Origin of the sequence: Micromonospora sp. HNM0581 (assembly GCF_012726175.1) — a bacterium.
Taxonomy (GTDB): Bacteria; Actinomycetota; Actinomycetes; order Mycobacteriales; family Micromonosporaceae; genus Micromonospora.
Genome location: NZ_JAASAD010000002.1, coordinates 115,344 through 173,014 on the forward strand (window position 1 = coordinate 115,344; position 57,671 = coordinate 173,014).

Here is a 57,671-nt window from a genome sequence, read left to right on the forward strand (position 1 = left end):
TCGAGGTAGGGCCCGAGCTGCTCCACCCGGCAGGCCAGCGAACGGCCGCCCCCTGCGCTCGGCTCGACCAGCAGCAGCGGACCACCCGCGTCGGCGGCCGAGTCGAGCAGCGGCAGCAGGGACTCGCGTACCTGCCGCATGGCCGTGTCGGCATACCCGGCGTCCACCGCACTGCCGGCGTGGAAGACCACCCCCCGTGCGCCGATCGCGGCACCTCGGCGCAGCGCGTGCGACAGGATCTGTACCGATCGTTGCACCGTCGCTGCCGTCGGGGAGCCGAGGTTGACGAGCAGCGATGCGTGGATGTAGGCGGCGACGCCGCGTTCGGCGCAGCCGGCACGGAACGACTCATCCTGCACCGGGTCGCCGGCCGGCATCGCCCAGCCCCGAGAATTGCCGACGTAGACCTGCGCCACCTCGGAACCGGCGGCGTCGACGTACGGCAGCGCCGCTTTCGCCAGCCCACCGGAGGTCGGCGTGTGTGAGCCGACCGGCCGATGCCCCGGACCTGGGGCCGGCATCAGAAACACCCGATGGTGATTTGAGTCCCCGGGGCCACCTGAGCGTTTTCGTTCGGGTTCTGGAACCGGGTCACGGCGTTCGGGTTGAACTGCACAGTCACCGGGAAGCCCTGACTCTCCAGCACCTGTTTGGCCTGCTGGCAGGGCAGGTCGACGACGCGTGGCACGGAAACCAGCGGCGGCCCCTCGCTGACCTCCAGCCGGATCTGGGCACCTTTCTCCACACCGCCGCCAGCGGCCGGGCTCTGCCCGATCACTTCGTCACGCGGCTTGTCGGATTCCTTGCGCGTCGGCTCCACCAACACCAGGCCGAGCCGCGCGATCTGGTTCCGGGCGTCGTTGAGGTTCGTGCCGACCAGGTTCGGTACGGTGATCGGGGCCCGGCCCTTGCTGAGGAAGACGGTGATCTCGTCGCCTGGTCTGACCTCATCGCCCGCCTTCGGGTCGGTGGCGACCACGATGCCCTCCGGCAGGTTGTCGTCGTACCTGGCGGTGCCCTTGACGACTTCGAGTTGGGCGCTGACCAGGTCGGCCTCGGCCAGCGCGAACTCTCTGCCGACGACGTCCGGTACCTCGAAGCGCTCCGGCCCGAGCGACAGGGTGAGGGTGATGGTGCCGCCCTTGACGATCCGAGCCGACGAGGCGGGATCCTGGCCCACCACGCCGTCGCGGGGGATCTGGTCGTCGTACCGTGGGTCGGCGTAGGTCACCGCGAAGCCGGACTGGGAAGCCTCGGCCTCGGCCTCGGCTTTGGTCATGCTCACCAACTGCGGCGCGGTGGTGTACCGGCCGACCCCGAACCACCAGCCGCCGAGCGCGGCGACCAGTCCGAGCACGACGACGACGGCCGCGACGGTGAGCCGGTTGCCGCCCTGGCCGGTGAGCTGGGCGCCCAGCCCGGCCAGCCGGGCCCGCAGTTCGTCGCCGCCACTCGGCGTCGCCCGGCGCCTACCGCGAGCGGGCTGGTCGCTCCCCGGAAGGCGGGCCCAGCTCGGTCGCTCCGGCGGACGGACGGGGGAGACCAACATCGTCGGCTGTGACACAGCCGGACCGTCGGTCACCGCGGCGATCAGCGCGGTCTGGCTGTTCGCACTGCCCAACCCGTCCCGGGCCACCTGCACTTCGGTCAGCAGGGTGCCCGCGTCACCGGGACGGGTCGTCGGGTCACGACGGGTGGCGCGAACGACCAGGTCGTCGAGCACCCTCGGCAGGCCGGGCACCAGCGTCGACGGTGCGGGCACGTCGCGGTCGACGTGCTGCCAGGCGATGTCGATCGGCCGGTCCCCGTCGTACGGCACCCGGCCGGTGAGCATCTCGAACAACACGATGCCGGTCGAGTAGACGTCGGTGCGGGCGTCGGCCCGACCGTCGGTCACCAGCTCCGGAGCGACGTACGCCACGGTGGCCATCAACTGGTTCGCGTTGTCGTGGTCGGTGCTCGCCTCGACGGCTCGGGCCAGCCCGAAGTCGGTCACCTTGACCACCCCGTCGACGAGGTTCGCCGGTCCACCGCTGGGCGCCTCGGCGACCAGCACGTTCTCCGGTTTCACGTCGCGGTGCACCAGACCGGCCCGGTGGGCGGCACCGATGGCAGCGAGCATCTGTTCGGTGATGGCCAGTGCCTCGTCCGGGTTGAGCCGGCGCCGCTCGGCCAGCACTTCGCGTAGGGTGCGGCCCCGCACGTACTCCATGACGAGATACGGCCGCCCGGCGTGGGTGCCCTGGTCGTAGACCGCCACCACGTTGGGGTGGGTGAGTCGGGCGATCGTCTTGGCCTCGTCGGTGAAGCGGTCGACGAAACTGGGCCGGCCCGACTGGCCGGGCGTTCCCTGGGCGGCATGAATGATCTTGACGGCGACGGTGCGTTCGAGTCGCTCGTCGGTGGCGGTGTACACGGTCGCCATGCCGCCACGGGCCACGCGACCGCGAATACGATAGCGCCCGTCGATAAGTGAGCCCAGCAACGTGTCGGCGACCTGTGTGTCCATCGGCAGCTAGTCTATGTGTCGGGGGACGAAGGTTGAACAGGATGCTACCGGCAGCCGCTCATCCGCGGGTCCGACGCGCGCACAGGGTGACGGTCGTCCCGGTCCCGCGTGGTCGCGGGAGGTCGTTGACCGGGCTGCGGGGCGGCGTGGCAGGGTGGTGTCCGTGACCGATTCCGTACCCGCCGAGGGTGGCGCACCCCTGGCCGGCCCCGCCGACGCGGTGGCCTGGCTGACCCTGCCGGACGTCGCCGAGCGCCTCGACCTGCCGATCAGCAGGGTCCACCAGATGATCCGGGACCGCGAACTGGTCGCGGTGCGACGCGACGGTGTCCGCCGGATCCCGGCTGACCTGGTTGCCAACGGTACCGTGCTCAAACACCTGCCGGGCGTGCTCACCCTGCTCGCTGATGCCGGTTACGACGACGAGGCTGCGCTGCGCTGGCTCTACGAGCCCGACGACACCTTGGCCGCTGGTACCCCCGCGGCTGCCCTCGGCGGCGACCAGGCCCGTGAGGTCAAGCGCCGCGCCCAGGCCCTGGGCTTCTGAGTCAGTCTGCGCGGCGGGTGGCGGCGATGGCCAGGTCCACCAGAGCCTGCCGAGCCTCGGTGTCCAGATCGACGGCGGCGAGCGCGGCGAGGGCCGCGTCGGTGAGCGTGGCGATGCGCTGCTCGGTACGGGCCAAAGCGCCGGTGTCGACGATCAGCTGCCGCAACCGGGCCACCCCGGTGGAGTCCAGGTCCGCATCGCCGAGGCCGCCGAGCAGCAGCGTGCGGCTGGCGTCGTCGGCCACCTCCAGGGCCGCCGCGACCAGGTAGGTCCGTTTCCCCTCGCGCAGGTCGTCGCCGGCCGGCTTACCGGTCTGGGCCGGATCGCCGAAGACGCCCAACACATCGTCGCGTAGCTGGAATGCCTCACCCAGCGGCAGGCCGTACGCCGAGTAGGCGATACGGACGTCTGCGGGGGCGTCGGCCAGTGCCGCGCCGATCAGCAGTGGCCTCTCCACTGTGTACTTGGCGGACTTGTACCGGGCGACCTTGCCGGCCCGCTCCAGTGAGGTGTCGCCGGTGGCCTGGGTGAGCACGTCGAGGTACTGCCCTACGGTGACCTCGGTGCGCATCTCGTCGAAGTCCGGCCGGGCCCGGGCCACCGTCCGGGCGTCGAGCCCGGCGGAGTGCAGCAGTTCGTCGGACCAGACCAGGCACAGGTCGCCGAGCAGGATCGCCGCTGCGTCGCCGAAGCCGTCTGGGTCGCCACCCCAGCCGGCGTGACGGTGCCCGGTGGCGAACCGCCGGTGCACCGCCGGCTCTCCCCGTCGGGTGTCCGAGCGGTCCATTAGGTCGTCGTGGATCAGGGCGCTCGCCTGCACGAACTCGAGCGCCGCGAGGGCTGTCACCACCGGGTCGGTGTCCACCCCGCCGGCGCCCCGGTAACCCCAGTAGGCGAAGGCGGGGCGCAGCCGCTTGCCGCCACCCAGCACGAACGCCTCGATCGCCTCGGCGACCGGTACCAGAGCGTCGTCGACGCCGGTCATCCAGGTGCGTCGGCCGGCGAGGAAATCCGACAGCGCCTTGTCGACCCGCTGGCGCAGGCTGGCACGGTCGACGGGGGAGACAGGAGCAGCATGGGTCACGTCCCGACGCTAGTGGGTCGGGGTGCGCGGCGCCGACCCACCCACCCTTCGGCGCGTCGCGTTCGTCGCTGGCCGCGGCCGATTCGATCCGGTCGGCGCGGAGACGCGTCGTGCCGGGTGTGCCGGACCGACCGGCAACGCGAGGATCCGGACCAGCCAGCCGCGCCAGAAGCGTCCCGGTGCACGTACCCCCCGCTCCCATCGGGAGATCTCGTGTCGGCTCAGCGTGCACACGCCGGCGGCGGCGCACAGCTCGGCGGCGAGCCGGGACTGGCTCCACCCGCGGGCGAGCCGTGACCGGGCCACCAGCGGGCCGAGGGAGGCCGGTGTGGGCCGGGTGGAGGTGAACGGGGTCGGGGACATCGATCCTCCGGAGAGTCGGCGAGGGGACGGCCCGACCCCACCCGACCAGGGCGGTGCCGGTGCACCGTCTGCTGCTGACCCCCGCGCGGCCCCCCGGGGTGGGCTCCCCACCGCGCCCGCGCAGTTGAGCAGGCTAGTCCGGTGGTGCGACAGATTCTCGTGCCGTTCGCTGCGGCTGACCCCGGGGTGGTCGCGGCTGGGTGCGGTACGTCGGCACGCCCGATGTCACCCTGACATGTTCCGCCGGCCGCAGTCTCCACCGGTGGGAAGCAGGTGGGGGTGTCCGGCCCGGCCCGCTAGAGTCGGTGCGTGGCGCTCGGTCTTCCCTCGGTCCTCCCGAATCCGCAACCGGCGATCGGAGAGCTGGTCCGCGACTGCCAGCCGACCTTCTCCTTCGAGTTCATGCCACCGAAAACGGAGCAGGGCGAGCGGCAGTTGTGGCAGGCCATCCGCGAGCTGGAGCCCCTACGTCCGTCATTCGTCTCGATCACCTACGGCGCCGGCGGTTCGACCCGGGACACCACGGTCGCGGTCACCGAGCGGATCGCCACCGAGACCACTCTGCTGCCGATGGCGCACCTGACCGCAGTCAACCACTCCGTCGCCGAGCTGCGGCACGTGATCGGCCGGCTTGCCGGTGCCGGCGTGCGCAACGTGCTCGTGGTACGCGGTGATCCGCCAGGTGACCCCACCGGCGAGTGGATTCCGCACCCCGAGGGTGTCCACTACGCCGAGGATCTGGTCCGGCTGGTCCGGCACTCCGGCGACTTCAGCGTCGGCGTCGCGGCCTTTCCCTACCGGCATCCACGCTCGCCGGACGTCGACGCCGACACCGAGTACTTCATTCGTAAGTGCCGGGCCGGTGCCGACTTCGCGATCACCCAGATGTTCTTCGACGCGGACGAATACCTTCGCCTTCGTGACCGGGTGTCCGCCGCCGGCTGCGGCACCCCGATCCTGGCCGGAGTGATGCCGGTGACCCGGATCGGCACCATCGAGCGGTCGGTGCAGCTGTCCGGAGCGCCCTTCCCACCGGCGCTGGCCGCGCGGTTCGAGCGGGTCGCCGACGACCCGGAGGCGGTCCGCCGGCTCGGCATCGAGCAGACCAGTGAGATGTGCCGCCGGCTGCTCGACGAGGGGGTCCCGGGAATACACTTCATCACCTTCAACCGATCCACCGCGACCCGGGAGATATGGCAGAACCTGCGGGTGGGCGCCGCGACGTGACGCCCGGTGCGCGACACCTCGGCGCTGTCGCGACGGTTGAACCGTGGTGGGCAGACAGCTGAACTGGAACGAGTACGCCACGGCCTGGGCCCGGCTGCACGGCGGGTTCGATCCCCGGGCCGCCACTCCGGTGGTGCGTGGCTGGCTGCGCTTCTCCTACCACGTCGGGTTCCTGCTGGGGCGGCTACGGATCGGCCCGACCGCGGTGACGGTGACCGGGGTACTGCTCTGTCTCTGCGTACCGCTGCTCGCGGTCCGTCCGGGCGACGGGCCGTTCCTGGGTGCGCTGTTCGTGCTGCTCGCCTCGGTGGCCGACAGCGTCGACGGTGCCGTCGCCGTGGCCACCGGCCGTACCACCCGGCTCGGCTACGTCTACGACTCGCTCGCCGACCGGCTCGGCGAGGCCGCCTGGCTGGTGGCGTTCTGGCTGGTCGGCGCGCCGGGAGCATTGGTGGCCGCCGGCGGAGCCCTCTCCTGGCTGCACGAGTACGTCCGGGCCCGTGCGGTCGCCGCCGGGATGCGGGAAATCGGCGCGGTGACCGTGGGGGAGCGGCCCACCCGGGTCTGCGTGGCCATGGCGGGACTGCTGCTGGCCGGCCTGAGTGGACTGATCGAGGTGGACCTGGCCGCCGGTACCATCACCATGGCCACCGCAGTCTGGGTGCTGCTCGCCGCATACGGGCTGGGACAGCTGCTCTCCGCCGTGCGTCGGGCCTTGATCGACGCCGGCTGAGACGGCGCCCGGGTGAACGGCCCGGCCAGCTACCAGGCGGGGCCGATCGTGTCGGCGACGATCTGCGCGGACAGGGTCACCATCGGCAGGCCACCGCCGGGATGGCTGGAGCCGCCGACCAGCCACAGACCCCGGGCCGGCCCCCGGTTGGCCGGCCGGAGCAGGCCACCGGCCGTGCCGTAGATGGTGCCGCCCGGTGCGCCCGTGGCGGTGGCCAGCTCGGCCGGGGTGCGCACGTCACGGAACACCAGCCGGTCGCGTACGTCCACACCACGGTCGGCCAGCACGTCGAGAATCCGGTCGGCGTACCGCTGCGCCAGACCGGGCCGGTGCCAGTCGATCGCGCCCGGCGCGGTGCCGTGCCGGGCGGCGTTGACAAGCACGAACCACGCCTCGTGTCCGGCCGGGCGGACGCCCGGGTCGTTCGCCACGGTGACGAAAACCGTCGGGTCGGCGGCCGGACGGGCCCGCACTCCCCGCCCCGGATCACCGAAGACGGCGTCGAACTCGGCGTCGTAGTGCCGCGGGAAGAACACGTTGTGATGGGCCAGCCCGGAGACACCCCGTACACCGAGCAACAGCACGAAACCGGCCAGGCTGCGGTCGGTGAGCCCGGCCAGCCGACGCGGATCGGGCAGCAGGTCCCGGTAGACGGTGAGCGCGTCGACGTTGGCCACCACCACGTCGGCCGGGACCGGAATGGTCGAATCAGCGACGCGTACCCCGTGTACCCGGCCGCCCACCGCGTCGATCCGGGTGACCGTGGTGCCGGTACGCACCACCACGCCCAGGTCCAGGCAACGTGACAGCAGCGCATCGGCGAGGGTGCCCAGCCCGCCGCGCAGGTACCAGCCGCCGAAAGCGAGTTCGGCGTAGGGGACCGCGACCAGTGCGGCGGGCGCCCGGCGCGGGTCGGCCCCGGTGTAGGTGGCGTACCGGTCCAGCAGCATCCGTAGCCGCGGATCAGAGAGCAGGCTGCGGCCCAGCCCCCGCAAACTCTGGCCGGGGCGGATGGCGGCCAGGTCACCCAGCCGCCAGGCCAGCCGGGCCAGGTCCCGGGGAGAGTCGACGCGGCGGCGCAGGATGTCCCGTTCCGAGGCCTGCCACACCCGGGCGGCGCGGTGCCACAACCGTTGCCAGTCGGCGGCAGCCCGGTCACCGAGGGCCGTGTCGATCCGGGCGGTGAACTCGGCCGGGTCGGCGCAGGAGTCGAGCGTCGGTCCGCCACCGGGGAAGACGTGCCGCACGATCGGATCCAGCGGTACCAGGTCGAGGAACTCGTCGAGTTTCGCCCCGGTCGCCTCGAACAGTTCGTGGAATACCCCGGGCAGGGTCAGCAGGCTCGGGCCGGTGTCGAAGTGGAACGTCCCCTCGGAGGTGTCCCGGCGGTGCCGTCCGAGTTTGCCGCCGACCTCCTCGGCGCGTTCCAGGATGGTCACCTGGTGCCCGGTGACGGCCAGCCGGGCCGCGGTGGCCAGGCCACCTACCCCGGCACCGATCACCACGATCCGCGCCATACCGTGCCCTCCCAGGCTCTAACCCACCGGTCGACCACGCCAGGACAGGCGCCGCCGCTTGCGCAGATGGTACGACCGCAGGGTCAGCCAACCGAGGATCGCAACCGACACGGGGTGGCCCAGCGCGTCGGGCCAGGCCCGACCACCGGTACCCCGGGCGGCGACCACCCTCCCGGCCACCCCCACCAGGTACGCGCCGACGGCGACCCCCGCCACCGTCGGCGCACCGGCGAGCAGTGCCGCACCGGCCACCAACGGCGGTGCGGTGTAGAGCGCCAGCAGCAGGGCCAGCGTCACAGCCGCGGCGATCGGGTGCCCGAACGAGGCCCACAGTGACTTGGTGTAGCCGTCACGGAGCTGCGGCCAGTCCTCGTACATCCGGCACCTGGCCAGCCGGGAACCGTCGACGAGTGCGATCCGGCCGCCGGCCCGCTTCACCGCCCGGGCCAGTTCGATGTCCTCCAGCACCCGGTCGGCGACCGCCGCGTGCCCGCCGGCCCGCAGGTAGCCGGCCCGGTCGACGACCAGGAACTGCCCACCGGCCGCTGCCAGCGACGGCCGTGCCGAACGTTCCATCGCCCGCAGCGGCAGAAAAGTCAGCCACAACCACTGCAACAGCGGCTGCACCAGCCGGTCGGTCACCGTCCGTACCACGATCCGTGGGTACGGCGACAGCAGCGTCGACCCGGTGCCGCGCAGCTCGGTGACGGCCGCCGCCACGGCGTACGGTTCGAGTACCACGTCGGCGTCCACGAAGACGAGCGTGGTGGCCTCGTCTGCGGCACGGGTGGCCAACTGCCAGCAGGCGTGCGGTTTGCCGAGCCAGCCCGGTGGCAGGGCCACGCCGGTGAGCAGGGTGACCCGGGGGTCGTCGGCGACGACCGCGCGGACCACCTCGGCGGTGTCGTCCACCGAACCGTCGTCGAGCACCACGACGCGCAGCCCGGGCACTCCCCGCTGGGCGAGCAGGGCGCGCAGGCACGGGCTCACCCGGTCGGCCTCGTCACGCAACGGCAGCAGCACCGCCACCGTCTCGGTGATCTGCGTCGGCCCACCGGTCGGCCGGCGCAGCCAACGGCCGGCATTGACCATGGTGTGCACGGTCAGCGTGGTGACGCCGAGCAGCAGAACCAGGACGGTGGTCATGCCGCCACGTCGACCGGTGGGCGTGACGCGCCGGTGTCCCGGTCACGGGCGCGCCGCTCCCGCAGCAGCGTCACGGCCAGTGGTCCGGCGACCACCGCCATGCCGGCCGCGCCCCACACCGCCGAAGCGGGCAGGTCGAGGAAGACGGCGTGGGCGAGCACGCTGGAGCCGTACGTCCACAGGTAGAGCGCGTACATCGGACGGTCGTCGGTGCCGGTGGTGGCCACGGCGGGCCCGGCGAGCGGGCGCAGTGCGGTCATCATCAGTACCGCGAACAGCAGCCAGCCGAGGTAGTTGCTGACCGGAATTCCGGGCAGCCCGGGCAGGGCCGGTGTCGCGTTCCGCCACACCCAGTGGCCCTCGGCCACCATCTGCGGGTCGAGGAAGAGGTCCCAGGTGGCCAACCCGGCGGTGGCCAACGCGATCCGGCCCGGCCACCGCCACCGGCCGGATGACCCGCCGGTGAGCCGGGTGGCCGCCAACCAGGCCGGCCAGGCCATCCAGGTCCAGGCCAGCGGAATGATCAGCGGTACGCCGGCCAGCTTCGGGCCGAGTTGACCGGAGTAGTCGTAGCTGCCGAACGGGAAGCCGGTGGCCACCCCGAGCGCTTCGATGGCGTACCCGCCGCCGGTTGCCACCGCGACCAGCGCCGCCGCTGCGCGTGGCCCCCGGGTGGTCAGGGCGTGACCGACCGAGAGCAGGTAGCCGAGCACGACGGTGGCCACGGTCAGCCGGGCCCGGGTGACCCCGTCGGTCAGCGGGTAGCAGATCTGCGCCAGCACCAGCAGGGCCAGCAACGTCCAGAGGTAGCCGCGGGCCGGTGACCGCGCGGTCATGACCGGGCCGGCGGTGGGGTCGGCACCGCCGCCGGTGGCGTTGGTGGTGGTGCCGACCCCGGTACGGGCAGTGGCAGATCCCGGCCGAGCACCCCGAACGGGCGTTCGTCGCCGGGGAAACGGAAGTTGCGCAGCACGTCGAGGAAGCCGAACCGGCGGTACAACCGCCAGGCGCGTGAGGTCTGCTCGTCGGCTTCCGGGGTGGACAGCAGGGTGGTGGTGCCCTCGGCCATCGTGAGCAGGGCGCGCAGCTGCCCGGCGCCCAGCCCGTGCCCCTGGGCCGGTGGCCGCACGTGCAGCTCCACCACCTCGAAGCAGTCCGCCAGCCAGCGTCGCCGGGTGGCCTGGTCCAGTGCCCGCCAGACCTGGTCGTGCCACCACTGACCGGCGGCACCGACGTAGCCGTACCCGAAACCGGCCAGGTGACCCGAGTTGGTGAGGCTGGCCACGGCGCGGAAGCCGGGCCGTCGTACGTGGGTGGCGATGTAGCCGCGGCGGGCCTCCAACAGGTCGGCCCGGTAGCCCATAGCCTCACCGTAGACGGCCACCACGTCGTCAAGCCGCCGGAGGAGATCGTCCGGCGTCCACCGCACCAACCTCATGCCCGTTCACCCTTCGCCGGGTCACCGTCGTCGGTGACCCACCCCAGTACCGCCCGGTCGCCGACCACGTCCCGCACCTCGAACCGGGCGAAGAGTTCCTCCGCGTACCACCGTTGGGTCTCCGTACGGGTGATCGCGGCCCGGTGCTGCGGGTGACGGTACGCGAACGCCACGAGATCCGCCGGATCGCGCCACACGCTCACCGTGCCCTGCCAGCCCAGGGGTGCCTCGCCGACACCGAAACGGGCCAGCAGCCCCGGTGCGGCGTGCAGCGCAGTGGCCACCGGCGGGACCGCCCGCCAGAAGGTGAGTGCCCGGGTCGGGCGCAGCCGGGCCCGGGTCAGCGCCAGCACCGGGCCGGTGGCCCGGCCACCGGCGGGCGCACCGAACGGCTGCCGCCCGGACCATTGCCCCCGGCTGGTCAACGGTCGCAGGTCGAGGCGGACATCCGCGCGGGCGAGACCGGACCAGGCCCGGGCCACCGGCGAGTCGGCGAACCGGGCGGCGGCGGCGGGGGAGTCCCAGACCGTCAGCGCCGCCCACCGGGTCAGATCCGCGTCGGTCGGCCCGAAACCGGTGCCGGTCCCGGTGCCGAGCAGCTTGCCGAACCGTACGCCGGGTAGGGCCCGCAGCCGGCGTGGGTCGACCGCCATCCGGGTCAGCGCGCTGCCCAGAGCAGTCGGTGCGATCCGCCACACGTGCAGGGTGACCAGCTCGGGGACGCTCTGCGGCTCGTTCACGCCACGTCGGTCGGGGTGCCGCCGGTGACCCGAAGCAGCTCGGCGCAGGTGGTGGGAAACACCGCCTGCGGTATGCCACCGGCGGCCCAGATCTCGGCGTACGCGGCCAGGGCGGTGTCGACGAGTGTGCGTAGCGGCTGTGGGTGACCCACCGGAGCGACCCCGCCGATCACCTGCCCGGTGTGCTCCTTGACGAACTGCGGGTCGGCCCGGCGTAGCCGGGTGACGGCGAGCCGGCTGGCCAGGCCGGTGGTGTCCACCCGGTGCGCGCCGGAGGTGAGCACCAGCAGCGGGGTCCCGTCGGCGTCGAAGACGAGGGAGTTGGCGATGGCGCCGACGTCGACGCCGAGCGTCTCGGCGGCAGCCGCGGCAGTGTGCACGGCGTCGGGCAGCAGGCGGACCGTGGCGGGCGCGCCGGAGCCGTTCCGGGCGTTCGCGGCGTCGAGAGCGTCCTGCACCGCCTGGACGTTCGGGTGTGACTGCATACCGCCATTCTTCCCGGTCCGTGGCTGCCCGGTGCAGCCGGCAGGTCGCCCGCGATCGCCGCGTACCGCCGGCGTGCCGATCGTGCAGTTGGTGTACCTGGCAAGGGGACTTTCAGGAACTTTCCGACGCCGCAACTGCATGATCGCCGAAGGTGGGTGGGAAAGCCGCAGTTGGCGTTGCGTTTTTGGCGGCGGGAGGGTGTACTGTCGGCAGTGGTTAGAACGGGTGTTCGATTGCCTCGAACGTTCGTTCCAACTCCCTCCCGGAGGTGGGTGTTTCGCGGCACCGGCCTCCGACAGGTGCGGTGCCGCGGACCGCACCTGGGCTCCGGACAGTCGCGAGTCCGGGCCCATCAGGCAGGACCGTCGTCCGCCGCCCACCGACCCCCGGGCGGCGGACGACGGACCCGCCGGTACGCCGGCCGGGTGTGGTGTGGGGAAGCTCCGCACCCGGCCGGCCACCACCTGGTGCGTCTTCCTCCGCACCGACCCGCTGCGGGCTGTGGCGTCGACGGATCCGCCCCGTCGCGCACCACCCGTCCCGGCTCACCTGGAGGAGAGCATGCCGACCAGCCCGGCTCAGGTACCGACGGTGCCCACGAACGTGCTGCCGCACCGTACTCCCGTCCAGTTGCTCGCGGTGGCCCGGCAGGGACTCGCCGAAGCCGCCCGGACCGGCCCCGACGGCCTCCGGTACGCCGCAGCCCATCTCGCGGCCCTGCGCGCCGCCGCGGCGGTGCTCGCCGCCCGCGCCCGTCCCGCACCCACCCGACGTCACCGGATCACGAGCGTCTGGGTCCTGCTCGCCAGCGTCGCCCCCGAGCTCGACGAGTGGGCCGGCTACTTCGCCCTCGGCGCCGGCAAGCGGGCCGCCGCCGAGGCCGGCATACCCCGGGTGGTGACCGCCCGGGAGGCCGACGACCTGCTCCGCGCCGCCGAGGAGTTCGTGACGGTCGTGGAGACGGCACTCGGCCCCGCTCACCAGCCGACGATCGACGGTCTCGTCGCCTGAGCTGCGGCGTCCGGCCACCGTCGGTGGGACCCGGGGTGGTCGGACGCCGCTTCGTCACACGTGCGTTTCTTCTGATCCACGACAGCACCATCCACGGGCCGGATGCCCGTGGCGACGACGGGGGAGGTCCGATGGCGGGCCGCATGGTGGTCGGTTCCGCCGCGCTGGCCGGACTGGTCCGTCCGGCCAGCGCGCCCGACCCGGCAGGTGGGCACCGGGTGCTGCCCGTGCGGCCCGAACTGACCGGGTTGCTGCCCAGCCGGGGGCTGCGGCGTGGCAGCACCATCGCGGTCGGCGGTGGGCAGGTCCGATCCAGCGGCACCACCTCGTTGCTGCTCGCGTTGCTCGCCGAGGCGTCCCGCACCGGATCCTGGTGCGCCGTGGTCGGGATGCCGACCTTCGGGGCCGGGGCAGCGGCCGAGGCCGGCATCGTCCTGGACCGGCTCGCCCTCGTGCCGCAGCCCGGTCCGCAATGGCCCACCGTCGTCGCCGCGCTCATCGACGGAGTCGACGTGGTGGTCACCGCGGTCCCGTCCACCGTCTCCGCCTCCGTCACCGACCGGTTGGCCGCCCGGGCCCGGCAACGCGGCAGCGTGCTGGTGCCGTACGGCCGATGGGACGGCGCGGACGTGACGCTCCAGGTGGTCCGTGGGATCTGGCAGGGGCTCGGGTCGGGGCGGGGACGGCTGCGCCGCCGGGAGGTGACCGTCACCGCCAGTGGGCGCGGTGCCGCCGCCCGACCCCGTGAGGTCAAGGTCTGGCTGCCCGGTGACGAGTTGACCCGGGTCATCCCCGGCCCGGTCACCGCGGCCCGGTCGAGCACCACTCGCCTACGGGTGGTGGCGGGTCGTGCGTGAACCGGTCCGGACCCTGCTGCTGTGGTGCCCCGACTGGCCGGTACTCGCCGCCGAGATCGTCGACGGGGTGCCCGCCACCGAGCCGGTCGCCGTGCTGCACGCCAACCGGGTGATCGCCTGCTCCGAGCGGGCCCGCGCCGAGGGGGTACGCCGAGGTTTGCGTCGGCGGGAGGCGCAGGGACGCTGTGCCGGGCTCACCATCGTCGACCACGATCCGGGGCGGGACGCGCGTGCCTTCGAGCCGGTGGTGGCCGCTGTCGAGGAGGTGGCGGTCGGGGTCGAGGTGATCCGCCCCGGTGCCTGCGCGCTTGCCGCGCGGGGGCCGAGCCGCTATCTGGGTGGTGAGGAGAAGGCCGCCGAGCGGATCGTCGAACACGTCGCCCTCAGCTGCGCGGTGGAGAGTCAGATCGGTGTCGCCGCCGGGGTTTTCGCCGCCGGTCTGGCCGCCCGCGAGGGGCGGATCGTACCGCCCGGCGGGACATCGGAGTTCCTGGCCTGCCAGCCCGTCGAGGCACTCGGCCGTCCCGCCCTGGCCGACCTGTTGCGCCGGCTGGGGGTGGGTACGCTCGGCGACTTCGCCGCGCTGCCCACCGGCGACGTGCTGGCCCGGTTCGGGTTCGACGGGGCGCTTGCCCATCGACTGGCCGCCGGACAGGACGACCGGCCGCTCGCGGTGCGACGCCCGCCGGTCGACCTGACGGTCACCGCCGACCTGGACGAGCCGATCGACCGGATCGACGTGGCGGCGTTCGCGGCCCGGACCCTGGCCGGGCAGTTGCACGAACGGCTCGCCTCGTACGGACTGGCCTGCACCCGTCTGGGTATCGAAGCGGTCACCGCGCACGGTGAGGAACTGCACCGGGTCTGGCGGCACGACGGGCTGCTCACCGTGGCGGCGATCGCCGACCGGGTCCGTTGGCAACTGGACGGCTGGCTCTCCGGCGCGCGTCGCGGCGGTGACCGGCCGGCGCGTCCCACCACCGGAATCGTCCGGCTGCGGCTGCTACCGGACGGGGTGCTGGCCCAGGCCGGCCTGCAACCCGGGCTGTGGGGGGAGACCGGCGCGGAACGTGAGCGGGCGCACCGCGTGCTGAGCCGGGTGCAGGGACTGCTCGGACCCGAGGCGGTGGTCACCGCGGTCCTCGATGGTGGCCGGTCCCCGGCCGATCAGATCAGGCTGGTGCCCTGGGGCGACGAGCGGCGGCCCGCCCGTCCCGGTGGGCGGCGGTCGGGTTCCGCCCCGGCTGTACCGTCCTGGCCGGGGAGACTGCCGCCGCCCTCGCCGGCCGTGGTGCTACCCGTCCCGCTCGCCGTGAGCGTGCTCGACGTCACCGGCACGCCGGTCGTGGTGAGCGCCCGGCTGGCGGTAAGCGCGCCACCGGCCCGGCTGAGCATCGGCCCGGTGCCGCCGCAGGCCACCGGCCCCGCTCCCGCCCCGGGCCTCACCACCGCTTCGCTCACCGCCCTTCGCGGCGGGCCGGTCGAGATCGTCGGCTGGGCCGGTCCTTGGCCGGTCGACGAGCGGTGGTGGGCCCCGGCCGAGGCCCGCCGCCGGGCCCGGTTCCAGGTCCGCCTCGCCGACGGCAGTGCCCTACTGCTCGCCGTCGAGTCCGGCCGGTGGCTGCTGGAGGCGATCTATGACTGACCGGTGTCCAGGTACGGGACGATCCTCCGGAAGGGGTTTCACCAGTCGCGGTGCGCCGGGGCATCCGGGCCGGCCGAGGGCAGCAGAAACGGCGTTCTGCGCGACGGCGGGGTGGGGACGGTGAGTTTCCACAACCCGCGGTTGCCGTGGTCGGAGTTGGAGCGGGTGCTCTCCGGGCGGGGCGACCGTACGGACGCCGGCCGGCGGCGGCACCTGCATGTGGTGGATCCGCTGGCGGTCGACGCCGACGGTGGTGACTCGCCGGCCTGGAGCCGGCGGCGGGAGCACTACCGGCCGCCGGAAGTGACCCGGCCCGACGGCATGCCGCCGTACGCCGAACTGCACGCACACACCAACTTCAGCTTCCTCGACGGTGCCAGTCACCCCGAGGAACTGGCCGAGGAGGCCGTCCGGTTGGGGCTCACCGGGCTCGCCGTCACCGACCACGACGGTTTCTACGGCGTGGTGCGGTTCGCCGAGGCGGCCCGCACGTTGGGCCTGCCGACGATCTTCGGAGCGGAGCTGTCCCTCGGACTGCCCGGCCCGCAGAACGGCGTACCCGACCCGCACGGCAACCACCTGCTGCTGCTGGCCCACGGTCATGAGGGGTACGCCCGGCTGGCCGCGACCATCGCCCGCGCCCAGCTGCGTGGCGGCGAGAAGGGTCGCCCGGTCTACGGCGAGCTGGAGGAGATCGCCGCCGATCTGCGCGACCACGTGCTGGTGCTCACTGGCTGCCGCAAGGGCCACGTGCCGGCTGCCCTGTTGACCGAGGGGGTCGACGCGGCAGCCCGCGAGCTGGACCGGCTCACCGCACTGTTCGGCGCGGAGACGGTGGCGGTGGAGCTGACCGACCACGGGCACCCGGTCGACGGTGACCGAAACGACGCCCTGGCCGAGCTGGCGACCGTCGCGGGGCTGCCCACGGTGGCCACGAACAACGTGCACTACGCGACCCCGGGGCGGCGTCGACTGGCCACCACCCTCGCGGCCGTGCGAGCCCGGCGCAGCCTCGACGAGATCGACGGCTGGCTGCCCGCGGCGGGCACCGCCCATCTGCGCGACGGCGCCGAGATGGCAACCCGGTTCGCCGCCTACCCGGGGGCGGTGGCCCGGGCCGCCGAGTTCGGCGCCGAGCTGGCCTTCGACCTCCAACTCGTCGCGCCGCAGCTGCCGGCGTACCCGGTGCCGCCGGGGCACAACGAGATGAGCTGGCTGCGCCACCTGACGGCACAGGGCGCGCGGGAACGCTACGGCCCACCGGAAGCCCACCCGCAGGCGTACGCGCAACTCGACCACGAACTGAACATGATCGAGGAGTTGGGCTTCCCCGGCTACTTCCTGGTCGTGTACGACATCGTCGACTTCTGCCGCCGGGCGGACATCTACTGCCAGGGCCGGGGTTCGGCGGCGAACTCGGCGGTCTGCTACGCGTTGCGGATCACCAACGTGGATGCGGTCCGGCACCGGCTGCTGTTCGAACGGTTCCTGGCTCCCGAGCGGGACGGGCCACCCGACATCGACGTGGACATCGAGTCCGACCGTCGGGAGGAGGTCATCCAGCACGTCTACACCCGGTACGGCCGGGAGCACACCGCCCAGGTCGCCAACGTGATCTCGTACCGGCCCCGCTCCGCGGTGCGGGACGTGGCCAAGGCGTTCGGTTTCCCGCCCGGCCAGCAGGACGCCTGGAGCAAACAGATCGACAGGTGGGGCGAGGTCGCCACGGTGGACGTGCCGGAGATTCCCGAGCAGGTGATCGCGTACGCCAACGAACTCCAGACCTTTCCCCGGCATCTGGGTATCCACTCCGGCGGCATGGTGATCTGCGACCGGCCGGTGATCGAGGTCTGCCCGGTGGAGTGGGGTCGGATGCCCGGCCGCAGCGTGCTCCAGTGGGACAAGGACGACTGCGCCGCCGTCGGCCTGGTCAAGTTCGACCTGCTCGGCCTCGGCATGCTGTCGGCCCTGCACTACGGCTACGACATGATCGGGACAAGCCTGGACCTGGGTGACATGTCGCTCGACGACCCCGAGGTCTACGACATGCTCTGCCGGGCGGACTCGGTCGGGGTGTTCCAGGTGGAGAGCCGCGCCCAGATGGCCACCCTGCCCCGGCTCAAACCCCGAGAGTTCTACGACCTGGTGGTCGAGGTGGCACTGATCCGACCGGGGCCGATCCAGGGTGGCTCGGTGCACCCGTACATCAGGCGTAAGAACGGCCAGGAGCCGGTGACCTTCGCGCATCCGCTGATGCGCAACGCGCTGGAGAAGACCCTCGGCGTGCCGCTGTTCCAGGAGCAGCTGATGCAACTCGCCATCGACCTGGCCGGCTTCGACGCGGCCGAGGCCGACCAGCTGCGTCGGGCGATGGGCGCCAAACGGTCGGTGCGGCGGATGGAGCAGATCGCCGGCCGGCTCTACCGGGGCATGGCCGAGCGGGGCATCACCGGCGAGCTGGCCGACGACGTGTACCGCAAGCTCACCGCGTTCGCCAGCTACGGTTTCCCGGAGAGCCACGCGATGAGCTTCGCCTACCTGGTATACGCCAGCTCCTGGTTGAAGCGTTACCACCCCGGTCCGTTCCTGGCTGCGCTGCTGTGTGCCCAGCCGATGGGTTTCTACTCGCCGCAGACCCTGGTCGACGACGCCCGCCGGCACGGGGTGGAGGTACGCCGACCGGACGTCAACGCCAGCGGCGCAAGGCCGGTCCTGGAGTCGACCCCGGACACCCGGTGGGGTAGCCGGGCGGGTGAACCGCCGCACGCCTGGGGGCTGGGCGGTCCGGCGGTCCGGCTCGGGCTGTCGGGGGTGCGTACCCTCGGCGACGGCGTGGCCGAGCGGATCGAGGCCGAGCGGACGGCGTACGGCCCGTACCGCGACATGCCGGATCTGGCCCGGCGGGTGGGTCTGACCGCCGCGCAACTGGAGGCGCTGGCCACCGCGGACGCCTTCGCCTGTTTCGGGCTGACCCGGCGGCAGGCGCTCTGGGCGGCCGGCGCGGCAGCCCAGGAACGGCCCGGTCGACTGCCCGGCACGGTCACCGGTACGACGGCACCCGTGCTGCCCGGGATGGAGGCGGTGGACCGGCTGGTCGCCGACGTCTGGGCCACCGGGTTGTCGCCGGAGAACCATCCGGCCCGGTTCATCCGGCCGCAGCTGGACGCTGTGGGCGCGGTGCCGATCGACCGGCTGGGCCGGGTCGAGCCGGGCCAGCGGATCCGGGTCGGCGGGATCGTCACCCACCGGCAGCGCCCCGCCACCGCTGGTGGGGTCACCTTCCTCAACCTGGAAGACGAGACCGGCATGCTCAACGTCACCTGCTCACCGGGGCTGTGGCAGCGGCAACGACGGGTGGCACGCAGCAGCACGGCGCTCGTGGTGCGGGGTCGGCTGCAACGACACGAGGGGGTGGTCAACCTGGTCGCCGATCGGCTGGACCCGATCGACGTACCGGTCCGTCCCACCTCCCGTGACTTTCGTTGACGGCAGGACGACGGCGGGCAGGTGCCCCTGGCGATCCGTTCCCGGCTGACTAGGCTCGACCGGGTGGAACAGACCCCAGGCCCGGCCGGGCCGCCGCTCACCCCCCGTACCGCCGTGGTCTGGTCGGTGCTGCGCGCCGAGTTGGACCGCCGGCCGGCCGTCGAGCTGACCGTGCTGGATGTGGGGGGTGGCACCGGCGGCTTCGCGGTGCCACTGGCCCGAGCCGGACACCGGGTGACCGTGGTCGACGCCAGCCCCGACGCGCTCGCCGCGCTCAGCCGTCGGGCCGCTGAAGCCGGCGTGGCCGGGCGGGTACACGCGGTGCAGGGCGACGGTGACGCGTTGGTCGGGCTGATCGAGCCGGCCAGTGTCGACCTGGTGCTCTGCCACGCCGTGCTGGAGGTCGTCGACGACCCGGTGGCGGTGGTGTCCGCGCTGGCTGGCGTGCTGCGACCGGGCGGTGCGGCGAGCGTACTGGTTGCCGGGCGGGCCGCCGCGGTGCTTGCCCGGGCGATGAACGGCCATCTCGACGTGGCCACGGCGCTGGCCGCCGATCCGGCCGGCACCGCCGGTATCCGGGACACTCTGCGTCGCCGCTTCGACGCCGACGGTGCCGCAGCCCTGCTGGTCGCCGCCGGGCTCACCGTCGAAGAGATCCACGGCGTACGCGTCCTGGCCGACCTGCTACCCGCGGCGGTGGCGGACGGTCAGGCCGCTGCCCTGGTCGAGTTGGAGCGGACGCTGGCCGCGCAGCCACCCTGGCGGGACGTCGCGGCCCAGCTGCACCTGTTCGCCCGCCGTCCGGCATGACCGGCCCGGCCGACCCCCTGCCCCCCCGGGGCTGAGCTGGTGTCCGGTGGGGTGCCTTTCCTTGCTCCTGTAGCGCCGGGGTATGGCGGCGGGAGCCTCGCCGACGTACTGCCCAGCGCCCTGGCGGTGCTCGGTGTGCCCGGCGTCTCGGACCCACTCGGCCTCAGCGCCGAACTGCCGGGAGTGCGCCGGATCGCGGTGCTGCTCGTCGACGGCCTCGGCTGGTACCAGATCCCGACCGCCGCGCCGTACGCGCCGACCCTGGCCGGGCTGACCGCTGCCTCCGGCCGACCGCTCACCTCCGGATTTCCCTCCACGACCCCGACCAGCCTGGTCACCCTGGGCGCAGGCGTGCCACCGGGTGCGCACGGGGTGCTCGGCTTCACCGTGCGCGTGCCGGGCACCGAGCGGGTGCTCAACCACATCGAGTGGCGCGCCGGTGATCCCGATCCGCTGCGCTGGCAGCCGGTGCCCACCCGGTTCGAGCAGGCACGGGCGGCGGGCGTGGCGGTGACCGTGGTGAGCCGGCCGGAGTTCGGTGGCACCGGCCTGACCCTGGCCGCGAACCGGGGCGGTGACTTCCGGGGCGCGGCCGGGGTCGACGCGCTGGCCGCCGCCACGCTGGCCGCGCTGACCGCCGGACCCGGTCCGGCCCTGGTTTCCGCCTACCATCCGGACGTCGACCGGCACGGGCACCTCAGCGGCGTCGACTCGCTGCCGTGGCGGGCGGCGGTCACCGAGTTGGACGGTTTGCTGGCGCGGTTGGTGGACGGGTTGCCGCCGGATGCCGCGCTGCTGGTCACCGCCGATCACGGGCAGCTCGACATTCCCGCCTCGGACCGGTTCGACCTGGACACCGATCCCCGGCTGACCGACGGGGTACGGGTGGTGTCGGGTGAGCCCCGGGTGCGCTACCTGCACGTCGCACCGGGGGCCACCGCCGACGTGGTGGCCGCCTGGTCGGCCGTGCTCGGCACCGCCGCCCGGGTGCTGACCCGTGCGGAGGCGGTGGCCAGCGGTCGCTTCGGCCCGGTGGCTCCCGGCCACCTGGACCGGATCGGCGACGTCGTGGTGGTCTGCAACGACACGTACGCGGTGCTGGCCAGCCGATCGGAGCCGCCGATGGTGTCCCGGCTGGTGGCCTTCCACGGTGCGGACACCGCGGCCGAGATGACCATTCCGCTGCTGGTGGTGCGGGGATGAGCGGTCGCGATGTCACCCCTGCGGGCTAGTCTGCGCGGGTGGGTCGCAGTCAGTCGCTACCTCGGGGCGGTGATCCCCGGTTCGGGCCCGACGCCGACGACACCGGGTGTCCGGTCCTGCACGTCGACATGGACGCCTTCTACGCCTCGGTGGAGGTCCGGCACCGTCCCGAGCTGCGTGGTCGGGCTGTCGTGGTGGGCGGGGTCGGTCCGCGCGGCGTGGTCAGTTCGGCCAGCTACGAGGCCCGACGATTCGGCGTACGCAGCGCCATGCCCACCATGCGGGCTCGCGCCCTCTGCCCGCACGCGGTCTTCCTCGCCCCCGACTTCGCCCGCTACTCGGTGGCCTCGCGAGCGGTCATGCAGATCTTCCGGGACGTGACACCACTTGTCGAGCCGCTCTCTCTGGACGAGGCGTTCCTGGACGTGGCCGGTGCCCGGCGCCTGTTCGGGCGGCCTGCGGCGATTGCCCGCCGCATCCGGCAGCGGGTCGCTGAGGAGCAGGGCCTGACCTGCTCGGTGGGGGTCGCACCGAGCAAGTTCGTGGCCAAGCTCGGTTCGACCCGGGCGAAGCCGGACGGTCTGCTGGTGGTGCCGGCTGGGCGGGTGCTCGAGTTTCTCCACCCGCTTCCGGTCGCCGCGCTGTGGGGGGTGGGGGAGCGTTCCGAGCAGGCACTGCTGCGGCTCGGTCTGCGTACTGTCGGTGACCTTGCGCAGGCTCCGGCGGGGCTGCTGCGGACCGCGCTCGGCGAGGCGGCCGCCGCGCACCTGCACGAGCTGTCCTGGGGCCGTGACCCGCGCCGGGTCAGCCCGGAGCAGACGGAGAAGTCGATCGGCGCGGAGGTCACCTTCGACGTGGACGTCGATGATCCGGCCGAGATCCGCCGTACGCTGCTGGCCTTGGCGGAGAAGGTGGGTGCCCGGTTGCGGGCCGCCGGGCAGGTGGGTCGGACGATCTCGTTGAAGGTTCGTACCGCTGATTTCCGCACGGTGAGCCGGGCCCGCACCCTGGATGTGTCCACCGACGTGGCCCGCGAGATGTTCGACACCTCTTGGGCACTGTTCACCGTGCTGGATCCTGGTGAGCGGATCCGTCTGCTCGGTGTCCGGGCGGAGGGATTGACGGCAGCGGCCGAGACGCCGCGGCAACTCGCCCTCGGGCAACCGGAGCGGGGCTGGCGAGAGGCGGAGGTCACGGCCGACGCCGCAGCTGCCCGTTTCGGGCGGTCCGTCATAGGACCGGCCAGTCTTCTCACCGGACGAGACCCGCGACGAAACGAAAATCCGACCCGGCCGTAGGTCGTCCCGCTTTCCGACGCGCGAGGGCCCTCGTAGACTTGCGAGTAAGCAGCCGGTTGGCTGCCACGGTCTGTCGGTCCGACCGGACCGACCAACGTGACCGGGGAGGAGTGCCGTGCCGCTCTCGGAGCACGAGCAGCGGCTGTTCGAGCAGATCGAGCGGTCGCTTGCCGAGGACCCCAAGTTCGCCTCGGCCGTGCGCGCCAGCGATCCGCGTTTCCACGCGCGGCGTCGCCTGCTCGTCGCTGCCGGCGTGATCATCGCTGGCCTGGCGTTGCTGGTCTATGGCGCGGTGATCAAGACTCCGCCGCTGGCAGTGGCGGGATTCGTAGTCATGTTGGCATCGGCCGCATTCGCGGTGCAGTCGCACCGTCGGGCGCAGTCACCCGACCTGCACGTCGTCGGGGGCACGGCGAGTCGTCGTCGGTCCCGAGGCCGTGCCGGCCGGAGGTCAGGTTTTCTCGACCGGATGGAGGACCGGTGGCGGCAGCGCCCGGAGGGGCACCGCTGACACCGTTCCGCCGCTGACGAGGAAGCACTACCCTGGGCCGACACAGCCCGGGTGAGAGACGTGCGAGCGGCCTGGGTGCCGCGCGGAGCTTCGTGTTGCCCGTCTTCGGGCCCGCCGCCAAGCCCGGAGTCGGGCTTCGTCAGGTCCAGAGCATCTCAACGTGATGTCAGGGAGACATGAATACGTCGCCCTGACATCAGCAGCCACAGTGGGGCCGAGGCAGCGCGCCCCGTTGCCGGCGACCCGGATCGGTCGCCGGCAACGGCAGGTTCAGCGCCCCGCGCGGCTGGCGATCAGCCGGCGCGGGCTGAACCGCAGCAGCCTCCGGCGCAACTGCCCACCGGAATCGACCAGTCGTGACGAGTTGTCCGCGAGAGCGGTACGCCACCGGGACAACACCGACGGCGGCAGGACGGTCGCCATCAACCGGGTCCGCCGGTCCGCCTGCCCGGCGAGCGCACCGCGCACCGTCCGCAGGGCCGCCGGCAGCGGTTCACCGGTCAACGGGTCCCGGGCGTAGCGGGCCCGCTCCTCGGCCCGCCCCAGCAGACTCAACGCCGACCCGGCGTCAGTCTGTGCGGCCAGCCGCTCCCGGCTCACCCGCTCCGCCGTGGCGCGCGGGGTCTCCGTCCGGTCCACCCCCACCCGGTAGTCGACAAGCGTGTCGATCAGTTCGTCCCAGGCCGCATGTGCGTCGGCACGTGCCCGTTCCGGGTCGGTGGCGACCACCACGACCGGCTGCCCGGTCGCGGACGGAACCGCGTCCGGCGCGTCGACCGTCCGCACCTCCGGCGCCGGTCGGCCCCGACGACGGCGCAGGGCGAGCCGGCGCAGTGCGGGCAGGGCCAGCAACACCAGCAGCGTCAGGACGCCGGCGGCGACCAGCCACGGCCAGACGGGCATCTGTTCGGTGGGGGCGGCAGAGCCGCCCACCGCACCCGGGTCCTCGCCCTCCTCGAACTGGTTGGGCCGCTGCTCCGCGCCGGTCGACGGATCCGTCTCGTCAGGGGTGTCCGAGGTGCTGCCCTGCGGCGTGCTCTCCTCCGGAGCGTCCACGTCCGGTGCCCACGCCGAGCGGGTCGAGCCAGGCACGCCGTAGGCCGGGGTGGCGTCGAAAGGCACCCAGCCGATCTGGTCGAAGTAGACCTCGGTCCAGGCATGCAGGTTGCGGTTGGTCAGGACGCGGGTGTCGTCGCTGCGCCGGCTGCCGTTGGTGAACCCGAAGGCGACCCGGGCCGGGATCCCCGCGTCGCGGACCATCCAGGCCAGCGCAGCGGCATACTGCTGGCAGTAGCCGACCTTGTTCTCCAGGAAGTCGAGAATCGCCTGGCCGCTGGTGCCCTGCTCGGTGCTGAGCTGGTAGCTGAAGCCGTTGTCCTCGGAGAAGTAGTTGTAGAGGGCCCGCACCTTGTCGTACTCGGTACGTGCCCCCCGAATCAGCTCCTCCACCAGCGCGCGGACCTCCGGAACGTCCGGCGTCACAGTCTGCTGCCGACGCAGTGGCACATCCGCCGGTAGCGGCTGGGACCGTCGCAGCGCCTGCGGGCTGTACGACGAGCGTACGTAGTCGAAGGAGTACTCCAGGCCCCGGGAGTCTTCCCGGTTGGAGAAGACGACCTGCAGGTTCGGATCGTAGAACCAGCTGTTGCCCAGCTCGGCGAAGGCGACCGGTTCGGCGTAGACCGGCAGCAGTGGCATGTTCAGCTCCCGGTTCACCTGCACGGTGGCCCGGTGCCGGGTGCGTTCGACGCCCGGCACCGAGCTGCCCGACGGGTCGGGCAGCTCACCGGTGACCCGCCTACCGTTGGGACCGCGTACCCGGAAGCCGTCGTTACGCAGCTCGTCGGCTGCCCCGAAGCGCAGGTAGAACGGCTCATCCTCCGTGGTGGTGACGGTGATCAGGTCGGTGACCTGGGACTGGTTGAGCTGTCCACTGAGCGCCGCGAACAGGTCGACGCGCCCGGGTGAACCTCCCAACCCGGCACCGATGCCGGAGCCGGCACCGGAGTTGAACGTGGTCATCAGTCCTGCGGTCATACCCGGCACAGCCAACGGCACGAGTACGGCAAGTGCGAGCCCCACCACCGCCAGGCGACGGCCGGCGGCAGCCAGCGGCGACGACTCCCAGACGTCAACGTCGCGACCATCACCGGTGAACCGTCGGCCGAACCGGCGGACCCGGTCCACGTTGTCGGTGACCAGCAACCAGAGGAAACCGGCAGCGCCGATCGCGAACGGTACCGGCGGGACGCTGTCCACGTAGACCGCCACCGGCACCGAGTAGATGGCCAGCATCGGCAGACCGGCCAGGGCGGGGCGGCGCAGCCCGACGCAGAGTACGTCCACCAGCACCGCCACCCCGCCGATGCCGAGTACGGTGACGAACAGCAGCGGGTCGGTGTCCGGGACCTTCACGCCGTGCGAGCGCATGTCGTCGACCGAGTTGCCGAGCAGGTCGGCGAAGTTGCCGAAGGTGGCCGGGGTGGGCAGCACCGCCAGCAGCTCGCTGCCGCTGGGGAACAGCCAGGTCAGGGCGAGTGTGAGACCGCCGACCATGGCCAGCATCTGCACCCACAGCGGTGTCCGGCCGAGCCGGGCCAGCGACGCCGCCGCAGCCACCGCAGCCACCACGATCACCGCTTGGACCAGCCACGTCCAACGTTCGAAGATGGCCGACAGGGGCGCCGCCGCGAGCAACGTCGCACCGGCGGCGACCAGTCCCAGGTTCCGATGGGCGATCATGAGGGGGACCTTCCGTTCATCGCACGCCACCGGCCACGGTCTCGGCCATCGCCGCGCGCAGCGCGAACCCCTGCGAGCCCCGTCCCGCCTGCGGCCAGAGCGCCGGCAGCCGGCCGCCGTGGTCGACGCCGATCACCCGCCAGCCGGACTGCAGCAGCGCCAGTGCCGCGGTGTCGTGTGCCTGGTCGGCCTCCGCCCGCGCGGGCGTCGGCAGGTTCAGCCAGGCGGAGCTGTCCAAGAGGAAACAGATGCAGGTGGCGCCGTTGGCCCGCAGCCCGGCCAACAGTTGCGCCTCGGCGGTGCTCAGCGACCCGAACAGACCGATGATGAGCCCACCGTCGGCGCGTTGCCGTACGTGCTGCACCAGGGTGGTGATCTCGACGCGCTGGTCCAGCCGGACCTCCGCGAGTTGGTCGAGCAGCAGGCCGTCGCCGGTACCCTCGGCGGCGTCGACGTCCGCCCCCGCGCCGGTGACCAGGCGCAGCTTGTACCCGGCCTGCCGCAGGTGCACCGTGATGCTGGCGGCGGCCGAGACCGCCCACTCGAAGCTGGCCGCCGGGCCGTCACCCTGATGGCCGTACGCGCGGGTGTCCAGCAACACCGTCGCCCGGCTCTCCCAGGGCTGCTCCTCCCGGCGCACCATCAGCTCGCCGGTGCGTGCGGTCGACTTCCAGTGCACCCGGCGCAGGTCGTCGCCGCGCCGGTACTCCCGGGTGGCTGCGTCGTCCTCGCCGTGCACCGCCACCGAGCGGGCCCGGCTCTCGCCGCTGCCGGCGTACTCACCGGGTAGCCGCACCGCCGGCAACGCAACGACCTGCGGGACGACCGTGAGCCCGTCGGTACCGGGGAAGGCGCGGCTGAGTTCGCAGAGACCGAAGGGGTCGGTCATCCGGACCACGAGTGGGCCCACCTCGTACCGGCCGCGCACGTCGGCGCGCACCGTGTAGGCCACGGAACTGGCCTGGTGCGCGCCGAGACGTTCCAGTACCACCCGGGGCCGGCTGCCGAGGGCGTACGGGAGTCGATCCTCCAGCAGCAGGGTGCCGGTGGGTAGCCGGGACATGTTCTGTAGGCGCAACACCACCCGGGCGGTCGAGCCGACCGGCACCCGGTGCGGCTCCAGTGACCGGTGACAGGCGAGCTTGTAGCGGCTGCGGCCGACGTAGAGCGCGGCGAGTAACGGCAGGACGGCCAGCAGCACGGCCACCCGCAGCAGGTCCTTCTCGCCGAGGATGCCGGCGGAGATGGCCGCCGCCATCGCCGCGGCCAGGAAGGAGCGGCCGCGGGTGGTCAGTCCGCGCAGCCCGACACGCACGTCACGGCCTCCGCGGCTCGAAGGGAGCCCGGCCGTTGCCGCTCGCGGGCCGGCTGTCGTAGGGCGAGCGGTGGCGGTCGTGCGGCAGGGGCAGCCGGTGCACCAGGTCGGCGACGATCGCGTCGGTGGTACGCCGGGCGAGCTGGGCGTCGGCCGTGGGGATGATCCGGTGTGCCAGCACCGGCACGGCGAGCACCTGGAGGTCGTCGGGTAGGACGTAGTCGCGTCCGTCGAGGGCGGCCACGGCGCGTGCGGTGCGCAGCAGTTGCAGTGTGCATCGGGGGGAGGCACCCAGGCGCAGGTCCGGTGACTCGCGGGTGGCGGTGACGAGGTCGACGGCGTACTGCTTGACCGCGTCGGCGACGTGCACCTGCCGGACGTGACCGATCAGCCGGCGTACCGTGTCGGCGTCGGAGACCGACCGCAGCCCGGACAGCGGGTCGACCGCACCGTGCCCGTCGAGCATGGCCAACTCGGCGTTCGGGTCCGGATAGCCCATGGCGATGCGGGCGGTGAACCGGTCGCGTTGCGCCTCCGGCAGGGGGTAGGTGCCCTCCATCTCGATCGGGTTCTGGGTGGCGATCACCATGAACGGCGTCTGTAGTTGGTACGTCACCCCGTCGACGGTGACCTGTCGCTCTTCCATGCATTCGAGCAGCGCGGACTGGGTCTTCGGTGAGGCTCGGTTGATCTCGTCGCCGACGACCAGGTTGGCGAAGACGGCACCCGGACGGAACTCGAAGTCGTGGGTCTCCTGGTTGTAGACGCTGACCCCGGTGACGTCGCTGGGCAGCAGGTCCGGCGTGAACTGGATGCGCCGCACCGAACAGTCGATCGACCGGGCCAGGGCCTTGGCCAGTTTCGTCTTGCCGACGCCGGGTACGTCCTCGATGAGCAGGTGACCCTCGGCGAGCAGGACGGCCAGTGCCAGTCGCACCGTCGCCGTCTTGCCCTCGATGACCTGTTCGATGTTGGCCACGATCGCGTCACTCGCGGTGCGGAACTCGTCGTACGGCAGCGGACCGCCAACGTCGTCCCAGGTCTGTTGTGTCACGGGCCTCCTCCTCGTCGCCGTCACGGCAGCTCTCTACGAGAGCACCTGGCCCCGCCGTTTCGTTCGCGACGTGCGAGCCTCATGTGCCGCGGCAATCTCACTGGCCTCTCAGGCTAACCATGTTTGTCGTCAACGCCGACCGCCGCAGGTGTTTGAAGGCTTACGCAGTGATTTGTCGTTACGCAGCGCATGTCACCGGTTCTGCCGGGTAAGCGGCCCCGAATCCGCCTGCCCGGGACGGGAGGACATGTCGAGGTGACCCTCGCCGCCGCGCTCGCCTGGCAGGTCGGCCTGGCGGCCTGCGTACCGCTGCTGGTGCGGCGTTTCGGCCGCGACGCTGGCTATCCGCTGGCCGTCGGCTACCTCGCCGCGGCGGCGCTGCTGCTGACCAGGTTGCCGGTGATCCTCGACGACCGGCAGGTCACCGTGGCGTGGCGGTGGCTGCCCAGCCTGGAGGTCGACGCCGCGCTGCGGATGGACGCGCTGGGACTGGTCTTCGCGCTGCTGGCGCTGGGTGTGGGCGCGCTCATCATGGCCTACTGTCCGCGGTACCTCGACGGCAGCGAGGACGAGCAGCAGCGGGTGTACGTCACGATGACCCTCTTCGCCGCCGCGATGCTGGGTCTGGTGCTCGCCGACGATCTGCTGGTGCTCTTCGTCTTCTGGGAACTCACCTCGATTCTCTCCTTCGTGCTGATCGGGCAGGGCGGCCGGCCGGCGGCGACCGGGCCCGCCGTACGGGCGCTGTTGGTCACGGTTTCCGGTGGCCTCGCGCTGCTGGCCGCGGTCGTGCTGCTGGCGGTGCACCTCGGCACCACGAGTATCGACACGATCGTGGCTGAGCCGCAGCGGTTGCACGGTGGTCCGGCCTGGGCTGCGGGGGCGCTTGTCATGGTGGCGGCGTTCACCAAGTCCGCGCAGCTGCCGTTTCACTTCTGGCTGCCGGGCGCGATGGTGGCCATCACTCCGGTGAGCGCGTACCTGCACGCGGCGACGATGGTGAAGGCCGGCGTCTACCTGCTGATGCGCTTCTCGGCGGTGTTCGCCGGATCCTTGCTGTGGGACGGCACGCTGATCGCTGTCGGACTGCTCACCGCGATCCTCGGTGCGCTGCTCGCGCTGCGTCAGTACGACCTCAAGGCGCTGCTGGCGTACTCCACGGTCAGTCAGCTCGGTCTGCTGGTCGGGGTGATCGGCGTCGGCACCCCGGCCGCCGACGCCGCGGCGATCCTCTACACCGTCGCCCATGCGCTGTTCAAGGCGACCCTGTTCATGTTGGTGGGCATCATCGACCATCAGGCCGGCAGCCGCGACGTGCGGCAACTGGCCGGACTGCACCGGGTGATGCCGGTGACCGTGTGGCTCACCGTGTTGGCGGCCATGTCGCTGGCTGGTCTCCCACCGACCATCGGTTTCGTCGGCAAGGAGGCGATGTTCGCGGCCCTCGGCGAGGCCCACGGGCAGTGGTGGCTGGGCTGGTGCGCTGCCGGTCTCGGGGTGCTCGCCTCGGTGCTCACCTTCGCGTACGCGGCCCGTCTGGTGCACGGGATGGTGGAGGGACCGACGCGGCAGCGCCAGCTGCGCGAGCCGTCCTGGGCTTTTCTCGCCCCGGCTGCGGTGGCTGCCGTGGCGGCGACCACGCTCGGTCCCACGGTCGCCGTGCTGAGCCCGCTGGTGGAACGGGCCGCGAACGATGCCCGGCCGCAGGGTACGCCACCCGATCTCGCCTTATGGCACGGCTTCACCCCGGCGTTGTGGCTGAGCGTGCTCACCGTGCTGCTGGGTGTACTGATGTTCCTCGGTCGGATCCGGGTGGAGCGGTGGATTCGGGACGTACCCACCACGGCCCCGTTCGCCGAGTTGTTCGAGCGCGGCCGGCAGGCGCTGCTGAAGACGGGCTCGGTCGTCGCGCGGACCGCGCACCTGCCGGAACCCGCGACCTACCTGGCCCGGCCGTTGCTGACGGTGGTGGCTCTGGCCGGGGTCGCGGCGGTGGCCCTGCCCGAGGCCCCGGCCGGTCCCGGTGGTGGTCCGGCCAGGCCGGGAGACTGGCTGCTGCTGGGGTTGCTCGTCCCGGCCCTAGCCGGGTTGCTGGTGGTGCGTTCCGCGTTGGCGGCCATCAGTCTCACCGGAGTGGTCGGGTTGCTGCTGTCGGCGTGGTTCCTGACTGTCGGGGCGCCCGACGTGGCGTTGACGTTGATGCTCGTGGAAGTGCTGACCGCCGTGGTCATCATGCTGGCCGTACGGCAGCAGCCGCGCCGGCTCGCGCCCGTCGGAGGACGTCTGTCGGTCGTTGGCGCGGCGGTGCTGGCGGCTGCCACGGGTGTCGCGGCTGCTGCCGGTACGGCCGTGCTGACCGGACGCGGCGAGCTGTCCGTTCCCGGCTGGTGGTACCTCGACCGGGCGGAGGAACTGACCGGCGGCGCCAACGTCGTCAACACCATCCTGGTGGACTTCCGGGCCCTGGACACCCTCGGCGAGGCGGTGGTGCTCGCGGTGGTGGCACTGGGGCTGGTTCGGCTCGCCCCCGGCCGTCCGGGTGGGCCGGACCACACCGTGCCAGCCGGCGACGATCTCGTCTTGAGTCTGGCCTATCGGGTGCTCGCACCGGTGCTGCTGCTCGCCTCGGCGGTGCTGTTCCTGCGCGGACACGAGGAGACCGGTGGCGGTTTCATCGGGGCGCTGCTGGCGGGCGCGGCCGTCGGGCTCGGCGAGTTGGCGCATCCGGGCGGGGCGCCGCTGCTGAGCCGGCTCAGGTCGGCACCGCTGGCGGCGGCCGGGCTGCTGACCGCGACGAGCGCCGCGCTGGTGCCGCTCGCGGCCGGACGGTCGCTGCTCACGCCCCTGGCGCTCGCGACACCGGAGCCGTTGCCGTCGCTGTCCACGTCGTTGCTGTTCGACTTCGGGGTCTATCTGATGGTGCTGGCACTCGTGGTCGCCGCCGTGCGGCGGCTCGGTGCGGCACCGGCCCGACCGAGCGTCCAGCCGGATTCCGGACGTGCCCGATGAGCACCGCGTTCGTGGTGGGCGTCCTGGTGGCTGCGGGGGTCTTCCTGCTGCTGCGGCCGGGCCTGCTGCGTGTGGTGCTCGGCTTCGTTCTGCTTGGCCACGCCGTGAACGTGGTGCTGCTCGCCGCCGGGGGGCTCGATCGGCGAACCCCGGCGGTGGAGGAAGTGGGCCCCGACACGGCAGATCCACTGCCGCAGGCGTTCGTGCTGACCGCCATCGTGATCACCTTCGGGATCACCGTCCACCTGCTCGGCCTGCTGCGACGCGGTCCTGGCGGGCAGGCCCACGGTGCGGATCCCACCGGCGGCGACGGCATCGGCGGGGCCGGCAGGGCCGGCGGGCGCCCGACGACGGGGCGGCGGCGGTGAACGTCCTGCTCCTGATCCCGGTGGTCGGCCCGCTGCTGGTCGCCGGGATGCTGCTCGTCCTGCCGAACCGTGCCGGGCTGCATCGGGTCGGCGGGTTCGCCACGATGACCGTGGTGCTGGCGGCCGGCGCGGTGTTGCTGGTGAGGACCAGCGGAGGTGCGCTGCCCGTGCTGCGGGTCGGCGGCTGGCCCGGGCCGATCGCCATCAGCCTGGCGGCGGACGCGTTGAGTGCCCTGCTGGTCACCGTGACGGCACTCGTGGTGCTCTGCTGCCTCGTCGCCGCCGTCGGTTCCGGGGACGACCGCCGCCCGTACTTCCTGCCGCTGGTCCTGGTGCTCACCGCCGGAGCCGACGGCGCGTTCCTCACCACCGACCTGTTCAACCTCTTCGTCCTCGTCGAGGTGATGTTGGTGCCCTCGTACGTGCTGGTTGGCCTGGCCGGTGGGGCCGGGCGGGGTGGGGCGGGGCGGGTGTACGTGGCCACCAACCTGCTCGGTTCCACGCTGCTGCTGGCCGGGGTGGCACTGGTTTACGGCACCACCGGGGTGGTCGGGCTGGGTGACCTGGCCGGGGTGGCCCGCGCTCAACCGGCCACCGCGGTCGCCTGCGGTGTGGTGCTGCTCGCCTTCGGCCTCAAGAGTGCGCTGGTACCGCTGCACGACTGGTTACCCCGTACCTATCCGGTGGTTTCACCGGTGGTGGTGGCGCTCTTCTCCGGGTTGTTGACCAAGGTCGGCATCTACGCGGTGATCCGGATCTACGCGGTGGTGTACGACGGCGATCCCGGATTCCGCTGGCTGCTCGGCGTGGTGGCGATGCTGTCGATGGTGGTCGGGGTGCTCGGGGCGGTGGGCGAGAATTCGATGCGGCGGATCCTGACCTTCCACATGGTCAGCCAGCTCGGCTACGTACTGCTCGGACTGGCCTTGTTCACCACTGCCGCGCTCGCCGCAGCGGTCTACTACCTGGCCCAGTACATCCTGGTGAAGGCGGCGTTGTTGCTCTGCGCGGCAGCGGTACGCGCCGGCCGGGGTACCGACCGGCTCGACGGTTGCGGCGGTCTGGCCGGGCAACGTCCCATGCTCGCCCTGGCCTTCGCCGGGGCGGCGTTGGCGCTGGCCGGCCTTCCGCCGTTCTCCGGGTTCGTCGCGAAGTTCCTGCTGCTTCGGGCCACCGCGGAGTCCGGTGCCTGGCTGGCGATGACCGTCGCGGTGCTGGTCAGCCTGGTCACCCTGCTGTCCATGCTGAAGATTTGGAGTGCCCTGTTCACCGGTGACCCTTCCGCCTCACCGACCGTGGCGCAGCGGATCGGGCCCACGCTTGTCGGTCCGCCGTTGGTGCTGGTCGGCCTCTCCCTGATGGCGGGGCTGGCAGCGGCACCGTTGCTGGCGGTCGCCGACACGGCGGCAGCTGGGCTGCGTGATCCGGCAGGTTACGTACGGGCGGTGACCGGTCGATGAGCGGCGACGCGATGACGGTCCCCCGCCGTGTGGCGGTACGGGCCGGCCGGGTCCTGCGCTTCGCCGGCTACTTCGCGCTCCGGTTGGTCCAGGCGAACCTCGCCGTGGCGTGGGAGATTCTGACGCCGGGTTGCGGGCTGGCGCCCGCGGTGGTGCGGGTGCCGCTGCGGGCGACCACCGACACCGAGGTGGCGGCGGTGGCGCTGGCGGTGAGCCTGACCCCCGGCACGCTGACGTTGAGTGTTCGGCGGGAGCCGACCGCCGCACTGTGGGTGCACGGAATGTACGCGGCGGAACCGGTGGCGTTCCGGCGGACGGTGGCCGAACTTGAGTGGCGGTTGCTGGCGGCGCTGCGCCCGGCAGCCAGTCCGGACGGCCCGGACGCTGGCCGTTCGGAGGTGGCGTTGCAGTGATGATCCTGCTCGACGCGGTGCTCGTGGTCCTCGCCGGTTCGATGGCGGTGGTGATCGGCCGGCTGGTCGTCGGTCCGACCGACGCCGACCGGGCGGCGGCGTTGGATCTCGGGTTCTTCGTGTTCCTGGCGGCCCTGGCGGTGCTCGCCGCCCGGCTGCACGCCCCGGACCTGCTCGATCTGGTCCTCACCGGAACTCTCGTGAGTTTCCTGGCGACGGTGGCGATGGCCCGGCTGGTGCACCGGAGGCAGCGGTGATCCGGACCGGGGCGGCGTCGACGCTGCTGCTGATCGGTACCGTGCTCATCGCGATCAGCGCGGTCGGCCTGATCCGCCTGCCGGACGTCTACCACCGGATGAACTCGGTGGCCAAGGCGGCCAGCCTGGGGGTGAGCTGCGTCCTGCTCGGCGTGCTGCTGCTGATCCCCAGTTGGCGGACCGCCGTGGTGGTGCTCGCTGCCGTCGGGCTGCAACTGTTCACGGCACCCGTCGGCGGCTACACCCTGGCGCGGGCCGCCTACCGGTCCGGAGCGCCGCTGGCGCCGGTGACCCGCTACGACGAACTCGGCGGCCGGGTCGGCGAGGACGGCGATGGGCGGTCCCGTGACCCGTTGTGAGGGGTACTGGACGGCGGTCGGCCATGCCGGCGCGGTACACTGCCGGCATGGCCGGAGTTTTCCTGCTTCTTACCGGGCCGTGCTGATGCGTTGACGCGTGACAGCACGGCGGCCCCTCCTGTGTGAGGGGCTTTTTCGTGCCCGCCGCCGGCCCGTGAGGAGCCGTCGAGGCGGACCCGAGACCAGCCAGCACTCCGACGGACTCCGCCGAGCGACGCGAGGAGAAGGCCATGACCGAGGTAGACGTCCCACCGTTCCGGTACACCGCTGCACTGGCCGACCAGATCGAACGCCGCTGGCAGGACCGGTGGGAGCGGGAGGGCGCCTTCCACGCGCCGAACCCGTCCGGTCCGCTGGCCGATCCGGCTCATCCGCGCTCCGGTGCGGAGAAACTGTTCGTGCTGGACATGTTCCCGTACCCGTCCGGGGCGGGGCTGCACGTCGGGCATCCACTGGGCTACATCGGCACCGACTGCTTCGCCCGGTACCAGCGGATGGCCGGCCGTAACGTGCTGCACGCGATGGGGTTCGACGCGTTCGGCCTGCCCGCCGAGCAGTACGCGGTGCAGACCGGCACCCACCCCCGGACCACCACCGTGGCCAACATCGACCGGTACCGGGCGCAGTTGCGCCGGCTGGGGCTGGCGCACGACCAGCGGCGTTCGGTGGCCACCATCGACACCGACTTCTACCGCTGGACCCAGTGGATCTTCCTGCAGATCTTCGATTCCTGGTACGACCGGGAGGCCGGCCGGGCCCGGCCGGTCAGTGAGCTGATCGCGGAGTTCGCCGAAGGCTCGCGACCGACCCCGGACGGTCGGCCATGGAGCGGGCTGTCCGCCGCGGAGCGACGTGCCGTCGTCGACGACCACCGCCTGGCGTACGTGTCGCAGGCGCCGGTGAACTGGTGCCCGGGGCTGGGCACGGTGCTGGCCAACGAGGAGGTCACCGCCGACGGTCGCTCCGAGCGGGGCAACTTCCCGGTCTTCAAGCGCAACCTGAAGCAGTGGATGATGCGGATCACCGCGTACGGCGACCGGCTACTGGACGACCTGGACAAGCTGGACTGGCCGGAACCGATCAAGCTGATGCAGCGCAACTGGATCGGCCGGTCGCACGGCGCCCACGTCGACTTCCCGACCCCGGTCGCCGCGATCCGGGTGTTCACCACCCGTCCCGACACCGTCTTCGGCGCCACCTACATGGTGCTGGCCCCGGAGCACGAACTGGTCGACACCTTGGTGCCGTCGGCCTGGCCGGCGGGCACCCGGCAGGCGTGGACCGGCGGGCACGCGGGGCCCCGGGAGGCAGTCGAGGCGTACCGCAAGGCGGCGGCGGCCAAGACCGACGTGGAGCGGCAGGCCGAGACGAAGGAGAAGACCGGCGTCTTCACCGGCGCATATGCCACCAACCCGGTCACCGGCGGGCAGATTCCGATCTTCATCGCCGACTACGTGCTGGCCGGCTACGGCACCGGCGCGATCATGGCAGTGCCTGCCCAGGACGAGCGGGACTGGGAGTTCGCCGAGGTCTTCGAGCTGCCGATCGTGCGTACCGTGCAGCCACCGGAGGGCTTCGACGGCAGGGCGTACACCGGGGACGGCCCGGCGGTGAACAGCGCCGCGCCCGAGCGTGGCCTGGACCTGGACGGTCTTTCGGTGGCCGAGGCCAAGGCCCGGATCATCGCCTGGCTGGAGGAGACCGGCAACGGTCAGGGCGCGGTGACCTACCGGCTGCGGGACTGGCTGTTCAGCCGGCAGCGCTACTGGGGTGAGCCGTTCCCGATCGTCTACGACGCCGACGGTGCCGCCATCGCCCTGCCGGAGGAGATGTTGCCGGTCGAGTTGCCCGAGGTGGACGACTTCTCCCCGCGTACCTTCGACCCGCAGGACGCCGACAGCGACCCCGAGACGCCGTTGTCGCGTCGCCGCGACTGGGTCGAGGTCGAGCTGGACTTGGGTGACGGGCCGAAGCGCTACACCCGGGAGACGAACGTGATGCCGCAGTGGGCCGGCTCCTGCTGGTACGAGATGCGCTACCTGGATCCGACCAACGGGGCCCGGTTCGTCGACGCCGACAACGAGCGGTACTGGATGGGTCCGCGTGGCGAGGGCGACTGCGGCGGGGTCGACCTGTACGTGGGCGGCGCCGAACACGCCGTGCTGCACCTGCTGTACGCCCGGTTCTGGCACAAGGTGTTGTACGACCTGGGTCACGTGTCGTCGTTCGAACCGTTCCGCAGGCTGTTCAACCAGGGCTACATCCAGGCGTACGCGTACACCGACGCCCGGGGCGCGTACGTGCCGGCGGAAGAGGTCGCCGAGCGCGACGGTGGTTGGTTCCTGGGCGACGTCCAGGTCAACCGCGAGTACGGCAAGATGGGCAAGTCCCTGAAGAACGTGGTCACCCCGGACGAGATGTGTGCCGCCTACGGCGCCGACACGTTCCGGGTGTACGAGATGTCGATGGGCCCGTTGGAGGTTTCCCGTCCGTGGGAGACCCGGGCGGTGGTCGGCTCGTACCGGTTCCTGCAACGGGTCTGGCGGGCCGTCGTCGACGAGCGGACCGGCGAGTCCCGGGTCACCGACGATCCGGCCGACGAGCAGACCCGACGGCTGCTGCACAAGGTCATCGACGGGGTCCGGGGCGACATGGAGCAGATCCGGTTCAACACCGCGATCGCCAAGCTGATCGAGCTGACCAACGGGGTGACCCGGTTGTCGGCCACCCCCCGCGAGGTGGCCGAGCCGCTGGTGCTGATGGTCGCGCCGTTCGCCCCGCACATCGCCGAGGAACTGTGGCAGCGGCTGGGGCACCCGACCTCGTTGACGTACGCGGACTTCCCGGTCGCCGACCCGGCCCTGCTGGTCGCCGAGACGGTCACGTATCCGGTGCAGGTCAACGGCAAGGTCCGAGGTCGTATCGAGGTGCCCGCCGACGCAGCCGAGGAGGCCGTGCGGTCCGCCGCGTTGAACGCCGTGGTCGGTGTGCTGGCCGGCAGGGAACCGCGCAAGGTCATCGTCGTACCCGCCCGCATGGTCTCCGTCGTCCTGTAACCCCGATCCACGCCCGTCGCGTCGATCATGAGGTTGGTGGCAGTTGTGGGATCGACCGTTGCCGTCGTCATCGACGCGACCGGTGTGGACGGGTGACGTGGTGTGTGTCGCTGATCGGGGGGACGGCGGGGGTCAGCGGTGGGAGCGGCGTTCGGCGCGCCACCAGCGGGCGAGCAGTACGGCGCCGGCGATGAAGCCCAGCGACGCCGGGGCGGCGGCGAACCAGTTGAACTCGTCAGGGCCGGTCACGGCCGCGCCGACGGCCGCGTAGCCGAACGCGGTCGGCGCGGAGGCGATCACGCTACCGACGAGGAACGGCAGCACCCGCGCACCGGTGGTGCCGTATCCGTAGCTGACCAGGCCGAAACCGGAGATCGGCAGCAACCGTACGGTGACCACGCCGAGGACGCTCTGCCGGGTGAACCAGCGGTCGAGGCGGGCCAGCCGACCTCGGACACGTTCGGCGACGAACTCCCGGCCCAGTACCCGACCCACGGCGAATCCGATCGCCGCTGCCAGCAGCGCGGCGCCGAGCGCGTACGCGGCCCCTTCCAGGGCTCCGAAGATTGCTCCGGCGGCGAGTGTGATGAAGGTACGGGGGACCAGCGCCACCAGTAGCAGCGCGCCGCCGACGACACCTGCCACCGGGGCGAGCCGACCCATCCGGTCGGCCAGGTCCGGCAGCGCTGTCGGTTCGGGGTGCGGCACCATCAGCAGCGTCAGCCCGAACGCGGCGAGCATGAGCAGCAGCAGTACGAACCGGGTGACCGATGGCGTCGCGGCGAGCAACAGCCGGCGCCGTGCGGTGGCCGGGGTGGTGTCGGGCTGCGGCGGGCCGGCTGCGGGGTCACCTGGCCGGCGCACCCTCAGGAGGCTGCGCAGCGCCCGGATCATACCCGGACGGTGGCCACCGCGGTCCGACGTTCGGCCCGCAGCCGGTCGGCCCAGGTGTCGTCCAACGGGGGCAACTGCTGGGCGCCGGTCGCCCAGCGCAGCAGCAGGTCGGCCAGGGCCGGGTTGCGGGCCAGGGCCGGGCCGTGCGAGTACGTGCCGAGCAGGTTGCCCCGCCAGGCGCCCTCGGTGGTCCCGTCGTTGCCGACCCCGGTGGTCACCCGGGCCAGCGGGGAGACGTCGGGGCCGAGGCGGGTGCGCCCGCCGTGGTTCTCGAATCCGGTGAGCGGTGGTAGGCCGAGGCGGGCGTCGATCTCACCGGCCAGCTCTCCCACTGCCCGGCTGGGGCCCCGGTCCGAGGAGAGATCGAGCAGTTCGAGGCCCTGGTACTGGGTGCCTTTGGCGAAGAAGGACGTGCCGAGCAACTGGTAGCCGGCGCAGACACCGAAGACCACCGAACCCTGGGCGACGGCCCGGTGCAGGCCGCCGTCGGCGAGCAGCCGTTGCGCGCCGAGCGCCTGTGGCCCGTCCTCACCGCCACCGATAAGGTAGATGTCGGCCGTGGTGGGCAACGGCTGGTCGGAGCGGACCTCCAGCACCTCGACCGGGAATCCGCGCTGCCTGGCCCGCCGGGCCAGGATCAGGGCGTTGCCCCGGTCGCCGTAGGTGGACAGCAGGTCCGGGTAGATCCAGACGATGCGCAGGTTCTCAGTTGACACGGTCCAACTCCGCTCGGATGTCCTGGAACGCGGTGTAGTTCGCGATGACCTCCAGCCGACCCGGCGGTACCGCCCGGACGGCGTCGTCGAAGGTGCGCACGTACTGGAAGGGCACGTCGTTGACCTCCAGCCGCACTGCCAGGTCGTACGCCCGGTCGCCGGTGATGAGCACCAGACGTCCGCGCAGCGGGGCGAAGTCGACGTCGAAGAGCCACGAGGTGTCGAGCCCGTCGGGGTCCCGGGCGTTGATGGACAGCAGCGTCGGCGCCTCGTCGGCCATGTCGAACGCCTCCAGCCAACTGGCCGGGTTCTTGGCCAGCAGCAGTCGCACGGTGCGGCCCTCCCGGACGACCTGGGCGTAGCGCCCGGCCACGGAGGTCACGTCGCCGAGGCGGGGGACCGCGTCGAAGGGGCGGACACCGAACTCGGCGGCGACCGCGAGTGCCGTCGCCGCGTTGCCGACGTTGACCTTGCCGGGGAGTTGGAGTTTGACCTTGTACCACGCGCCGGTCGGGTCGACGACGCCTTCGTCGTCCACGGTCCACTGTGGTTCGGGTCGGCGTAGCGGACAGCCGGTGCACCACCACTGCTCGCCGGAGCGTTGGATGGTGGAGCCGCACTCGGGGCAGACCCAGGAGTCGTCGTGCCATCGTTGCCCGGCGGAGAACCAGGTGACGTGCGGCGGGGTGATTCGCTGGTCGTGGGTGGCCGGTGGGGTGGCGGCCCAGACCACCATCGGATCGTCGGCGTTGGCGACGACACGGACGTCCGGGTGCCGGGCCAGTGCCGAGCGCCAGAGCTGCGCCATCATGGCGACCTCCTTGGCCCGGTCCAACTGGTCACGGGAGAGGTTCAGCAGCGCCACGACGTGCGGGTCGGTCGCCTCGATCACCTGGGCGAGATAGTGCTCGTCGACCTCCAGCACCGCGTACGGGGTGCTGCCGGCCTTGGCCAACGCGGAGGTGTGCCCGGTGGGCATGTTGGCGCCGAACGAGTTGGTGGCGACCCGGCCGAGCACTCCGACGGCCGCGGCCGCGAGCCGGGTGGTGGTGGTCTTGCCGTTGGTTCCGGAGACCAGCGCGATGGCCCGGCCGGCGGCGAGGTGGGCGAGCAGTTCCGGGTCGATCTTCAGGCCGAGCCAGCCACCGATCACCGAGCCGTCGCCCCGGCCCGCCGCCCGGGACAACGCCGCGGCGGTCCGTGACACGGAGCTGGCCACCTTCGCCCGCAGGGGCATCTTCGCGTCCGTCACCCGAGCGAGGTTACCGGACCAGTGGACCCGCGAGATCGCCACCGACAGGGTTCCGTCCGGGTCGGCTCTGCCGGCGTCCACGCGGTCGACGCGGGGCCGGACGGAGTCGATCTATGTCGGAAAGCGGACGCGGCCCGGGGCCCGCGCAGCCCTCCACTCCGCTCCACCCTGCTTGACGTGCGGTTTCGTGGCGCGCCACGCCCGCGCCACGCGATCAAATCTGGTTGCGGGTGGAGGGAAGTGGAGTAGAGTGGGGCGCATTGGTGGGGCCGGGAGGGGCTCACCGGCCCGGGGGGTCGGCGGCGCGCGAACGCTGCTCAAGGGCGAGGGGGTTGGGCCGATGTTTCTCGGCACCCACACTCCGCGTCTGGACGACAAAGGCCGGTTGATCCTTCCGGCGAAGTTCCGGGATGAGCTGGCGGGGGGTGTCGTGATCACCAAAGGGCAGGAGCGCTGTCTGTATGTCTTCCCGACGCCCGAGTTTCAGCTGATCGCGGAGCAGTTGCGCGCGCAGCCGATGACGCACAAGGCGGCCCGGGCCTACAGCCGGGTGTTCTTCGCCAGCGCGCACGACGAGGTGCCGGACAAGCAGGGCCGGGTGACCATCCCGGCGCACCTGCGCACCTACGCGGGGCTCGACCGGGATCTGGTGGTCATCGGTGCGAGCACCCGGGTGGAGATCTGGGACAGGGTCGCCTGGGAGACCTACCTCGCCGAGAGCGAAGACGACTTCGCCGACATCGAGGAAGGGGTGCTGCCCGGCGGTCTGTAGGGCGTGGCGACGCCCGGCGTACTGCGAGATCTCCAGCCGCTTTCGAGTTCCTGGCATCCCTTCCCCGGTGCCAGGCGCGCGATCCGACCCCCGGGCTGTGCCCGACGGGCGGGCGGAGAGCGGATGGGGATCTGGCGGTACGACGGCACGGCGTCGTCCGACGAACAGGGCGCATGTACACAACCGGTCAGGACAGTGGGGGTCGAGATGGGGGAGCTACGCGGCACGCACGTGCCGGTGCTGCTCGAGCGGTGTCTCGAGCTGTTGGCTCCCGCGCTGGGCCGAGGTGAGCGCACCGTGCACGTCGACGCGACGTTGGGCCTTGCCGGCCACGCCGAGGCAGTGTTGCAGGCCCATCCGGAGACGGTACTTGTGGGCCTGGACCGGGATACCGAGGCGCTGGCCCACGCCAGGGTCCGGCTGGCCCGGTTCGCCGACCGCGTTCATCTGGAGCACGCCGTCTACGACGAACTGCCCGAGGTACTCGATCGGCTGGGCTGTCCGTCAGTGGACGGTGTCCTGTTCGATCTCGGTGTCTCCTCGTTGCAGCTCGACGCGCCCGACCGCGGGTTCGCCTACGCGCAGGACGCGCCGTTGGACATGCGAATGGATCAGACCTGGGGGGTGACCGCCGAGGAGGTGGTCAACACCTACCCGCATCCGGATCTGGCCCGGGTGCTGCGGGTCTACGGCGAGGAGAAGTTCGCCGGGCGGATCGCCTCGGCGATCATCCGGGAGCGGGATCGTGGCCGGATCACCTCGTCGGCGCGGCTGGCCGAGTTGGTCCGGGAGTCGATTCCGGCACCGGCCCGGCGAACCGGGGGACACCCGGCAAAGAGAACGTTTCAGGCTTTACGGATCGAGGTAAACAGAGAACTGGCAGCGCTGGAGACAGCGTTACCGGCCGCTCTGGACCGGCTCGCTGTCGGTGGGCGCCTGGTGGTCCTGTCCTACCACTCGCTGGAGGACCGGCTCACCAAACAGGCGCTCGCTGACCGGGTCCGTAGCACTGGGCCGATCGACCTTCCGGTCGAGCTGCCCGGGTCGGAGCCGACGTTCCGGCTACTCAGCCGGGGCGCGGAACTACCCGGGGAGGGGGAGGTCACCGCGAACCCGCGAGCCGCTTCGGTGCGGCTGCGGGCAGCGGAGCGGATCGACCCACAGGCCCGGCAGCGGGGGCGTACCGACCGCGAACGGTATCGCCGCCGGGTGAAGGCGACGCACCAACCGGGGACGGGGTCGACCACGGCCTCCGATCCGGAACCGCGGCGGGTGCCGGGAGGCACCACGGACGAAGAGGGGGAGGGGACATGAACGTAGACAAGCGTCGGGACACCACCGGCGTCGGGCAGCGCGCACCGCGGTCGGGGGGCCGGATCGTGGCGGAGCGGACCCGGGGGACGGGCGACGGCGCCCGGCGGACGGACCGGCCGAACCGGCCGGCGGAAACTCGCGCCCGGGGGGCGCGCGAGTTCCCGACCCAGGGCAGCGCGGCGCTGCGTGCGGTGGAGCAGGCGACCGTCGCGCCCGAGCATCCGGAGGCACCACGGCTACGGGTCGCCCCGCCGCCGCCGGTGCGGGTACCGCGGGCGCCGTTCGCGGCGTTGGTGGTGGTGCTCGTCGTCGGCGGGGTGCTGGGAATCCTGGCGGTCAACACGAAGATCAACGAGAACGCGTTCCGGCTGGACGAGTTGCAGCAGCAACAGGCCAAGCTCGACGTGGAGCAGCAGCAGCTGAAGAAGCAGATCGCCGAGTCCGAGTCGCCGGGTAACCTCGCTGCCCAGGCCCGCAAGCTGGGGCTGGTCGAGTCGGGTGAGCTGGCGTACATCCGGCTGCCGGACGGCAAGATGATCGGGGTGCCGCAGCCGGCCGACGGCCAGGTCTCCATCACCAGCCAGCAGGGCGGACAGGGGTAGGCCGTGCCACCGAGGTCTGAGCAACCGCGCCGGGACGCCGAAGGCTCCCGGCGCGGTTCGTCGCGGGCTGGCCGACCGCGGGCCAGCCAGCCCCACCCAGCCGGTGAGCGGGAGATGCCGCCGAGCCTCGGCGGCATCTCCGACGCCCGCGCCTACACCCCCCGGGGCCGCTCCGTCCGAGAGGGCGGTGCGCCGTCCGGCACCGGACGCGCGGAGCAGCGCCGTACCCCCCGCAGCAACCGGTCGCAGGATCCGTTCCGGCCGGCGCTACAGGTCCTCGACGGTGGCCGTGGCACCGCTGGCCGGTCGTCCGAGCGAGCGGCCCGTCGCGACAGCGGTGTCGCACGTGCCACGGTGACCCGGACCGTCACCGACCGCAGCCCGCGCGACGAGCCTCCGGGCGTCCCCCGGCGGCGGGTGACCGGCGCGCAACCGCGTCGTGGGGACCGTACGCCCGAACGGCGCCCGTCGCGCAAGAGGCCGCAGCCGCCCCGACTGGCTGACCCGGGGCGCCGGCTGCGCCTGGGCACCGCGTTGACGCTGGCCCTCTTCGTCGCCGTCGGGGTGCGGCTCGTCGTACTCCAGACAGTCGACACCCCGGCGTACGCCGACGGTGGAATCGCCGACCGCACGACGACGGTGCAGCTGCCCGCGCCGCGTGGCGCCATCTACGATCGCTCCGGCGAGGCGGCTCTGGCCCACAGCGTCGAGGCCCGGTACGTCTACGCCGACCCGACCCGGGTCGGGGACATCGTGGCGACCGCGGCGGCGCTCTCCCCGCTGCTCGGCATCCCGGCCTCGGAGCTGGCCGAGAAGATGAAACCCCGTAAGCGCAAGGACGGCGTCGACTCGCAGTTCGAGTACCTGGCCCGGGGGGTGGACATCGACCGGGCCAAGGAGATCATGGCGCTGAAGCTGCTCGGAATCGCTACGCACCGCGACGAGCGACGCGAGGTGCCCGGTGGGGATCTCGCCGCGAACCTGATCGGCTTCACCAGCCCGGACATGGTCGGGTTGGAGGGGCTGGAGGCGCGCTTCGACGACGTGCTGCACGGCGAGGACGGCCAGGCGGTCTTCGAGGTCGGCCTCGGCGATCTGGCGGCCCCCATCCCCGGCGGCTACAGCAGCACCACGAAAGCCAAGCCGGGTAGCTCGGTGGTGCTCACCATCGACCGGGACCTGCAGTACACGGTGCAGCGCATCCTCAGCGAGCGTATGCAACAGGTGCAGGGGAGCACCGGCGCCGCCGTGGTGCTCGACGCGCACACCGGCGAGGTGCTCGCGCAGGCCAGCCACCCCACCTACAACGCGGCGAAGCCGTTCCCGAGCGAACCGACCGATCGGGAGGACGCGGCCACCAGCTTCGTCGTCGACCCGGGCTCGGTGCACAAGCCGATCACCTTCGGGGCCGCATTGCAGGAGGGTGTGATCACCCAGGAGACGTCGTTCCCGGTCGCCAACGCCATCCGTAAGGGCGACACCTGGTTCCGGGACACCTACCAGGCCGACGGGCGGCGGATGAGCGTGGCCGGGATGATGGCCTACTCCTCCAACGTCGGCACGATCCAGATCGCCGACGATCTCGGCCCGGATCGCCTGCTCGACTACCAGCGGCGCTTCGGGCTGGGAAAACCGACCGAGGTCGGGATGCCCGGCGAGGCGAGCGGCCGGCTGCTGCCGGTGCAGGAGTGGAGCGGATCGTCGTACGGGTCGGTGCCGATCGGGCACAGTGTGGACGCCACCCCGTTGCAGATGGCCGCCGCCTACGGCGCCATCGCCAACGACGGCACCTACATCCAGCCGCACCTGCTGAAGGAGACCATCGCCCCGGACGGGAAACGGACTCCCGCGCCCGCGCCGGAGACCCGGCAGGTGCTCAGCCCGGACAACGCCGCGGCCCTGCGTACGATCATGGAGGCGGTGACCACGGTGGAGGACGCCACCGGCCTGGCCGCTGCCGTCCCGGGCTACCGGATCGCCGGCAAGACCGGAACCGGATGGCGGTTGGTGGACGGCAAGAAGCAGCCCGGTGAGGTCGCCTCGTTCATCGGGATGGCACCGGCGGAGAACCCCCGCTACGTCATCGCGGTTTTCGTGCACAGCCCGAGCGGTGGTGGCGGTCAGATCTCGGCACCGGCCTTCCGCGACATGATGACGTTCACTCTGCGTCACTTCCGGGTACCGCCGTCGACGCAACCGGCACCGACGTTCACCGCCTTCCCGTAGTCGCCACCTGCGGTTCTACTCGATGGGACGGAGATTCAGGCGCGCCGTGCGGCCCGGACCGAGCGACCGGGTAGGGTCTGACGCCGTGCGCGGCAATCCTCGTCCCCGTACCGTGACCGGATTCCGGCTCGGTGACCTGGCCGCCCGGCTCGCCGTGGCGTCCCCTACCAGTGCCGACCCGATGGTGACCGGGGTGACCCACGCCAGCGGCGAGGTCCGACCCGGCGACCTGTACGCGGCCCTGCCGGGGGCCCGACGGCACGGTGCGGAGTTCGCCGGTGCGGCGGCGAGTGCCGGGGCCGTCGCGATGCTCACCGATCCGGTCGGTGCCGAGCTGGCCGCCGACAGCGGGTTACCGCCCCTGGTCGTCGCCGACCCCCGTACGGTGCTCGGCACGCTCGCCTCGGCCGTCTACGGTGACCCGACGGCGGGGCTGACCGTGATCGGGGTGACCGGCACCGCAGGCAAGACGTCCACCGCGTACCTGGTCGAGTCGGGGTTGCGTGCCGCCGGCCACGTCACCGGCCTCATCGGCACCGTGGAGACCCGCCTGGGCGACCTGGTGATCGACAGCGTCCGGACCACTCCGGAAGCGACCGACCTGCACGCCATGCTGGCCGCTGCCCGGGAGCGTGGCGTGACAGCGGTGGTCATGGAGGTTTCCAGCCATGCCCTGGCGATGGGCCGGGTCGGTGGGGTGCGGTTCACCGTCGGCGGCTGGACCAATTTCGGCTCCGACCACCTGGACTTCCACGCCGACGCCGAGGACTACTTCGCCGCGAAGGCCCGCCTGTTCGACGGCCGGTGCGCCGTCGAGGTGCTCAACCAGGACGATCCGGCGTTGAAGTCGCTGTTCACGCCCGCGACGGTCGGTTTCTCCGCGGCCGGGGACCCGGCTGCCACCTGGTGGGCGGACGAGACGACCGGCGAGGGGTACGCGCAACGGTTCACCGCTCACGGGCCGGCCGGGTCGGTGCTGGCCGCCCGGGTGGCACTGCCTGGCCGGCACAACGTGTCGAACGCCCTGCTGGCCATCGCCAGCCTGGTCGCTGCCGGGGTCGACCCGGCGACCGCTGCCGAGGGAGTGGCCGCCTGTGGCGGTGTGCCCGGTCGGCTGGAGTCGGTCGGTGTGGCCGGTGGGGTACGCGGGGTGGTCGACTACGCGCACAAGACCGACGCCGTGGTGGCCGCGCTGGCGGCGCTGCGGGAACTCAGCACCGGCCGGCTGATCTGTGTCATCGGGGCTGGCGGCGATCGGGACCGGGGCAAGCGGCCGGCGATGGGTGCCGCTGCCGCTGCCGGCGCCGACGTGGTGGTGGTGACCGACGACAACCCCCGCAGCGAGGATCCGGCGGCGATCCGGGCCGAGGTGCTTGCCGGTGCCCGCCGTGACGGCGCACCGGCGCAGGTCATCGAGATCGGTGGTCGCCGCGCGGCGATCGGCGAGGCGGTGCGGCTGGCAACTCCCGGTGACGTCGTGGCTCTGCTCGGCAAGGGGCACGAGCGGGGCCAGGAGATCGCCGGTGCGGTTCACCCGTTCGACGACCGGACCGAGCTCGTCGAGGCGCTGCGGGGCCGCTTCGGAAATCTGGAGGGCCAGTGATCACGCTCAGTCTGGCCGGGGTTGCCTCGGCGGTCGACGGTCGACTGGTCGCCGCCGACCCCGCCGGGCAGGTCACCGGCAGCGTGGAGTTCGACTCACGCAAGGTCACCCCCGGCGGGCTCTTCGTCGCCTTCGACGGCGAGCAGGTGGACGGCCACGACTTCGCCGCCGCGGCGGTGTCGTCCGGTGCGGTGGCGGTCATGGGTACCCGGGAGGTGCCCGGGGTGCCGATGGTCGTCGTCGCCGACGCGCTGACCGCGATGGGTCGGCTGGCCCGTGCGGTGGTGGACCGGTTGTCCGGGCTCACCGTGATCGGGTTGACCGGCTCCTCCGGCAAGACGACCACCAAGGATCTGATCGCCCAGCTGACCGCCAGGCTCGGTGAGACGGTGGCACCGCCCGGGTCGTTCAACAACGAGCTCGGGCACCCGTACACGGCGTTGCAGGCCGGACCGACCACCCGCTACCTGGTGCTGGAGAAGGGCGCGCGGGGCATCGGTCACGTGCGGTATCTCTGCGAGGTGGCGCCGCCACGCATCTCCGTGGTGCTCAACGTCGGGGTGTCGCACATCGGCGAGTTCGGGTCGCAGGCGAACATCGCACTGGCCAAGGGTGAGCTGGTCGAGGCGCTGCCGGCCGACGGACTGGCGGTGCTCAACGCCGATGACCCGTTGGTGGACGCCATGGCCGCCCGAACGGTGGCCCGGGTGATCCGCTTCGGTGAGTCGGCGCAGGCCGACGTACGGGCCGTGGACGTGACGCTCGACGAGCGGGGGCGGCCCGCGTACACCCTCGTCACGCCGGAGGGCAGCGCGCCGGTGCGGCTCGGGCTCACCGGTCGGCACCAGGTGGGGAACAGTCTGGCCGCGGCTGCGGTGGCCCGGGAGTTGGGAATGCCGCTGGCCGAACTGGCCGTGGCGTTGGGTGCGCTCGGGTTGGTCTCGACCCGTCGGATGGACGTCTTCGAACGGACCGACGGGGTGACCGTGATCGACGACTCGTACAACGCCAATCCGGCGTCGATGGCGGTGGCGCTACGGGCGCTGGGCGGCATCGGTGCGGGACGGCGTACCGTCGCGGTGCTCGGCTACATGGCCGAGCTGGGGGAGTTCGAGGAGCAGGGACACGCCGAGATTGGTCGGCTCGCCGCCGACCTGGGCGTGGACCGGCTGCTCGTGGTCGGCGAGGCGGCGGCGCCGATCCACCACGGGGCGACATCGGTAGGTGACTGGGGAGGAGAGTCGGTGCTGCTCACCGATCAGGCGGCGGCCGTCGAGGTGCTGCGCAGCGAGCTACGGCCGGGCGACGTCGTCCTGGTGAAGGGCTCCCGGTACCGGACCTGGGAGGTGGCCGACGCGCTGCGCGTCGACGCCGTCGGGAACGGCACGGGTACGTCGGCGTCGGCCGGAGGGGGCGCCGCGTGAGGGCGGTAATCGTGGCCATCGGGGTGGCCTTCCTCGTTTCGCTGTTTTGTACCCCGATCGCGATCCGGGTCTTCACCCGGCTGAAGGCTGGTCAGCCCATCCGGGCCGAGGGCCCACAGATGCACCAGGGCAAGAAGGGCACGCCGACGATGGGCGGCGTGGTGTTCATCCTGGCCACCGTCATCGCGTACGTGGCCGGTCACCTCGCCCTGACCACGCTGCCAGATGCGCAGATCGCCCAGGTCGAGCCGACCATCACGGCGCTGGTGCTGTTGGGGCTGATGGTGTTCTGCGGTGCGGTCGGCTTCATCGACGATTTCTTGAAGGTACGCAAGCGGCACAGCGGTGGCCTGAGCGCCCGGGGCAAGCTGCTCGGGCAGATCCTGGTCGGTGCGGTGTTCGGGGTGATCGCGCTCTGGTTCCCGTCGACCATGACCGATGCCGGCGGGGTGGTGACCAACACCGAGACGGTCGGCAGCACCACGCTCAGCTTCATCCGGGACATCCCGGCGTTGGACGTCACCAAGATCGGCGCGGTGGTCATCTTCATCTTCGTGGTGATGGCGGCGACGAACGGCGTCAACCTCACCGACGGTCTCGACGGGCTGGCCACCGGTGCCTCGGTGATGGTGCTCGGCGCGTACGCGGTGATCGCCTTTTGGCAGTACCGCCACTGGTGTGCCGACCCGGCGTACACCGCCAACCCGGACAACTACTGCTACACCGTTCGTGATCCTCTGGAGATCGCGTTGATCGCCGGGGCGGCGGCCGGGGCCTGCGTCGGCTTCCTGTGGTGGAACACCTCACCGGCCCGGATCTTCATGGGCGACACGGGAGCGCTCGGGCTGGGCGGGTTGATCGCCGGTATGGCGATGTCGACCCGTACCATCCTGCTCCTGCTGATCATCGGTGGCCTGTTCGTGATCATCACGATGTCGGTGGTGATCCAGATCATCTCCTTCAAGACCACCGGCAAGCGGGTGTTCCGGATGTCGCCGTTGCAGCACCACTTCGAGTTGGCCGGCTGGAGCGAGGTCAACATCGTGGTCCGCTTCTGGATCATCGCCGGCATCGGCGTCGCCATCGCCCTCGGCCTGTTCTACAGCGACTTCCTGGCCAACATGGGCTGATCCGCCCGCCGCGGGCGGGTCAGGCGCCGGCTCGGACAGCACCTGACCGACCCGGACGTCCTGACCGCCGTGACCCGGGGGTGTCGGTGGCGCAGCGAAGGGTGGTCGACGCAAGTGCGACACGCCGACCGGGGCGTACCGCCCCGGTCGGGTGCCGGCAGCGGAGATGATGACCCTGTGGGGCAGGCGCGAGGAAGTGACGTGACAGTGGGTCGGGCCCCGGCCGGTGGCCCTGCGGCGCCCGCCGACGCCGAGTCCACGTGGCGGGGGCTCGACGCGGTGGGGTCGTTAGCCGCGCTGCGGGGCCTGCTGTCCCGGCCGCTCGCCTCCTACCACCTGCTGCTGGCCAGCGCCGGACTGCTGCTGTTGATCGGGCTGACGATGGTCTTCTCGGCAACAAGTGTGCGGGATTACGCCGAGGGCGGGAACGCCTCGGCGTCGCTGACCAAGCAGGCGATCTTCGCGGTTGTCGGCGTCGTCGCCTTCTGGGCCTGCCAGCGTCTGCCGGGGAGCACCTACCGGGCCCTGGGACGCCCGATCCTGGCGGTCGCGGTGGGGCTGCTGGTGCTGCTGAACCTGCTCGGGGCGTACGGACGCCTGACGAATGGCGACGCGAAGATCGGCCCGCTGGAGGCCGACCTGCTCTGGTTGTACATCGGCGGAGTCAGCTTGCAGCCCTCCGAGTTGGCGAAGTTCGCGCTGGTGCTCTGGGGCGCGCACGTGCTGGCCCGCAAAGGCGCGGCGCTGGGCTGGTGGCGGGAGTTGGCCACCCCACTGTTCCCGGTCGTGGGGCTGCTCTTCGTCCTGGTCGGCTACAACGACCTGGGCAGCATGCTCTGCCTGCTGGCCCTGGTCGTGGGGTTGCTCTGGGCGGCCGGGGTCCGGCTGCGGGTCTTCGCCGCGCTCAGCGCGATCGGGCTGCTCGGCATCGGTCTGCTGGTCGCGGTGGCCTCCCTCGGTGCCGGTTCCGGTGTACGCGGCGAGGAGAACTACCGCCTGGCCAGGCTCACCGTCTTCATCGACCCACCGCCGCTCGACGCCTGCAAGGACACGCTCTGCTACCAGATGGTCCAGGCCCGTTACGCCATCGTCAACGGTGGCTGGTTCGGTACCGGCTTGGGTCAGGGGCGGACCAAGTGGGCCTGGTTGCCGGCTGCGGAGAACGACTTCATCTTCGCGGTGATCGCCGAGGAACTGGGCGTGGTCGGCTGTGCCGTGATCGTCACCCTGTTCGCGGTGCTCGGCTACACCGGCCTGCGTATCGCCCGCCGGCTCGACGACCCGTTCCGCCGACTGGCGGCGGCCGGCGCCACCGCCTGGCTCGTCGGTCAGGCGTTCATCAACATCGGCGGGGTGATCGGGCTGCTGCCGCTGACCGGCGTACCACTGCCCTTCATCTCCGACGGCGGTAGCGCCCTGGTGGTCACCCTCGCGGCGGTCGGCATGCTTGCCTCGTTCGCCCGCGCGGAACCGGATGCGGCCCGGGCTCTGCATGCCCGTCCGCCGGCCCGATGGGTCCGACTAGTGTGGGCACCGTTGCCGCCGCTTCCCGGCCGGCGTCGCGCGGCGCCGCCGCCGACCGCCCGGGGTCCCGTGCCCCGGGCACGCAAGCGGCGCAAGGACGACCAGGCCGCATCGCGTGGTGCCCGGGACGGCCGGGGCCGCGGCGGGGCGGCGAAGGAGAGGAGACGTTGATGGGTCCGCTGCGTTCGGTGGTGCTCGCAGGCGGCGGCACCGGGGGGCACATCTACCCGTTGCTGGCCTTTGCCGACTGCCTGCGCCGGCACGACCCCGGCGTCCGGGTTACCTGCCTCGGCACACCGAAGGGCCTGGAGAACGAGCTGATTCCGCCGGCCGGCTACGACCTGCGCAACATTCCGGCCTACCAGTTGCCCCGGTCGATAAACATGAACCTCGTCCGTACCCCGGGCCGGATGTGGACCGCGGCCCGCGCGGCGGGCAAGGTCATCGACGAGGTACGCGCCGACGTGGTGGTCGGCTTCGGTGGGTACGTCTCGGTGCCGGCCTATTTGGCTGCCTGGCGGCGGGAGATGCCGATCGTGATCCACGAGGTGAACGTGCCCCCGGGGGTGGCCAACCGGCTGGGAATGAAGTTCACCAAGCATGTGGCTGTCGGGTTCCCGCACCAGCCGGCGCAGGCGGAGTCGCTTCGCGACGCCCGGGTGGTGGGCGTGCCGTTGCGCCGCAGCATCGCCGGGCTGGACCGGGTGGCGATGCGCACCGCCGCGCGGGCCCACTTCGGGCTGCGTCCGGATCTGCCGGTGCTCTTCGTCGCGGGTGGCTCCCAGGGCGCCCGGTCGATCAACCTCGCGGTGGCCGGAGCGGCCAAGGAACTCGCCCGTAACGGCATCCAGGTGCTGCACGTCATCGGTGCCCGCAACGAACCGGTGTCCGTCCCGACCGACCTGCCCGTGCCGTACGTGACCCTGCCGTACCTGTCCGACATGGACGCCGGGTACGCGGCAGCGGACCTGATGCTCGGCCGGGGCGGGGCGATGACCTGCGCCGAGGTGGCGGCGATCGGTCTACCCACCGTCTACGTGCCGTACCCGCACAGCAACCAGGAGCAGAAACGCAACGCGTCGCCGGTGGTCGAGGCCGGTGGCGGTCTGCTCGTCGACGATGCGGAGATGACGCCGGACTGGCTCGAACGTACGGTGATCCCGCTGATCCGCGATCCGCAGCGGTTGCAGGCGATGGGCACCGCTGCAGCCGCCTACGGGCGGCGTGACGGCGACGAGGCGCTGCTCAGCTTCGTCCACGAGGCGGTGGTCCGGTGAGTGCGAGGAGTGAGCCGGTGTTGCGAGCCCCGCAGTCGCGAGCGGTGGGTGGCTTGGTGAGTGCGAGGAGTGAGCCGGTGTTGCGAGCCCCGCAGTCGCGAGCGGTGGGTGGCTTGGTGAGTGCGAGGAGTGAGCCGGTGTTGCGAGCCCCGCAGTCGCGAGTGAAGGGTCGGTCCCGATGACGACGTTCAGTCCGGCGGGTACGGTGACCGCCGAGGATCTCGGCCACATCCACCTGATCGGCGTTGGCGGCGTCGGGATGAGTGGGCTGGCACGGCTCTTCCTGACCCGGGGCCTGCCGGTCTCCGGCAGCGAGTTGCGGGAGTGGCCGTCGCTGGCCGGTCTGCGGGCACTCGGCGGAACGATCCACATGACTCATGAGACGGCCAACCTGGACGGCGTCGACACGGTCGTCTATTCCTCGGCGATTCCTGCCGACCATCTGGAGATGGTCGAGGCACGTCGTCGCGGGTTGCGGGTGCTGCACCGCTCGGAGGCTCTCGCGGCAGCGATGACGGGTCGACGCACCGTGGCGGTCGCCGGTACCCATGGCAAGACCACCACCACCTCGATGGTCACCATGGTGCTTCAGCAGGCCGGGGCCGATCCGTCCTTCGTGATCGGTGGGGAGATCTCCGAGGTCGGTTCAGGGGCGCACCACGGCACCGGTGAGCATTTCGTGGTCGAGGCCGACGAGAGTGATCGTTCCTTCCTCATCTACCGTCCGTTCGTCTCGATCGTCACGAACATCGAGGCGGACCACCTGAACACCTACGGCGACCTGGCCACTCTGGAGGCCGCTTTCGCCGAGTTCGCCCGACTGACCGATCCGGACGGCTTCGTCATCACCTGCGCCGACGATGCGGGTGGCCGGCGGCTGGCAGCGACGCTGCGAGCTGAGGGACGCCGGGTGTACACCTACGGGGAGGCCGAGGACGCTGACCTGCGGCTGACCGAGATGGTCTCCTCGGCGCGGGGAGTGCGTTACCTCGCCCATGTCGACGGTCGCGCGTTGGGCGAGTTCCGGTTGCCGGTACCGGGCCGGCACATGGGGCTCAACAGCGCTTCGGCGGTGCTGGCGGCGTACCTGCTGGAGTTGCCGTTGACGGCGGCGGAGGCCGCGCTCGCGGCGTTTCCGGGCGTGCGTCGCCGCTTCGAGCGTAAGGGCGACGTCGACGGGGTGCTGGTCTACGACGAGTACGCCTACCACCCGACTTCGATGACGCTGGCGCTGCGGACGTTGCGTGAGGTGGCCGGTGACGGCCGGCTGATCGCCGTTTTTCAGCCCTACCGGCTCTACCGCACCCGGGATCTGCTGGCGGAGATCGCCGAGGCGTTGGCGATCGCCGACGAGCTGGTGCTGCTCGAGGTCTTCGGTCCGGGCGAGGAGCGTGCCCCGGGCGAGGGCTCGTCGGCCCTGGTCGAGGCGGTGTCGCTGCCCGTGGAACGGAAGGTCTTCGTCGACACGTGGGAGGCGGCGCCGGCAGAGGTGGCCCGCCGGGCCCGGCCGGGCGACGTGGTGGTCACGATGGGCGCCCCGCCGATCTCGCTGATGGGTGACGAACTGCTCGCCGCGTTGGCGGCACGGACCGCCGGAGCGCCGGGTCTGCCGGGCACTGTTGCCGGTGGGCAGCTCGGCGGGCCGACGAGTGTCGGGGGCAGTGTTCCCGGAGCCGTCGGTGTGGACGGTGCGGCGCCGGTCGCGGAATGAGTCCCGGTCCGGCCCGGGGCCGCGGCACCGGTGTGGACGGTGGTGCGGGGCGACGCCCGGTACGTAGGTGGCAGCTGGTGCGTGCCGGCAGCGATGCGGTGCCTGCCTCTACCCGCCGGTTCATGGCCCGGGCCCGACGTCGCCGGATGCGTGCGGCGTTGCCCTGGGCGGTGACTGGTGGAGTGCTCGTGGTGGCCGCTCTGGTGGCATGGATGCTGCTGGGCACCGGCCTGTTCGGGGTACGTGAGGTGCGTGTGGAGGGTGCCGAACTGGTGACGGCGGTGCAGGTGCGGGACGCGGCGGAGGTGCCCGACGGTGCCCCGCTCGCCCGGGTCGACCTGGCGGCGTTGGCCCGCCGGATCGGTGCCTTGCCGCCGGTGGAACGGGTCACCGTCACCCGGGACTGGCCGGATACGTTGGTGGTTCGGCTGACCGAGCGTACGGGTGTGGCGGTGGTGCCGCGGGGGGAGCAGTTTGCGGTGGTTGACGCCGCCGGGGTGGTGTTCCGGACGATTCCGCAGCGTCTGGATGGTTTGCCGCTGGTCCGGCTGGACGCTCCTGGCCCGGACGATCCGGACACAATGGCCGGTCTCGAGGTGCTCGGCGTGCTCACCCCGGAGCTGCTCGACCAGCTGGTCGAGGTGAATGTCGACGGGTTGGCGCGGATCAGCCTGAGGCTGTACGACAACCGCACGGTTTTCTGGGGTGACGCGACCCGTGGCGCGGACAAGGCGCGGGTGGCCACCGCGTTGCTGGACCAGGACGCTTCCCGGATCGACGTGAGCGCGCCGGACGTGGTCACCTTCCGATGAGCGACCGGTCAGTGGTGAGCCGTCCCGCTACACCGGCGACACGCCGTAGAGGTCCTTGGCTCATCGCTCGGCTGCGCTTACGTTGCCCCGAAGAGGATCAGTGGTTGACATAACCCTAACCCTCTAGTAGAGGGTTAGGGTTTACCTCTCGGCCTCGGTGGTGGTAGCTGCGTCGACCGTCGGTCCGGCCAGGCCAGCCGGTCGGGGAGTAGCCGATCTCGAAGGAAAGGACCGGAGATGACACCTCCGCACAACTATCTGGCGGTCATCAAGGTCGTCGGCATCGGGGGCGGCGGCGTCAACGCCGTCAACCGGATGATCGAGGTTGGGCTCAAGGGCGTCGAGTTCATCGCGATCAACACGGACGCCCAGGCACTGTTGATGAGCGACGCCGACGTCAAGCTCGACGTGGGTCGTGAGCTGACCCGCGGGTTGGGCGCCGGCGCCAACCCGGACGTTGGCAAGAATGCCGCCGAGGACCATCGCGACGAGATCGAGGAGGTCCTCAAGGGCGCCGACATGGTCTTCGTGACCTGCGGCGAAGGTGGTGGTACCGGCACCGGTGGCGCGCCTGTGGTGGCGAACATCGCCCGCAAGCTCGGCGCACTGACCATCGGTGTGGTCACCCGCCCGTTCTCCTTCGAGGGCAAGCGCCGCCAGGTGCAGGCCGAGGCCGGCATCGACGAGCTGCGCAACCAGTGTGACACGCTGATCGTCATTCCCAACGACCGGCTGCTGGCTCTCGGCGACCGCAACATCAGCATGATGGACGCGTTCCGGACGGCGGACCAGGTGCTGCTCTCCGGTGTCCAGGGCATCACCGACCTGATCACCACGCCGGGTCTGATCAACCTGGACTTCGCCGACGTCAAGAGCGTGATGAGCGGCGCGGGAAGTGCGCTGATGGGCATCGGCAGCGCCCGCGGCGAGAACCGTGCGGTCGAGGCTGCCGAGGCTGCCATCTCCAGCCCGTTGCTGGAGCAGAGCATGGATGGCGCCCGTGGTGTGCTGCTCTCCATCGCCGGCGGCTCGGATCTCGGTCTGTTCGAGATCAACGACGCGGCGCAACTGGTCACCGACGCGGCCCACCCGGACGCCAACATCATCTTCGGTGCGGTCATCGACGATGCGCTCGGCGACGAGGTGCGGGTCACCGTGATCGCGGCGGGCTTCGACGGTGGTACCCCGGCGTACAAGGCGGCGGAGCCGGCCCGTAAGACCAACCAGAACCAGCCCGCGCAGCCGAGTACGCCGATCCTGCCACCGCCGGCCGCTCCGGTCGCTCCGCAGTCACCGCGTCGGGTGCTCTTCGACGACGTGGACGTGCCCGACTTCCTGAAGAACGGGTCCTGAACACCGCCGATGACCGACAGCCGAACCCCGCAGACAACTGACCGGCGCGTGGAGATCGCCGCCGGGCTTGCCCGCGTACGCTCCCGTATCGCCGACGCCTGCGCCGCTGCAGGCCGGAACCGGGCCGAGGTGACCATGATCGCGGTCACCAAGACCTATCCGGCGGCCGACGTGGTGACGTTGGTCGGTTTGGGCGTGACCGATGTCGGCGAGAACCGCGATCAGGAGGCGGCGGCCAAGGCGGAGCAGGTCGCCGCCGCCGGAGTCGTTCCGCGCTGGCATTTCGTCGGCCGGTTGCAGCGCAACAAGGTCAGGTCGGTGCTGCGGTACGCCGACGTGGTGCAGTCCGTCGACAGCGTTCGGTTGGCGTCCGCCCTGGACTCGGGCGTCACCTCCGTCGGCCGAGGTCGGCCGCTGGACGTGTTGGTGCAGGTCAGCATCGACGGAGACGTGGCACGGGGTGGTGCTGTGCCGGACTCGACCGACCTGGACGTCGGCCTGGGCCCCGTCACGGAGGCGGTCGCCGGCGCCGGTGGGCTGCGGCTGGCCGGCCTGATGGCGGTGGCGCCGCTGGGTTGGGAGCCCGAGCGTGCTTTCGCCCGCTTGGCCACTGTCGCGGCACAGGTGCGGATGGACCATCCGCAGGCGACCGAGCTGTCCGCCGGTATGAGTGGCGACCTGGAGGCGGCGATCGGGCACGGTGCGACACATGTCCGCGTCGGCAGCGCGTTGCTCGGAAAGCGTCCCACGCTGCGGTAGCCTGGCCGCGAGGGAAGCAAATTACATAAGTGTTGTTTGTGGGAACGGTCCTCCTCCTGGCGACGGGGGCGTGACGTGCAACGCGAATTGCGCGTCAGGAGATTGCCGTTCCGGTCCGGTGGGCAGGGATGGTCCATACGCGACAGGCGACACGGCGGGGGCGTGTGCCGCACGGCGGACGGGAAGGGCGCGGGGATGGGTGCACTGCGCAAGGCGGGGGTCTGGCTCGGACTGGTCGAAGAGGACGACGAGCGGGCCTACGACGACGGTGGCTACGACAAGGGTGGCTACCGGGAGTCGCGGTACCGGCAGAGCCGGTACGCCGAGGAGTTCGCCGACGAGGACGACGAGCCGGAGGAGCCGCCGGCGCCCCGCCCGCGCCTGGGCGAGCGTGGTCGGCTCAGCGAGCGGACAGGTCGGCTCGGTGAGGCGGAGCGGCTGGAGTCCGAGCGCCCGGAGCGTGCCGAGCGGTCCAGCGTCCGGTCGATCACCCGGTCCTCCGGTGAGCCGTCCGGCGCCCTGACGTACCACAGCCGGGACAACCTCGCCCTCGCGCCGCAGGTGCCATCGCGGGAGCGTGCGTTGGTGCCGGAGGAGGAGCAGCGTTACCAGATCACCACGCTGCACCCGACCACCTACCGCGAGGCGCGCACGATCGGCGAGCACTTTCGCGACGGGGTGCCGGTGATCATCAACCTCACCGAGATGGACGAGGCGGATGCCCGCCGTCTGGTGGACTTCGCCGCCGGACTGGCGTTCGGCCTGCGCGGTACGATCGAGCGTGTGACCAACCGGGTGTTCCTGCTCTCACCGGCCAATGTCCAGGTCACCGCGGAGGACAAGGCCAAGATCGCTGAGGGCGGGTTTTTCAGCCTGAGTTGACCCGCCCGACCAGAGGGACGCCGCCTGCCGTGTTGTCGATCTTGTTACAGGTCCTCTACCTGACCACGTATGTCTTCCTGATCGTTCTTCTGGCCCGTTTCGTACTCAGCGCGGTGTTGCAGTACGGCCGACGCTGGCAGCCCGGTCGGGGAGCTTCAGCCGGACTGGAATCCGTGTGGAGCGTCACTGATCCCCCGCTCCGGGCGTTGAGGCGTGTGATCCCTCCGCTGCGAATTGGTACCGTGAGCATCGACCTGGCCTCCCTTGTGCTCCTGGTTATCCTGTTCGTGCTGATGAGGTTTGTGTTAGAGCCGGCGATCATCAGGACCGCCTGATGACCGACGCGCTATCGCGGCCGCAACTGACCCGAGGAGTTTCGATGCCGCTGACCCCGGCCGACGTCCACAACGTCGCCTTCAAGAAGCCGCCGATCGGCAAGCGGGGCTATGACGAGGAGGAGGTCGACGCCTTCCTGGACGAGGTCGAGCGCGAACTCGCCCGTCTGATCGAGGAGAACAACGAACTGCGTGCCCAGGTGGAGCGCGGTGGGCGGGGTTCCGCCCCGGCCGGTCCCGGAGGCGACGCCCGTCTCGCCGCCGAGCTCAACGACGTCAAGGCCCAGCTCGACCGGGTGCAGCGCGACAAGGCCGCCGCAGAGCAGGCCGCCCGCGCCATGCAGGCCGAGTTGGAGCAGGTCCGAGCCGTCGGAGTCGGTGGCGCGGCGCCCGGCGGTGACGGTGAGCAGCAGGCCCTGCGGGTGCTCATGATGGCCCAGC

At 71.7% G+C, this 57,671-nt stretch carries 50 protein-coding genes (2 of these 50 cut by a window edge); 34 read left to right on the forward strand and 16 right to left on the reverse strand.

Annotated elements, in window-relative coordinates; all coding sequences use genetic code 11:
- Together HCA58_RS03445 and pknB are read right to left on the reverse strand one after the other, a co-directional pair.
- On the reverse strand, positions 1 to 521 hold the 5' portion of the coding sequence (locus HCA58_RS03445; RefSeq protein ID WP_169596277.1) for a deoxyribonuclease IV. 388 nt of this gene lie to the left of the window's left edge; only the first 521 of its 909 coding nucleotides appear in the window; its start codon is at positions 519 to 521; its stop codon lies off the left edge, out of view.
- Positions 521 to 2,509, reverse strand: a complete 1,989-nt coding sequence (gene pknB / locus HCA58_RS03450) for a Stk1 family PASTA domain-containing Ser/Thr kinase (protein ID WP_169596278.1) — start codon at positions 2,507 to 2,509, stop codon at positions 521 to 523. The genes HCA58_RS03445 and pknB overlap by 1 nt, the downstream gene beginning before the upstream one ends.
- A gap of 163 nt (positions 2,510 to 2,672) precedes the next feature.
- Between pknB and HCA58_RS03455 the strand changes: the two genes are divergently transcribed.
- Complete coding sequence (locus HCA58_RS03455; protein ID WP_169596279.1) at positions 2,673 to 3,056, forward strand: Rv2175c family DNA-binding protein; 384 nt, start codon at positions 2,673 to 2,675, stop codon at positions 3,054 to 3,056.
- Between the two features lies 1 nt (position 3,057).
- Here HCA58_RS03455 and HCA58_RS03460 read toward each other — a convergent pair whose 3' ends face one another.
- Both HCA58_RS03460 and HCA58_RS03465 read right to left on the reverse strand, forming a co-directional pair.
- Entirely contained in the window at positions 3,058 to 4,140 is a 1,083-nt protein-coding gene (locus HCA58_RS03460) for a polyprenyl synthetase family protein (protein WP_169596280.1), read from the reverse strand.
- Positions 4,141 to 4,149: 9 nt separating this feature from the next.
- Positions 4,150 to 4,503, reverse strand: a complete 354-nt coding sequence (locus HCA58_RS03465; RefSeq protein ID WP_169596281.1) for a helix-turn-helix transcriptional regulator — start codon at positions 4,501 to 4,503, stop codon at positions 4,150 to 4,152.
- Positions 4,504 to 4,812: 309 nt separating this feature from the next.
- On the opposite strand from HCA58_RS03465, the gene metF reads away from it, so the two are divergent.
- Positions 4,813 to 5,730 (forward strand): methylenetetrahydrofolate reductase [NAD(P)H], encoded by a 918-nt coding sequence (gene metF / locus HCA58_RS03470; protein ID WP_169596282.1) that lies wholly within the window; start codon positions 4,813 to 4,815, stop codon positions 5,728 to 5,730.
- 43 nt (positions 5,731 to 5,773) lie between these two features.
- Complete coding sequence (locus HCA58_RS03475) at positions 5,774 to 6,463, forward strand: CDP-alcohol phosphatidyltransferase family protein (RefSeq protein WP_169596283.1); 690 nt, start codon at positions 5,774 to 5,776, stop codon at positions 6,461 to 6,463.
- Between the two features lie 29 nt (positions 6,464 to 6,492).
- Here HCA58_RS03475 and crtI read toward each other — a convergent pair whose 3' ends face one another.
- The 6 genes from crtI to HCA58_RS03505 are packed head-to-tail and all read right to left on the reverse strand — an operon-like array spanning position 6,493 to position 11,789.
- On the reverse strand, positions 6,493 to 7,980 hold the full coding sequence (gene crtI, locus HCA58_RS03480) for a phytoene desaturase family protein (RefSeq protein WP_169596284.1): 1,488 nt from the start codon (positions 7,978 to 7,980) through the stop codon (positions 6,493 to 6,495).
- Between the two features lie 18 nt (positions 7,981 to 7,998).
- Entirely contained in the window at positions 7,999 to 9,126 is a 1,128-nt protein-coding gene (locus HCA58_RS03485) for a glycosyltransferase family 2 protein (protein ID WP_169596285.1), read from the reverse strand.
- Positions 9,123 to 9,962 (reverse strand): carotenoid biosynthesis protein, encoded by an 840-nt coding sequence (locus HCA58_RS03490; protein ID WP_169596286.1) that lies wholly within the window; start codon positions 9,960 to 9,962, stop codon positions 9,123 to 9,125. Before HCA58_RS03490 ends, HCA58_RS03485 begins: the two co-directional genes overlap by 4 nt.
- Positions 9,959 to 10,564, reverse strand: a complete 606-nt coding sequence (locus tag HCA58_RS03495; protein ID WP_169596287.1) for a GNAT family N-acetyltransferase — start codon at positions 10,562 to 10,564, stop codon at positions 9,959 to 9,961. The genes HCA58_RS03490 and HCA58_RS03495 overlap by 4 nt, the downstream gene beginning before the upstream one ends.
- Positions 10,561 to 11,304 carry a monooxygenase gene (locus HCA58_RS03500; protein WP_169596288.1) on the reverse strand — a complete coding sequence of 248 codons (744 nt, stop codon included), beginning with the start codon at positions 11,302 to 11,304 and terminating at the stop codon, positions 10,561 to 10,563. Before HCA58_RS03500 ends, HCA58_RS03495 begins: the two co-directional genes overlap by 4 nt.
- A complete protein-coding gene (locus HCA58_RS03505) occupies positions 11,301 to 11,789 on the reverse strand; it encodes a YbaK/EbsC family protein (protein ID WP_169596289.1) in 489 nt (162 codons plus the stop codon). Before HCA58_RS03505 ends, HCA58_RS03500 begins: the two co-directional genes overlap by 4 nt.
- Before the next feature lie 562 nt (positions 11,790 to 12,351).
- On the opposite strand from HCA58_RS03505, the gene HCA58_RS03510 reads away from it, so the two are divergent.
- The 8 genes from HCA58_RS03510 to HCA58_RS03545 all read left to right on the forward strand — a co-directional run bounded on the left by HCA58_RS03510 (position 12,352) and on the right by HCA58_RS03545 (position 22,611).
- Complete coding sequence (locus tag HCA58_RS03510; RefSeq protein WP_169596617.1) at positions 12,352 to 12,801, forward strand: SAV_6107 family HEPN domain-containing protein; 450 nt, start codon at positions 12,352 to 12,354, stop codon at positions 12,799 to 12,801.
- 131 nt (positions 12,802 to 12,932) lie between these two features.
- Positions 12,933 to 13,658 carry a hypothetical protein gene (locus HCA58_RS03515; protein ID WP_169596290.1) on the forward strand — a complete coding sequence of 242 codons (726 nt, stop codon included), beginning with the start codon at positions 12,933 to 12,935 and terminating at the stop codon, positions 13,656 to 13,658.
- Complete coding sequence (locus HCA58_RS03520) at positions 13,651 to 15,303, forward strand: DNA polymerase Y family protein (protein ID WP_169596291.1); 1,653 nt, start codon at positions 13,651 to 13,653, stop codon at positions 15,301 to 15,303. The genes HCA58_RS03515 and HCA58_RS03520 overlap by 8 nt, the downstream gene beginning before the upstream one ends.
- 120 nt (positions 15,304 to 15,423) lie before the next feature.
- Positions 15,424 to 18,789, forward strand: coding sequence for an error-prone DNA polymerase (locus HCA58_RS03525; RefSeq protein WP_169596292.1), 3,366 nt, complete (start codon positions 15,424 to 15,426; stop codon positions 18,787 to 18,789).
- A gap of 45 nt (positions 18,790 to 18,834) precedes the next feature.
- A complete protein-coding gene (locus tag HCA58_RS03530) occupies positions 18,835 to 19,599 on the forward strand; it encodes a methyltransferase domain-containing protein (RefSeq protein WP_169596618.1) in 765 nt (254 codons plus the stop codon).
- 36 nt (positions 19,600 to 19,635) lie between these two features.
- The gene (locus HCA58_RS03535; RefSeq protein WP_169596619.1) at positions 19,636 to 20,802 is read left to right on the forward strand and encodes a nucleotide pyrophosphatase/phosphodiesterase family protein; all 1,167 of its coding nucleotides are present in this window, start codon (positions 19,636 to 19,638) and stop codon (positions 20,800 to 20,802) included.
- Positions 20,803 to 20,840: 38 nt separating this feature from the next.
- The gene (locus tag HCA58_RS03540; RefSeq protein WP_169596293.1) at positions 20,841 to 22,100 is read left to right on the forward strand and encodes a DNA polymerase IV; all 1,260 of its coding nucleotides are present in this window, start codon (positions 20,841 to 20,843) and stop codon (positions 22,098 to 22,100) included.
- A gap of 115 nt (positions 22,101 to 22,215) precedes the next feature.
- Entirely contained in the window at positions 22,216 to 22,611 is a 396-nt protein-coding gene (locus HCA58_RS03545) for a DUF3040 domain-containing protein (protein WP_099850992.1), read from the forward strand.
- A 270-nt stretch (positions 22,612 to 22,881) separates the two neighbouring features.
- On the opposite strand, the gene HCA58_RS03550 is transcribed toward HCA58_RS03545, so the two are convergent.
- Genes HCA58_RS03550 through HCA58_RS03560 form a run of 3 tightly spaced genes read right to left on the reverse strand, consistent with a single transcriptional unit; the run spans position 22,882 to position 27,722 of the window.
- Positions 22,882 to 25,353: a DUF3488 and transglutaminase-like domain-containing protein gene (locus HCA58_RS03550; RefSeq protein WP_169596294.1), complete on the reverse strand. Its 2,472-nt coding sequence runs from the start codon at positions 25,351 to 25,353 to the stop codon at positions 22,882 to 22,884.
- Positions 25,354 to 25,369: 16 nt separating this feature from the next.
- Positions 25,370 to 26,668, reverse strand: a complete 1,299-nt coding sequence (locus HCA58_RS03555; protein WP_169596295.1) for a DUF58 domain-containing protein — start codon at positions 26,666 to 26,668, stop codon at positions 25,370 to 25,372.
- Between the two features lies 1 nt (position 26,669).
- The gene (locus HCA58_RS03560) at positions 26,670 to 27,722 is read right to left on the reverse strand and encodes a MoxR family ATPase (protein ID WP_169596296.1); all 1,053 of its coding nucleotides are present in this window, start codon (positions 27,720 to 27,722) and stop codon (positions 26,670 to 26,672) included.
- Positions 27,723 to 27,977: 255 nt separating this feature from the next.
- Here HCA58_RS03560 and mbhE point away from each other — a divergent pair, with 255 nt between their 5' ends.
- From mbhE to leuS, 7 genes are all read left to right on the forward strand, one after another.
- Positions 27,978 to 30,731 (forward strand): hydrogen gas-evolving membrane-bound hydrogenase subunit E, encoded by a 2,754-nt coding sequence (gene mbhE, locus HCA58_RS03565; RefSeq protein WP_169596297.1) that lies wholly within the window; start codon positions 27,978 to 27,980, stop codon positions 30,729 to 30,731.
- On the forward strand, positions 30,728 to 31,099 hold the full coding sequence (locus HCA58_RS03570; protein WP_169596298.1) for a sodium:proton antiporter: 372 nt from the start codon (positions 30,728 to 30,730) through the stop codon (positions 31,097 to 31,099). The genes mbhE and HCA58_RS03570 overlap by 4 nt, the downstream gene beginning before the upstream one ends.
- Positions 31,096 to 32,559, forward strand: a complete 1,464-nt coding sequence (locus tag HCA58_RS03575) for a proton-conducting transporter membrane subunit (RefSeq protein ID WP_346775858.1) — start codon at positions 31,096 to 31,098, stop codon at positions 32,557 to 32,559. The genes HCA58_RS03570 and HCA58_RS03575 overlap by 4 nt, the downstream gene beginning before the upstream one ends.
- Positions 32,556 to 32,972: a Na+/H+ antiporter subunit E gene (locus HCA58_RS03580; protein WP_169596299.1), complete on the forward strand. Its 417-nt coding sequence runs from the start codon at positions 32,556 to 32,558 to the stop codon at positions 32,970 to 32,972. The genes HCA58_RS03575 and HCA58_RS03580 overlap by 4 nt, the downstream gene beginning before the upstream one ends.
- Positions 32,972 to 33,229 (forward strand): monovalent cation/H+ antiporter complex subunit F, encoded by a 258-nt coding sequence (locus tag HCA58_RS03585; RefSeq protein ID WP_169596300.1) that lies wholly within the window; start codon positions 32,972 to 32,974, stop codon positions 33,227 to 33,229. The genes HCA58_RS03580 and HCA58_RS03585 overlap by 1 nt, the downstream gene beginning before the upstream one ends.
- Positions 33,226 to 33,588 carry a monovalent cation/H(+) antiporter subunit G gene (gene mnhG / locus HCA58_RS03590; protein WP_169596301.1) on the forward strand — a complete coding sequence of 121 codons (363 nt, stop codon included), beginning with the start codon at positions 33,226 to 33,228 and terminating at the stop codon, positions 33,586 to 33,588. Before HCA58_RS03585 ends, mnhG begins: the two co-directional genes overlap by 4 nt.
- A 230-nt stretch (positions 33,589 to 33,818) precedes the next feature.
- Complete coding sequence (gene leuS / locus HCA58_RS03595; protein ID WP_169596302.1) at positions 33,819 to 36,644, forward strand: leucine--tRNA ligase; 2,826 nt, start codon at positions 33,819 to 33,821, stop codon at positions 36,642 to 36,644.
- A 132-nt stretch (positions 36,645 to 36,776) separates the two neighbouring features.
- Here the strand turns inward: leuS and HCA58_RS03600 are convergent, their stop codons facing one another.
- The 3 genes from HCA58_RS03600 to HCA58_RS03610 form a co-directional block, all read right to left on the reverse strand.
- Entirely contained in the window at positions 36,777 to 37,385 is a 609-nt protein-coding gene (locus tag HCA58_RS03600) for a VTT domain-containing protein (RefSeq protein WP_346775871.1), read from the reverse strand.
- Positions 37,386 to 37,534: 149 nt separating this feature from the next.
- Entirely contained in the window at positions 37,535 to 38,254 is a 720-nt protein-coding gene (locus HCA58_RS03605; RefSeq protein ID WP_169596304.1) for a glutamine amidotransferase, read from the reverse strand.
- Complete coding sequence (locus HCA58_RS03610; RefSeq protein WP_169596621.1) at positions 38,244 to 39,491, reverse strand: MurT ligase domain-containing protein; 1,248 nt, start codon at positions 39,489 to 39,491, stop codon at positions 38,244 to 38,246. The genes HCA58_RS03605 and HCA58_RS03610 overlap by 11 nt, the downstream gene beginning before the upstream one ends.
- A gap of 355 nt (positions 39,492 to 39,846) precedes the next feature.
- Between HCA58_RS03610 and mraZ the strand changes: the two genes are divergently transcribed.
- The 16 genes from mraZ to HCA58_RS03690 form a co-directional block, all read left to right on the forward strand.
- Positions 39,847 to 40,278 carry a division/cell wall cluster transcriptional repressor MraZ gene (mraZ, locus tag HCA58_RS03615; protein ID WP_169596305.1) on the forward strand — a complete coding sequence of 144 codons (432 nt, stop codon included), beginning with the start codon at positions 39,847 to 39,849 and terminating at the stop codon, positions 40,276 to 40,278.
- A gap of 207 nt (positions 40,279 to 40,485) precedes the next feature.
- Positions 40,486 to 41,592, forward strand: a complete 1,107-nt coding sequence (rsmH, locus tag HCA58_RS03620; protein WP_169596622.1) for a 16S rRNA (cytosine(1402)-N(4))-methyltransferase RsmH — start codon at positions 40,486 to 40,488, stop codon at positions 41,590 to 41,592.
- On the forward strand, positions 41,589 to 42,194 hold the full coding sequence (locus HCA58_RS03625) for a septum formation initiator family protein (RefSeq protein WP_169596306.1): 606 nt from the start codon (positions 41,589 to 41,591) through the stop codon (positions 42,192 to 42,194). Before rsmH ends, HCA58_RS03625 begins: the two co-directional genes overlap by 4 nt.
- 3 nt (positions 42,195 to 42,197) lie before the next feature.
- Positions 42,198 to 44,420, forward strand: a complete 2,223-nt coding sequence (locus HCA58_RS03630; protein WP_169596307.1) for a penicillin-binding transpeptidase domain-containing protein — start codon at positions 42,198 to 42,200, stop codon at positions 44,418 to 44,420.
- Positions 44,421 to 44,466: 46 nt separating this feature from the next.
- A complete protein-coding gene (locus tag HCA58_RS03635; protein WP_169596308.1) occupies positions 44,467 to 46,023 on the forward strand; it encodes a UDP-N-acetylmuramoyl-L-alanyl-D-glutamate--2,6-diaminopimelate ligase in 1,557 nt (518 codons plus the stop codon).
- A complete protein-coding gene (gene murF / locus HCA58_RS03640) occupies positions 46,020 to 47,447 on the forward strand; it encodes a UDP-N-acetylmuramoyl-tripeptide--D-alanyl-D-alanine ligase (RefSeq protein WP_169596309.1) in 1,428 nt (475 codons plus the stop codon). The genes HCA58_RS03635 and murF overlap by 4 nt, the downstream gene beginning before the upstream one ends.
- Positions 47,444 to 48,577 (forward strand): phospho-N-acetylmuramoyl-pentapeptide-transferase, encoded by a 1,134-nt coding sequence (gene mraY / locus HCA58_RS03645; RefSeq protein ID WP_169596310.1) that lies wholly within the window; start codon positions 47,444 to 47,446, stop codon positions 48,575 to 48,577. Before murF ends, mraY begins: the two co-directional genes overlap by 4 nt.
- Before the next feature lie 279 nt (positions 48,578 to 48,856).
- Complete coding sequence (locus HCA58_RS03650) at positions 48,857 to 50,272, forward strand: putative peptidoglycan glycosyltransferase FtsW (RefSeq protein ID WP_346775872.1); 1,416 nt, start codon at positions 48,857 to 48,859, stop codon at positions 50,270 to 50,272.
- Positions 50,272 to 51,378: an undecaprenyldiphospho-muramoylpentapeptide beta-N-acetylglucosaminyltransferase gene (murG, locus tag HCA58_RS03655; RefSeq protein WP_169596312.1), complete on the forward strand. Its 1,107-nt coding sequence runs from the start codon at positions 50,272 to 50,274 to the stop codon at positions 51,376 to 51,378. Before HCA58_RS03650 ends, murG begins: the two co-directional genes overlap by 1 nt.
- Positions 51,379 to 51,556: 178 nt before the next feature.
- A complete protein-coding gene (gene murC, locus HCA58_RS03660; protein WP_169596313.1) occupies positions 51,557 to 53,089 on the forward strand; it encodes a UDP-N-acetylmuramate--L-alanine ligase in 1,533 nt (510 codons plus the stop codon).
- A 32-nt stretch (positions 53,090 to 53,121) separates the two neighbouring features.
- Entirely contained in the window at positions 53,122 to 53,901 is a 780-nt protein-coding gene (locus tag HCA58_RS03665) for an FtsQ-type POTRA domain-containing protein (protein ID WP_346775873.1), read from the forward strand.
- A gap of 237 nt (positions 53,902 to 54,138) precedes the next feature.
- Entirely contained in the window at positions 54,139 to 55,254 is a 1,116-nt protein-coding gene (ftsZ, locus tag HCA58_RS03670) for a cell division protein FtsZ (RefSeq protein ID WP_169596315.1), read from the forward strand.
- Positions 55,255 to 55,263: 9 nt separating this feature from the next.
- The gene (locus HCA58_RS03675) at positions 55,264 to 56,013 is read left to right on the forward strand and encodes a YggS family pyridoxal phosphate-dependent enzyme (RefSeq protein ID WP_169596316.1); all 750 of its coding nucleotides are present in this window, start codon (positions 55,264 to 55,266) and stop codon (positions 56,011 to 56,013) included.
- Positions 56,014 to 56,208: 195 nt separating this feature from the next.
- On the forward strand, positions 56,209 to 56,895 hold the full coding sequence (gene sepF / locus HCA58_RS03680) for a cell division protein SepF (RefSeq protein WP_169596317.1): 687 nt from the start codon (positions 56,209 to 56,211) through the stop codon (positions 56,893 to 56,895).
- A 29-nt stretch (positions 56,896 to 56,924) separates the two neighbouring features.
- Entirely contained in the window at positions 56,925 to 57,230 is a 306-nt protein-coding gene (locus HCA58_RS03685) for a YggT family protein (RefSeq protein ID WP_093401140.1), read from the forward strand.
- 44 nt (positions 57,231 to 57,274) lie between these two features.
- Positions 57,275 to 57,671: the 5' end (the start) of a DivIVA domain-containing protein gene (locus HCA58_RS03690; RefSeq protein WP_169596318.1), read on the forward strand. 407 nt of this gene lie beyond the right edge of the window; only the first 397 of its 804 coding nucleotides appear in the window; it begins with the start codon at positions 57,275 to 57,277; its stop codon lies off the right edge, out of view.

Excerpts from the sequence above, each read along its gene's own strand:
- pknB (WP_169596278.1), bottom strand. The coding sequence starts at position 2,509 with ATGGACACACAGGTCGCCGACACGTTGCTGGGCTCACTTATCGACGGG.
- HCA58_RS03465 (WP_169596281.1), bottom strand. The coding sequence starts at position 4,503 with ATGTCCCCGACCCCGTTCACCTCCACCCGGCCCACACCGGCCTCCCTC.
- crtI (WP_169596284.1), bottom strand. The coding sequence starts at position 7,980 with ATGGCGCGGATCGTGGTGATCGGTGCCGGGGTAGGTGGCCTGGCCACC.
- HCA58_RS03485 (WP_169596285.1), bottom strand. The coding sequence starts at position 9,126 with ATGACCACCGTCCTGGTTCTGCTGCTCGGCGTCACCACGCTGACCGTG.
- HCA58_RS03490 (WP_169596286.1), bottom strand. The coding sequence starts at position 9,962 with ATGACCGCGCGGTCACCGGCCCGCGGCTACCTCTGGACGTTGCTGGCC.
- HCA58_RS03495 (WP_169596287.1), bottom strand. The coding sequence starts at position 10,564 with ATGAGGTTGGTGCGGTGGACGCCGGACGATCTCCTCCGGCGGCTTGAC.
- HCA58_RS03505 (WP_169596289.1), bottom strand. The coding sequence starts at position 11,789 with ATGCAGTCACACCCGAACGTCCAGGCGGTGCAGGACGCTCTCGACGCC.
- HCA58_RS03510 (WP_169596617.1), top strand. The coding sequence starts at position 12,352 with ATGCCGACCAGCCCGGCTCAGGTACCGACGGTGCCCACGAACGTGCTG.
- HCA58_RS03515 (WP_169596290.1), top strand. The coding sequence starts at position 12,933 with ATGGCGGGCCGCATGGTGGTCGGTTCCGCCGCGCTGGCCGGACTGGTC.
- HCA58_RS03550 (WP_169596294.1), bottom strand. The coding sequence starts at position 25,353 with ATGATCGCCCATCGGAACCTGGGACTGGTCGCCGCCGGTGCGACGTTG.
- HCA58_RS03570 (WP_169596298.1), top strand. The coding sequence starts at position 30,728 with ATGAGCACCGCGTTCGTGGTGGGCGTCCTGGTGGCTGCGGGGGTCTTC.
- HCA58_RS03580 (WP_169596299.1), top strand. The coding sequence starts at position 32,556 with ATGAGCGGCGACGCGATGACGGTCCCCCGCCGTGTGGCGGTACGGGCC.
- HCA58_RS03585 (WP_169596300.1), top strand. The coding sequence starts at position 32,972 with ATGATCCTGCTCGACGCGGTGCTCGTGGTCCTCGCCGGTTCGATGGCG.
- leuS (WP_169596302.1), top strand. The coding sequence starts at position 33,819 with ATGACCGAGGTAGACGTCCCACCGTTCCGGTACACCGCTGCACTGGCC.
- HCA58_RS03600 (WP_346775871.1), bottom strand. The coding sequence starts at position 37,385 with ATGCTCGCCGCGTTCGGGCTGACGCTGCTGATGGTGCCGCACCCCGAA.
- HCA58_RS03610 (WP_169596621.1), bottom strand. The coding sequence starts at position 39,491 with ATGCCCCTGCGGGCGAAGGTGGCCAGCTCCGTGTCACGGACCGCCGCG.
- mraZ (WP_169596305.1), top strand. The coding sequence starts at position 39,847 with ATGTTTCTCGGCACCCACACTCCGCGTCTGGACGACAAAGGCCGGTTG.
- rsmH (WP_169596622.1), top strand. The coding sequence starts at position 40,486 with ATGGGGGAGCTACGCGGCACGCACGTGCCGGTGCTGCTCGAGCGGTGT.
- HCA58_RS03625 (WP_169596306.1), top strand. The coding sequence starts at position 41,589 with ATGAACGTAGACAAGCGTCGGGACACCACCGGCGTCGGGCAGCGCGCA.
- murG (WP_169596312.1), top strand. The coding sequence starts at position 50,272 with ATGGGTCCGCTGCGTTCGGTGGTGCTCGCAGGCGGCGGCACCGGGGGG.
- murC (WP_169596313.1), top strand. The coding sequence starts at position 51,557 with ATGACGACGTTCAGTCCGGCGGGTACGGTGACCGCCGAGGATCTCGGC.
- ftsZ (WP_169596315.1), top strand. The coding sequence starts at position 54,139 with ATGACACCTCCGCACAACTATCTGGCGGTCATCAAGGTCGTCGGCATC.
- HCA58_RS03675 (WP_169596316.1), top strand. The coding sequence starts at position 55,264 with ATGACCGACAGCCGAACCCCGCAGACAACTGACCGGCGCGTGGAGATC.
- sepF (WP_169596317.1), top strand. The coding sequence starts at position 56,209 with ATGGGTGCACTGCGCAAGGCGGGGGTCTGGCTCGGACTGGTCGAAGAG.